At 72.1% G+C, this 55,416-nt stretch carries 52 protein-coding genes (1 of these 52 cut by a window edge); 19 read left to right on the top strand and 33 right to left on the bottom strand.

Annotation, left to right across the window (positions count from 1 at the left end; translation table 11 throughout):
• On the top strand, positions 1-370 hold the 3' portion of the coding sequence (locus EDD93_RS19560) for a Ku protein (protein ID WP_123526362.1). Its footprint begins 611 nt before the window's first position; the window shows 370 of its 981 coding nt (coding positions 612-981); the start codon falls outside the window, past its left edge; the stop codon is at positions 368-370.
• Between the two features lie 106 nt (positions 371-476).
• On the opposite strand, the gene EDD93_RS19565 is transcribed toward EDD93_RS19560, so the two are convergent.
• The 4 genes from EDD93_RS19565 to EDD93_RS19580 form a co-directional block, all read right to left on the bottom strand.
• Positions 477-1,259 (bottom strand): nucleotidyltransferase domain-containing protein, encoded by a 783-nt coding sequence (locus EDD93_RS19565; RefSeq protein ID WP_123526363.1) that lies wholly within the window; start codon positions 1,257-1,259, stop codon positions 477-479.
• 61 nt (positions 1,260-1,320) lie between these two features.
• Positions 1,321-1,887, bottom strand: coding sequence for a helix-turn-helix transcriptional regulator (locus EDD93_RS19570; protein WP_260255784.1), 567 nt, complete (start codon positions 1,885-1,887; stop codon positions 1,321-1,323).
• A 721-nt stretch (positions 1,888-2,608) separates the two neighbouring features.
• Entirely contained in the window at positions 2,609-2,986 is a 378-nt protein-coding gene (locus tag EDD93_RS19575; RefSeq protein WP_123526365.1) for a VOC family protein, read from the bottom strand.
• 220 nt (positions 2,987-3,206) lie between these two features.
• Positions 3,207-3,869, bottom strand: a complete 663-nt coding sequence (locus EDD93_RS19580) for a ScbR family autoregulator-binding transcription factor (RefSeq protein ID WP_123526366.1) — start codon at positions 3,867-3,869, stop codon at positions 3,207-3,209.
• Between the two features lie 254 nt (positions 3,870-4,123).
• On the opposite strand from EDD93_RS19580, the gene EDD93_RS19585 reads away from it, so the two are divergent.
• Positions 4,124-5,056: a ScbA/BarX family gamma-butyrolactone biosynthesis protein gene (locus EDD93_RS19585; RefSeq protein WP_260255785.1), complete on the top strand. Its 933-nt coding sequence runs from the start codon at positions 4,124-4,126 to the stop codon at positions 5,054-5,056.
• A complete protein-coding gene (locus tag EDD93_RS19590; protein ID WP_123526367.1) occupies positions 5,053-5,994 on the top strand; it encodes an NAD(P)-dependent oxidoreductase in 942 nt (313 codons plus the stop codon). Before EDD93_RS19585 ends, EDD93_RS19590 begins: the two co-directional genes overlap by 4 nt.
• A 25-nt stretch (positions 5,995-6,019) precedes the next feature.
• Here EDD93_RS19590 and EDD93_RS19595 read toward each other — a convergent pair whose 3' ends face one another.
• The 3 genes from EDD93_RS19595 to EDD93_RS19605 form a co-directional block, all read right to left on the bottom strand.
• Complete coding sequence (locus EDD93_RS19595; protein ID WP_123526368.1) at positions 6,020-6,904, bottom strand: PhzF family phenazine biosynthesis protein; 885 nt, start codon at positions 6,902-6,904, stop codon at positions 6,020-6,022.
• A 62-nt stretch (positions 6,905-6,966) separates the two neighbouring features.
• Positions 6,967-7,434 (bottom strand): lamin tail domain-containing protein, encoded by a 468-nt coding sequence (locus EDD93_RS19600; RefSeq protein WP_123526369.1) that lies wholly within the window; start codon positions 7,432-7,434, stop codon positions 6,967-6,969.
• Positions 7,435-7,597: 163 nt separating this feature from the next.
• On the bottom strand, positions 7,598-8,371 hold the full coding sequence (locus tag EDD93_RS19605) for an SDR family oxidoreductase (RefSeq protein ID WP_123526370.1): 774 nt from the start codon (positions 8,369-8,371) through the stop codon (positions 7,598-7,600).
• Positions 8,372-8,723: 352 nt separating this feature from the next.
• Between EDD93_RS19605 and EDD93_RS19610 the strand changes: the two genes are divergently transcribed.
• Positions 8,724-10,358, top strand: a complete 1,635-nt coding sequence (locus tag EDD93_RS19610) for an alkaline phosphatase (protein WP_123526371.1) — start codon at positions 8,724-8,726, stop codon at positions 10,356-10,358.
• A gap of 60 nt (positions 10,359-10,418) precedes the next feature.
• On the opposite strand, the gene EDD93_RS19615 is transcribed toward EDD93_RS19610, so the two are convergent.
• Positions 10,419-11,417, bottom strand: a complete 999-nt coding sequence (locus tag EDD93_RS19615) for a Gfo/Idh/MocA family protein (RefSeq protein ID WP_185092380.1) — start codon at positions 11,415-11,417, stop codon at positions 10,419-10,421.
• A gap of 78 nt (positions 11,418-11,495) precedes the next feature.
• On the opposite strand from EDD93_RS19615, the gene EDD93_RS19620 reads away from it, so the two are divergent.
• Positions 11,496-12,857 (top strand): multidrug effflux MFS transporter, encoded by a 1,362-nt coding sequence (locus EDD93_RS19620; protein WP_123526373.1) that lies wholly within the window; start codon positions 11,496-11,498, stop codon positions 12,855-12,857.
• Positions 12,858-12,939: 82 nt separating this feature from the next.
• Positions 12,940-13,929, top strand: coding sequence for a small ribosomal subunit Rsm22 family protein (locus EDD93_RS19625; RefSeq protein ID WP_123527873.1), 990 nt, complete (start codon positions 12,940-12,942; stop codon positions 13,927-13,929).
• Here EDD93_RS19625 and ddaH read toward each other — a convergent pair.
• A complete protein-coding gene (gene ddaH, locus EDD93_RS19630; protein ID WP_398904199.1) occupies positions 13,926-14,822 on the bottom strand; it encodes a dimethylargininase in 897 nt (298 codons plus the stop codon). The genes EDD93_RS19625 and ddaH overlap by 4 nt on opposite strands.
• A gap of 275 nt (positions 14,823-15,097) precedes the next feature.
• On the opposite strand from ddaH, the gene EDD93_RS19635 reads away from it, so the two are divergent.
• Complete coding sequence (locus EDD93_RS19635) at positions 15,098-15,844, top strand: bifunctional DNA primase/polymerase (protein WP_123526375.1); 747 nt, start codon at positions 15,098-15,100, stop codon at positions 15,842-15,844.
• Between the two features lie 163 nt (positions 15,845-16,007).
• Here EDD93_RS19635 and EDD93_RS19640 read toward each other — a convergent pair whose 3' ends face one another.
• The 7 genes from EDD93_RS19640 to EDD93_RS19670 all read right to left on the bottom strand — a co-directional run bounded on the left by EDD93_RS19640 (position 16,008) and on the right by EDD93_RS19670 (position 23,589).
• Complete coding sequence (locus EDD93_RS19640) at positions 16,008-16,940, bottom strand: hypothetical protein (protein WP_123526376.1); 933 nt, start codon at positions 16,938-16,940, stop codon at positions 16,008-16,010.
• Positions 16,873-17,844, bottom strand: coding sequence for an iron uptake transporter permease EfeU (gene efeU / locus EDD93_RS19645; RefSeq protein WP_123526377.1), 972 nt, complete (start codon positions 17,842-17,844; stop codon positions 16,873-16,875). Before efeU ends, EDD93_RS19640 begins: the two co-directional genes overlap by 68 nt.
• A gap of 39 nt (positions 17,845-17,883) precedes the next feature.
• Positions 17,884-19,182, bottom strand: a complete 1,299-nt coding sequence (efeB, locus tag EDD93_RS19650) for an iron uptake transporter deferrochelatase/peroxidase subunit (RefSeq protein WP_123526378.1) — start codon at positions 19,180-19,182, stop codon at positions 17,884-17,886.
• A 23-nt stretch (positions 19,183-19,205) separates the two neighbouring features.
• Positions 19,206-20,342 carry an iron uptake system protein EfeO gene (gene efeO, locus EDD93_RS19655; protein WP_123526379.1) on the bottom strand — a complete coding sequence of 379 codons (1,137 nt, stop codon included), beginning with the start codon at positions 20,340-20,342 and terminating at the stop codon, positions 19,206-19,208.
• A gap of 189 nt (positions 20,343-20,531) precedes the next feature.
• A complete protein-coding gene (locus EDD93_RS19660) occupies positions 20,532-21,371 on the bottom strand; it encodes a heme ABC transporter ATP-binding protein (protein ID WP_123526380.1) in 840 nt (279 codons plus the stop codon).
• On the bottom strand, positions 21,368-22,513 hold the full coding sequence (locus EDD93_RS19665; RefSeq protein WP_398904207.1) for an iron ABC transporter permease: 1,146 nt from the start codon (positions 22,511-22,513) through the stop codon (positions 21,368-21,370). The genes EDD93_RS19660 and EDD93_RS19665 overlap by 4 nt, the downstream gene beginning before the upstream one ends.
• The gene (locus EDD93_RS19670) at positions 22,510-23,589 is read right to left on the bottom strand and encodes a hemin ABC transporter substrate-binding protein (protein ID WP_123526381.1); all 1,080 of its coding nucleotides are present in this window, start codon (positions 23,587-23,589) and stop codon (positions 22,510-22,512) included. Before EDD93_RS19670 ends, EDD93_RS19665 begins: the two co-directional genes overlap by 4 nt.
• A 132-nt stretch (positions 23,590-23,721) precedes the next feature.
• On the opposite strand from EDD93_RS19670, the gene EDD93_RS19675 reads away from it, so the two are divergent.
• The 3 genes from EDD93_RS19675 (at position 23,722) to EDD93_RS19685 (ending at position 27,558) form a co-directional block, all read left to right on the top strand.
• Positions 23,722-25,140 (top strand): HtaA domain-containing protein, encoded by a 1,419-nt coding sequence (locus EDD93_RS19675; protein ID WP_123526382.1) that lies wholly within the window; start codon positions 23,722-23,724, stop codon positions 25,138-25,140.
• A 103-nt stretch (positions 25,141-25,243) separates the two neighbouring features.
• Positions 25,244-26,806 carry an HtaA domain-containing protein gene (locus tag EDD93_RS19680; protein WP_123526383.1) on the top strand — a complete coding sequence of 521 codons (1,563 nt, stop codon included), beginning with the start codon at positions 25,244-25,246 and terminating at the stop codon, positions 26,804-26,806.
• Between the two features lie 80 nt (positions 26,807-26,886).
• Positions 26,887-27,558, top strand: a complete 672-nt coding sequence (locus EDD93_RS19685; RefSeq protein ID WP_123526384.1) for a PhzF family phenazine biosynthesis protein — start codon at positions 26,887-26,889, stop codon at positions 27,556-27,558.
• Between the two features lie 34 nt (positions 27,559-27,592).
• Here EDD93_RS19685 and EDD93_RS19690 read toward each other — a convergent pair whose 3' ends face one another.
• Together EDD93_RS19690 and map are read right to left on the bottom strand one after the other, a co-directional pair.
• Positions 27,593-28,258 carry a heme oxygenase (biliverdin-producing) gene (locus EDD93_RS19690; RefSeq protein ID WP_123526385.1) on the bottom strand — a complete coding sequence of 222 codons (666 nt, stop codon included), beginning with the start codon at positions 28,256-28,258 and terminating at the stop codon, positions 27,593-27,595.
• Positions 28,259-28,482: 224 nt separating this feature from the next.
• The gene (gene map / locus EDD93_RS19695) at positions 28,483-29,340 is read right to left on the bottom strand and encodes a type I methionyl aminopeptidase (protein WP_123526386.1); all 858 of its coding nucleotides are present in this window, start codon (positions 29,338-29,340) and stop codon (positions 28,483-28,485) included.
• A 120-nt stretch (positions 29,341-29,460) separates the two neighbouring features.
• Between map and EDD93_RS19700 the strand changes: the two genes are divergently transcribed.
• Positions 29,461-29,694, top strand: a complete 234-nt coding sequence (locus EDD93_RS19700) for a hypothetical protein (RefSeq protein WP_123526387.1) — start codon at positions 29,461-29,463, stop codon at positions 29,692-29,694.
• 33 nt (positions 29,695-29,727) lie between these two features.
• Here the strand turns inward: EDD93_RS19700 and EDD93_RS19705 are convergent, their stop codons facing one another.
• Both EDD93_RS19705 and EDD93_RS19710 read right to left on the bottom strand, forming a co-directional pair.
• Positions 29,728-31,038: an MFS transporter gene (locus EDD93_RS19705; protein WP_123526388.1), complete on the bottom strand. Its 1,311-nt coding sequence runs from the start codon at positions 31,036-31,038 to the stop codon at positions 29,728-29,730.
• Between the two features lie 89 nt (positions 31,039-31,127).
• Positions 31,128-31,730, bottom strand: a complete 603-nt coding sequence (locus EDD93_RS19710; RefSeq protein WP_123526389.1) for a hypothetical protein — start codon at positions 31,728-31,730, stop codon at positions 31,128-31,130.
• Positions 31,731-31,866: 136 nt separating this feature from the next.
• Between EDD93_RS19710 and npdG the strand changes: the two genes are divergently transcribed.
• Positions 31,867-32,577, top strand: a complete 711-nt coding sequence (gene npdG / locus EDD93_RS19715; RefSeq protein WP_123526390.1) for an NADPH-dependent F420 reductase — start codon at positions 31,867-31,869, stop codon at positions 32,575-32,577.
• A 95-nt stretch (positions 32,578-32,672) separates the two neighbouring features.
• Entirely contained in the window at positions 32,673-32,849 is a 177-nt protein-coding gene (locus EDD93_RS39650) for a hypothetical protein (RefSeq protein ID WP_185092382.1), read from the top strand.
• Positions 32,850-32,864: 15 nt separating this feature from the next.
• Here EDD93_RS39650 and EDD93_RS19720 read toward each other — a convergent pair whose 3' ends face one another.
• Positions 32,865-33,662: a site-2 protease family protein gene (locus EDD93_RS19720; RefSeq protein ID WP_123526391.1), complete on the bottom strand. Its 798-nt coding sequence runs from the start codon at positions 33,660-33,662 to the stop codon at positions 32,865-32,867.
• Between the two features lie 201 nt (positions 33,663-33,863).
• On the opposite strand from EDD93_RS19720, the gene EDD93_RS19725 reads away from it, so the two are divergent.
• The gene (locus EDD93_RS19725; protein WP_123527875.1) at positions 33,864-37,205 is read left to right on the top strand and encodes a BTAD domain-containing putative transcriptional regulator; all 3,342 of its coding nucleotides are present in this window, start codon (positions 33,864-33,866) and stop codon (positions 37,203-37,205) included.
• A gap of 18 nt (positions 37,206-37,223) precedes the next feature.
• On the opposite strand, the gene EDD93_RS19730 is transcribed toward EDD93_RS19725, so the two are convergent.
• From EDD93_RS19730 to panB, 3 genes are all read right to left on the bottom strand, one after another.
• Positions 37,224-38,081 (bottom strand): ABC transporter permease, encoded by an 858-nt coding sequence (locus tag EDD93_RS19730; protein ID WP_123526392.1) that lies wholly within the window; start codon positions 38,079-38,081, stop codon positions 37,224-37,226.
• Positions 38,078-39,088: an ATP-binding cassette domain-containing protein gene (locus EDD93_RS19735; RefSeq protein ID WP_123526393.1), complete on the bottom strand. Its 1,011-nt coding sequence runs from the start codon at positions 39,086-39,088 to the stop codon at positions 38,078-38,080. Before EDD93_RS19735 ends, EDD93_RS19730 begins: the two co-directional genes overlap by 4 nt.
• A 133-nt stretch (positions 39,089-39,221) precedes the next feature.
• Positions 39,222-40,109, bottom strand: a complete 888-nt coding sequence (panB, locus tag EDD93_RS19740; protein WP_123526394.1) for a 3-methyl-2-oxobutanoate hydroxymethyltransferase — start codon at positions 40,107-40,109, stop codon at positions 39,222-39,224.
• A gap of 218 nt (positions 40,110-40,327) precedes the next feature.
• On the opposite strand from panB, the gene EDD93_RS19745 reads away from it, so the two are divergent.
• The 4 genes from EDD93_RS19745 (at position 40,328) to EDD93_RS19760 (ending at position 45,390) form a co-directional block, all read left to right on the top strand.
• Positions 40,328-41,944 carry a DHA2 family efflux MFS transporter permease subunit gene (locus EDD93_RS19745; RefSeq protein WP_123526395.1) on the top strand — a complete coding sequence of 539 codons (1,617 nt, stop codon included), beginning with the start codon at positions 40,328-40,330 and terminating at the stop codon, positions 41,942-41,944.
• A 24-nt stretch (positions 41,945-41,968) separates the two neighbouring features.
• Positions 41,969-42,718, top strand: coding sequence for a TetR/AcrR family transcriptional regulator (locus EDD93_RS19750; protein ID WP_123526396.1), 750 nt, complete (start codon positions 41,969-41,971; stop codon positions 42,716-42,718).
• A 190-nt stretch (positions 42,719-42,908) separates the two neighbouring features.
• Positions 42,909-43,931: an endonuclease/exonuclease/phosphatase family protein gene (locus EDD93_RS19755; protein ID WP_123526397.1), complete on the top strand. Its 1,023-nt coding sequence runs from the start codon at positions 42,909-42,911 to the stop codon at positions 43,929-43,931.
• A 238-nt stretch (positions 43,932-44,169) separates the two neighbouring features.
• Complete coding sequence (locus tag EDD93_RS19760; RefSeq protein ID WP_123526398.1) at positions 44,170-45,390, top strand: MFS transporter; 1,221 nt, start codon at positions 44,170-44,172, stop codon at positions 45,388-45,390.
• Between the two features lie 90 nt (positions 45,391-45,480).
• Here EDD93_RS19760 and EDD93_RS19765 read toward each other — a convergent pair whose 3' ends face one another.
• The 6 genes from EDD93_RS19765 to EDD93_RS19790 all read right to left on the bottom strand — a co-directional run bounded on the left by EDD93_RS19765 (position 45,481) and on the right by EDD93_RS19790 (position 51,502).
• A complete protein-coding gene (locus tag EDD93_RS19765; protein ID WP_123526399.1) occupies positions 45,481-47,235 on the bottom strand; it encodes an NAD+ synthase in 1,755 nt (584 codons plus the stop codon).
• Between the two features lie 79 nt (positions 47,236-47,314).
• Complete coding sequence (locus tag EDD93_RS19770) at positions 47,315-48,901, bottom strand: multicopper oxidase family protein (protein ID WP_123526400.1); 1,587 nt, start codon at positions 48,899-48,901, stop codon at positions 47,315-47,317.
• Positions 48,902-48,983: 82 nt separating this feature from the next.
• Positions 48,984-49,427: a DUF6153 family protein gene (locus EDD93_RS19775; RefSeq protein ID WP_123526401.1), complete on the bottom strand. Its 444-nt coding sequence runs from the start codon at positions 49,425-49,427 to the stop codon at positions 48,984-48,986.
• A 103-nt stretch (positions 49,428-49,530) separates the two neighbouring features.
• Entirely contained in the window at positions 49,531-49,956 is a 426-nt protein-coding gene (locus EDD93_RS19780) for a CBS domain-containing protein (RefSeq protein ID WP_123526402.1), read from the bottom strand.
• Between the two features lie 128 nt (positions 49,957-50,084).
• On the bottom strand, positions 50,085-50,819 hold the full coding sequence (locus tag EDD93_RS19785; RefSeq protein ID WP_123527876.1) for a DUF305 domain-containing protein: 735 nt from the start codon (positions 50,817-50,819) through the stop codon (positions 50,085-50,087).
• Positions 50,816-51,502, bottom strand: a complete 687-nt coding sequence (locus EDD93_RS19790; RefSeq protein WP_398904223.1) for a DUF3105 domain-containing protein — start codon at positions 51,500-51,502, stop codon at positions 50,816-50,818. Before EDD93_RS19790 ends, EDD93_RS19785 begins: the two co-directional genes overlap by 4 nt.
• A gap of 242 nt (positions 51,503-51,744) precedes the next feature.
• Here EDD93_RS19790 and glnA point away from each other — a divergent pair, with 242 nt between their 5' ends.
• A complete protein-coding gene (glnA, locus tag EDD93_RS19795) occupies positions 51,745-53,106 on the top strand; it encodes a type I glutamate--ammonia ligase (RefSeq protein ID WP_123526403.1) in 1,362 nt (453 codons plus the stop codon).
• An 84-nt stretch (positions 53,107-53,190) separates the two neighbouring features.
• On the opposite strand, the gene EDD93_RS19800 is transcribed toward glnA, so the two are convergent.
• The 3 genes from EDD93_RS19800 to EDD93_RS19810 form a co-directional block, all read right to left on the bottom strand.
• On the bottom strand, positions 53,191-53,733 hold the full coding sequence (locus EDD93_RS19800) for a DapH/DapD/GlmU-related protein (RefSeq protein WP_123526404.1): 543 nt from the start codon (positions 53,731-53,733) through the stop codon (positions 53,191-53,193).
• A 51-nt stretch (positions 53,734-53,784) separates the two neighbouring features.
• Positions 53,785-54,711 (bottom strand): LysR family transcriptional regulator, encoded by a 927-nt coding sequence (locus EDD93_RS19805; RefSeq protein WP_123526405.1) that lies wholly within the window; start codon positions 54,709-54,711, stop codon positions 53,785-53,787.
• A gap of 153 nt (positions 54,712-54,864) precedes the next feature.
• Positions 54,865-55,197 (bottom strand): hypothetical protein, encoded by a 333-nt coding sequence (locus EDD93_RS19810; protein WP_123526406.1) that lies wholly within the window; start codon positions 55,195-55,197, stop codon positions 54,865-54,867.
• Positions 55,198-55,416: the final 219 nt, after the last annotated feature.

A 55,416-nucleotide genomic window follows, 5' to 3' on the forward strand; every position in this document is an offset into this window, starting at 1 on the left:
CTCCGGCTTCCGGGATCACTACCGCGAAGCCCTGGAGCAGCTGATCGAGGCGAAGTCCGAGGGCAAGGAGGCTCCCGAGCCGGCCGAGGACGCGGAGCAGGAGTCCGGAAAGATCATGGACCTGATGGCGGCCCTGAACGCCTCCGTCGAGGCCGCGAAGGAGAGCCGGGGCGCGGACGGCAGGGACGCCACCGTGCACACCATGCGGCCGAGCAAGAAGGCCCCGGCCAAGAAGGCCCCGGCCAGGAAGACTCCGGCGAGGAAGACGGCGGCCGGCAAGTCGGCGGCGAAGAAGTCCGCGGCGAAGACGTCCCGGGCGAAGACGACGACGGCCGGGAAGACCGCCGCCGAGAAGCGCAGCGCGTCCTGACCCGGGGCCGGCCACGCACGCCGGCCGCACGCACCACGGGCGCACGCACGCCGGCCGCACGCACGCACGCCCGGCCGCACGCACCACGGCCCCGCGGGACCGGGACTCAGATCCCCGAGGCCGTACCCGTATCCGTCCCCGCATCCGTCCCGAGCGTGTTCAGGATGCCGTCCCGGAGGAAGGCACGTGCCCGCTCGCCCCGTCGGACGCGCTCCGCGTCGGTGAGCGGCAAGGGGTCCGCGTACCGGCGCTCGCGGATGTCCCGGACCAGGTCTGCGGGTGCGCCGAGGGCCAGCAGTTCCGTCAGGGCCTCGCCCTTCGTGATCAGCCTGCCGTCGCGCAGCGTGACCGAGGCGCGGGCCAGCACCAGCGGGCCGAGGTCCACCCAGATGTCCTGGAGCCAGAGCCGGGCCCTGTCGGTGGCCGGGAGCCAGTACTCCCTGAGGTCGCGCCGGATGTAGTCCTCCAGCTGCCCCGGGGCGAGCGGCGGGAGCAGCTGCCCGGGAGGCGGGCCGTGGAGGGTGAGTCCGCCGTCGAGTAGTTCCCGGCGGGTGACCGGGGTGACCGGGCGTTCCTGGATCGTCGCGTGCGCCCAGGTGACATGGTCCGTATCGGCGCCCGCCAGTGCTTCCGCCGGCATGTACGAGCAGTGCAGCTTCGCCGCCGCCGGTTCCTCGTCCAGGAGCCGCTGGTGGAGCCCGGCCAGCCGCTCCCGCTGCGCCGCGTCCGGCGGGCTCTCGACGACGGCGATGAGGTCGAGGTCGCTCCGCCCCTCCTGGAAGTCGCCGAGTGCCAGTGAGCCGTGCGCCCAGACGGCTGTCGTCGGCACCAACTGCCGTACGTCGGCGACGAACCGCTTGAGCACGTGATCCGTTGCGGTTGCTGTCATGGCCGGATTCTCGCAGTTCGCCCTGCCGGACGCGGTGGTTCCGTGTGGTTCACGGCCCGGGTCACGCCGCCGTGCCCGGCTCTCCGTTCAGCAGCGCCTCGCCCAGCGAGGTCCGCCGGTGCAGCACCTGGTGGCGCCGGCGGTGCGAACTGATCAGGCCCGCCTCACGCAGCACCGCCGTGTGCCGGCTCGCGCTCGCCGGGGCGAGGAACAGCTGGGCCGCGATCCCGCCGGTGGACATGGGCCGGTCCAGGACGTCGAGCACCTGCGCCCGGGTGTGGCCGAGCAGCCGGCCCAGGGAGTCGAGGGTGCCGGACAGCGGGCGGGACCGGTCGAACCAGCCCGGCGCGGGTGCCAGCGGCAGTACCAGGACCGGCGGCAGCCCGGGGTCCGCGAGCGTCACCGGCCAGCGGGTGCAGAAGAACGACGGGATCAGGTGCAACGGGCGCCCTTCGAGGGGGAGTTCCCAGTCGATCGGATACGCGCACTCCAGCGCCCCGTCCCGCCGGATCAGCTCCGACTGGTAGCTGGCCAGCAGCCCCTCGGCGCCCGAGGCGAGCGCCGCCTGCGAGCGGTGCGGCAGATCGGCCGCGACCTCGGCACGGATCGCGTCCTGGTAGGGCGCCACCGCGACACTGTGGAACCGTCGCAACGCCTCGCCCAGCCAGTGCAAGGCACCTGGGGCCTGTCGTCGAACTGCCGTCTGCCGTGCGGCGCCATGCACGCACTCTCGCCGCACCGGCCCCAGACCCCGGTACGTCCAGTACAGGGGCTGGGGGCCGGCACGCCGAGAGCACGCACCTGACGCCGCCCGGCCGCCCTTCGGGCGACGACGGCAGGTTGAAGACAGGCCCCAGGTCCCCCTCCGCGAGCCGGCGCACGGACGCGGGCATGCAGCGGTCCGGGTAGAGCCGCCCGAGCTCCCGTCCCAGTTGTGCGCGCGGCGTCGACAGCACCGTGTCGAGCCCGGCCTCCAGGCCGTTGTCGCGGTTGTCTTCGGTGCGCGGCGTGAGGAAGTCCGGGAAGTACTCCGCGTGCGGGCAGATCCGCATCAGCGCGGCCGCCGTCCCGGTCAGCCCCTTGTTGTCCAGGTCCGCACGCGCCTTGCGGCGCCACGGGTCGAAGACCAGCGCGCCGTGGCGGTTCTGCAACAGCTGCAGACTCAGCGCCGTCTCCCACAGCGGATGGACGGATTCGGCCAGCCGCAGCCGGGTGAGGTCTTCCGTTCCGAACTCGATACGCAGCATCTCATCCCCCGATGTCCCCATAGCTGCGCTGTCCACTATGGCAGGGGACGGCGGGGAGGACGAGACCGTCTCCGGTCACTCCCGCCGGGGCCCGTGACGCCGTCAGCGATGGCTCAGGACGTTGACGACACGGCCGCCTGGATCGCGTACGAAGAAGCGGCGCACGCCCCAGTCCTCGTCGTGCGGGCCGTAGACGATCTCCGCGCCCGCGCGTACCAGCGCCGCGTGTGCCGCGTCCACGTCCGTCACCTCCACGCTGACGTCCGGCGTGAGCGGTGCGGTCAGGTCGGCGCTCATGAAGCTGATCTGGGCGGCGGGCTGCGAGGGGGAGGCGAGGGTCATGATCCAGCCCTGGTTCATGACCTCCTCGAAGCCCAGCAGCCCGTAGAACGCGGCATTCGCCCGCATGGCGCCGGCCTCGCCATCGGGGGCCGTGCTCTCGGTGACGGGGATGTTGGGGACGACGCGGCGGACTGACATCGGCGGCTCCTGTCACGTGACTGACTCGGTGTCACCGACATTACGGGCCGGGCGGATGCGACGGTACGGGCCGCGCGCCCACGACGGGACGGGGCCACACGGAGGCGTCGGTCGGCATGTGTCGCGCGCACGCGCGGGGTGCGGCCGCGCCTCGGAGTCGTACCCCTCGTTCCGGACCGCTGGGTCTGCTTTGGGGCTTCCAAGCCGCGCGGTCCGGTGGTCAGTTGGAGGCGCCGGCCTGGGTCGGTACGGTTTCGAGGTGGCTGAGCAGACGTTCACCGCGATCTTCAGCCATATCCAAACTGGCCAGAATGGCCGGCGTCGAGATACTCGGCAGTACATAGTGCAGCAGGACCGAGATGCGCCGGCCGAGATCCTCGCGCTGGGACAGGACCTGCGACATCACCTGGATGCCCGAGAAGGATCCGGCCAGCATCTCCGCGGTCTCGCCCGGATCGACGTGCGGCAGCAGCTCGCCCTGGCTCTTCGCGGCCCGCAGCAGTTGTTCGAGCCGGTCTATCCAGGCACGGAACGGGGTGCCCCGGTCGAGCCCTTCCACGGCCTGGTCCATGGCCAGGCCCACACTGGCCCGGACCAGCGGTTCATGGCGCAGACGGTGGGCGAGGATCATCCCCTGGTCCACCAGTTCCTGGAGCTTGGTCAGCTGCGGCGGCAGCGGTGCGCTGTGCAGCTGTATGTCCATCACCCCGAGCGCGAGGTCCTCCTTCGAGGTGAAGTGGAAGTACAACGCGCCCTTGGTCGCCCCCGCCCGCGTGAGGATCTCGCTGATCGTCGCGCTGCTGTAGCCGCGTTCGTCGAACACCTCGGCGGCCGCCACCAGGATCGACCGGCGGGTCTGGATCGCGCGCGCCTGTTGTGCCATCAGCTTCTCTCTAGTGGTGGCGGGGGTGGTGTCACATGGGGTTGGCTGGAAAGTAAAACCGGGCTGTCAGTATCTTACTGCGGGGCGGCTCGGCTCTGTGACTCGGATCCTCCTGGGGGAACTTCATGGTTCAGATCACCTCAAGCGGCGTTTCGGTTTCGGTCGGGAGCGCCGGGGCCGGAAGGAACACCGGTCGCTCCGAGGCCCTGGGCGGAGTCCCGGACTCCGCCACCGCCGCCGGAATGGAGCAATCGGTGCGAAGAAGGAGCTCTTCCGAACACCTGAGACAGCTGGTCCACCGCCCCGATCCGCAGGACGTGTTCCCCACCGGGCTGACCCGGCTGACCGACTCCCAGTTCTCGGTGTCGGCCCACTGGCCGAGGGCGCACCGCTTCTTCTCCCCCGTCGGGGGCCACCAGGACCCGCTGCTCGTCGCGGAGACCATGCGGCAGACCACCATGCTGATCGCGCACTCCGAGTTCGGGGTGCCCCTCGGGGACGCGTTCGTGATGTGGGAGCTGCGGTACGTCTCCGACGCCGGGCGCCTCGTTCTGGGCGAGGACCCCTGGGACATCACGGTGGACGTGTCCTGCTCCCGGATACAGCGCCGCGGCCGGAGCCTCGGTTCCATGGAACTGGAACTCCTCCTGCACCGCCGGGGCACCGTGCTGGCCTCCGGCGGCGGGCGGATCAGCTGCACCTCGGCCAGGGCGTACCAACGGGTGCGAGGCCACCGCAGCGACATGCTCGACGCACGGATACCCCTCCTGCCCGCCGTCGCACCCCGGACCGTGGGCAGGACCTCCGAGCACGACGTCGTCCTGGCGCCCGCGGCCGCCCCCAGCACCTGGGCACTGCGGCTCGACACCGGGCACCCGACGCTGTTCAGCCATTCAAACGACCATGTGCCGGGCATCCTGCTGCTGGAGGCCGCCCGGCAGGCGGCGCAGGCCGCCTCGCCGGGCCGTGTCTTCCTCCCGACATCGATAGAGGCCGACTTCCTCCAGTACGTGGAACTCGACCGCCCCTGCTGGATCGACGCCCGGCCCGTCCCCGCCGTCGGCACCTCGCCCGCCGGGGTCCGCATACGGGCCGTCCAGGACGACGAACCCGCCTTCACCTGCACTCTCCGTACGCCGGATCTCCGTCAGACCGGCCTCAGCGACGTCCGGAGCCGCCGCTCATGACCACGCGCATCCTCATCACCGGGGCCACCGGATTCGTCGGCAGCCGGGTGGCCGCCGCCGCCCGCTCCACCCCCGGCGTCAGCCTGCGGCTGATGACGCACCGCACCGAGCTCGACGACCCGGCCATGACGGCCGACGGTCCGGGCTTCGAGACGGTGTACGGGGATCTGACCGATCCCGCGACGCTGCGCGGCAGTTGCGAGGGCGTCGACGCGGTGATCCACTGCGCCTCGCATGTCGGCTCGGGTGAACAGGCGGCCCGGACCGTCAACGACCTCGGCACCCGGGCCCTGGTCGACGAGGCCGTACGCAGCGACGTCGGCCGGATCGTCCAGCTGAGCACCGCGTCCGTCTACGGCCGGGGCCCCTTCACGGCGCTGCTCCCCGGAATGGCCGAACCGGCTCCCGCCTCGGCCGTCAGCCTGACCCGGGCCGCCGCCGAACAGCACGTGCTCGCGGCCGGCGGGGCCGTCCTGCGCCCGCACCTCGTGCACGGGGCGGGGGACCGGTGGGCGATCCCCGGACTGGTGGCCCTGTTGCGGTACCTGTCGGCCGGGCCGGTCGGCTGCGACGCCCGCCATTCGATGATCGACGTGGCGACGCTGGGCCGTGCGCTGCTCGGGGCCGCACTCTCCCCGAAGCAGCCGGCCGGCGTCTACCACGTGAACCATCCGGAGCCGGTGAGCTGCTCGGAGGTGCTGTCGACGGTCCTCACCGGACTCTCCCTGCCGTGGGCGAGCACGGAGATCGGACTGGACGAGGCCCGCGCCCGGCTGGCCGGTGTCCCGTACGCCAAGCACCACTTCGAGATGCTCACCGTCGACCACTGGTTCGCCGACGAGCGGGTCTGGGAGGACTTCGACTGTCCTCCCGGCCCGGACTTCCGTACGTCGTTCGCCGAACACGCCCCCTGGTACCGGGAGTTCCTCAGCCGCTGAGGCGTCGAGTCGCGTCGCTGGAGCCTCAGGCCCCGGCCGGTGCCGGAATCCTGGTGCCCGTCCCGCTGACCCGCACCCGCGTGTCGCCTGCCCGCAGGGTGACGGTGAGCGTGCCGGGCCGGCCCATGTCCTCACCCTGGTGGAGGGTCAGCGCGGCGGTGTCCGGGACCAGGGACAGGGCGCGCAGGTACGCGCCGAGGGCGGCGGCGGCCGCACCCGTCGCCGGGTCCTCGACCACACCGCCGACCGGGAACGGGTCGCGGACGTGGAAGACGGTGTCCGACGCGCGCCACACCAGCTGCAGGGTGGTCAGCTCCAGCCGGTGCATGAGCGATTCGACGCGTGCGAAGTCGTAGTCGAGGTCGGCCAGCCGCTCCCGGGTCGCGGCGGCCAGCACCAGGTGCCTGGCGCCCGCGTAGGCGATACGGGGCGGCAGGGCCGGGTCGAGATCGGCGGCCGGCCAGTCCAGTCCGGCCAGCGCCTCCGCCAGGTCCTCCGGGGAGACGTCCGTGATGTGGGGTTCCACGCTGGTCAGGGTGGCCCGCAGCTCGGCGCCCTCGCGGGCGACGGTGACCGGCACCCGGCCGGCGACGGTGGCGAACTCCAGGTCCCCGGGGCCGTCCCGCTCGGCGAGGGCCAGGGCCGCCGCGACGGTGGCGTGCCCGCAGAAGGGGACCTCGGCCTTCGGGCTGAAGTAGCGGATCGCGTAACCGCGCGCGCCCGGCGCCTCCGCCTCGGCCCGCCCGGTCAGGAAGGCCGACTCGCTGTAACCGAGCTCCGCCGCCACGGCGAGCATCTCCGACTCGTCCATACCGGACGCGTCGAGCACCACGCCGGCCGGATTGCCGCCGTCCGGGTCGGCGGAGAAGGCGGTGTAGCGCAGGATCGCGGAGTGCGAGATCTCATTCATGTGCCGCACAACCGCGTCGCGGTCCGGGGCATTCCCCCGGGCCCCGGACCGCGAGGACCGGCTCAGTGGCAGTTCTTGGTGCCCTTGCCCGACTTCGTCCAGGAGCAGGAGTCCAGCAGCTTGCCGCTCGGCTTGATCAGCCGCGCCTTGTCACCGGTGTTGTTCCAGACGTACGAACCGCGGTTCCAGTACACGTGGCCGGGGCTGGTCCTGCCCTTGCCGGTGTGGACCTTGACGGTCTTGCCCGGACTGACTTTGTAGCTGCCGAAGGTGTAGGTGTACCCGGTGTTGTCCTTCAGCTTGTAGCCCTTGAGCTGGAACTTCGACTTGGTGTTGTTGTGGATCTCGACCCACTCGGCGTTCAGCGAGGTGTTGGACCGGGTGTCCTTGCCGGGGCTGTCGTACTGGATCTTGCCGAGGTGCACCCCGCCCTGGTGCGAGGCGGCCGAGGCCGGTGCCGCGACGAGCAGCGAGCCGGCGAGGGCGGTGGCGGCCGCCAGGGCGAGGGGCACCGCGGTGCGTATGCGCATGCTGTGGTCCTTGTGTGTAGTTCTGGTGAAGAACGTTGAGCATAAGGGCAGCACGCGCTTGCCGGAGCGGCCGGGGCGCCTTTCCGGCGCACATCGGCCGTTCCGGTATGAAGGTTGGTCAGTTCTGGTCGTTCAAAGGCCTGTTCTGATCGTTCGGGGCGGGTCAGCCCCGTCCCACGTACGGCATGGCCGTCGCCAGCACCGTGGCGAACTGGACGTTCGCCTCCAGCGGCAGCTCCGCCATGTGGACCACGGTCCTCGCCACGTCCGCGGCCGCCATCACCGGCTCCACGGCCAGTTCGCCGTTGGCCTGGAGGATTCCGGTCCGCATGCGCTCGGTCATCTCGGTCGCCGCGTTGCCGATGTCGATCTGCCCGCAGGCGATCCGGTACGGGCGTCCGTCCAGCGACAGCGACTTCGTCAGTCCGGTCAGCGCGTGCTTGGTCGCCGTGTACGCCACCGAGTGCGGGCGCGGGGTGTGTGCCGAGACCGAGCCGTTGTTGATGATCCGGCCGCCCTGCGGGTCCTGCTCCTTCATCCGGCGGTACGCCGCCTGCGCGCACAGGAACGCCCCCGTGAGGTTCACGTCGACCACCGTGCGCCAGTCCTCGTAACCGAGGTCCTCGACCGGCACGCCGCCCGGACCGAAGGTGCCCGCGTTGTTGAAGAGCAGGTCGAGGCGGCCGAAGGACTCGTGCACCGAGGAGAACAGCGCGTCCACCTCCTCGGGGCGCGAGACATCGGTGGGGACGGTGATCACGCGGGCGTGCTCCCCGGCCAGTGCGGCGGTTTCGGTGAGCGGTTCGGGGCGGCGGCCCGCGAGCGCCACCGACCAGCCCGCGCCGGTCAGGGCGAGAGCCACCGCGCGGCCGATCCCGGAGCCCGCGCCCGTGACCACGGCCGTCTTCGTCGCGGAGTTCAACACTTTGTTGCTCATGGTGCGGCAGCGTACGCCCAGGGTCCGGGACCGTCGCGGAGCCCCCGTCCCTGCGCCCGGCGTTCCGGCCGGGTCGAACGGTGCGGCTCGAACGGTGCGGTTCAAACGGTGCCCCCGGATGGCGGGTTCGTGCTTCCGGGGGGTGATTCCGGCGCGGGTACCGGCGATTCCCGGGCCGTCCCGGCCGGAGTTAATGATCATGGTCCTGGCCGCATATGCGGAGTTTGCCCCTGGGGACCCATTCCTGCCGCATTCCTCATCCCGGCGACGCCCGCGCGACGCGGGCACGACAACCGCTGGATGTGCTGGACCGGTGGACTTCCCCTCACATCACCAGTCAGGGGAGGGACAGATGACGCACTCATCGCACCAGCAGGAGCAGGAGCTGCGCGACGCCGCCCGGCACACGGGCCGCCGCCGATTTCTCACCGCCACCGGTGCCGCCGCCGCACTCGCCTTCTCGGCCGGCCTGCCGGCAGCGGGCTCCGCGGCCGCCGCCGAGCTGGACGCCCGGCGGATCGACGAGGACCCCTTCACCCTCGGCGTCGCCTCCGGCGACCCGCTGCCCGACTCCGTCCTGCTGTGGACGAGGCTCGCGCCCCGCCCGTACGAGCCCGACAGCGGACTGCCCCGCGCCCGCGTCGAGGTGCGCTGGGAGCTGGCCCGCGACGAGCGCTTCACCCGGGTCGTGCGGCGCGGCTCCACCACCGCCCACCCCGAGTTCCACCACAGCGTCCACGTGGAGGTCCGGGGCCTGGACGCCGACCGCGTCCTCTACTACCGCTTCCGCGCCGGCACGTGGACCAGCCCGGTGGGCCGGACCCGCACCGCGCCCGCCCCCGGGGCCCGCAACAGCGAACTGCGGCTGGCCGCGGTCTCCTGCCAGGCCTACCACGACGGCTACTTCACCGCCTACAAGCACCTCGCCCAGGAGGACGTCGACGTCGTCTTCCACCTCGGGGACTACCTCTACGAGTACGCGGTCACCGCGACCGGCGGTGCCCGCAAGTACACCGACCGCACCCTGCCCGCCCTCTTCAACCGGGAGACGGCCACGCTGGAGGACTACCGGCTGCGGTACGCCCTCTACAAGTCCGACCCCGACCTGCGCGCCGCCCACGCCGCGCACCCCTTCGTCGTCACCTGGGACGACCACGAGACCGAGAACAACTACGCGGGGGACACCTCCGAGGACAACGTGCCGCCGGAGGAGTTCCTGATCCGCCGCGCCGCCGCCTACCGCGCGTACTGGGAGAACCAGCCGCTGCGCGCCCCGCAGCGGCCGACCGGCCCGGACATGAGGCTCTACCGGCGCCTGCAGTTCGGCCGGCTCGCCCAGTTCGACATCCTCGACACCCGCCAGTACCGCAGCGACCAGGCGTACGGCGACGGCTGGCAGACCTCCGGACCCGAGTCCGAGGACCCCGCACGCACCCTGCCCGGCTTCGCCCAGGAGCGCTGGCTGGTCGACGGCTGGCGCCGCTCGCGGGCCACCTGGAACGTCGTGCCGCAGCAGGTCACCTTCGCCCAGCGGCGCGACGTGCCGACCGACGCCTACAAGCTCTCCATGGACTCCTGGGACGGCTACCCGGCCTCCCGCGACCGGCTCCTCAAGGGCGCCGAGGCCGTCGGCGTGGACAACCTGATGGTCCTCACCGGCGACGTCCACGTCAGCTACGCCTTCGACCTGAAGCGGGACTTCGACGACCCCTCGTCCCGGACCGTCGGCACCGAGATCGTCACCACGTCCGTCACCAGCGGCAAGGACGGCTCCGAGAAGCCCTCCAACTGGAACAACCTGATGCAGGCCAACCCGCACCTGAAGTTCTACAACGGGCGCCGGGGCTACGTCGTCGTCACCCTCCAGGAGCGCCAGGCGCGGGCCGACTTCCGCACGGTGGCCGCCGTCACCAAGCCCGGCTCCCCGGTCACGACGGCCGGCTCGCTCGTCACGGAGGTGGGCAACCAGGGCCTCACCCCCGCCTGACGGGCGGAGGGCCAGGGTCTTTCGTTTGGATCGAGCCCGCCATGATCCAAACGAAAGACCCTAGAGCGCGTCCGCCGGGTAGCGGACGCCGATGCGGTCCCGTACCGCGTCGAGCGTCCGCATCACCGCGAGCGAGCCCTCCAGCGGCACCAGCGGGGACTGCGTCTCGCCCGCCCGGACCGCCCGCATCACCTCGGCCGCCTCGAACTGCATCCCCGACAGGCCCTGCGGCCCCGGCCCCGAGGCGACCTCCTCCGGCTCATGGCCCGCCCGGTGCAGCACGAAGCGCTGCGGGTAGAAGAAGCTGTCCGGGAAGTCGATGCGTCCGGCCGTCCCGATGACCGTCGCGGCCGTCGGGTGGTGCCCGACGATCGAGCAGGAGAGCAGGGCGGTGGCGCCCGAGTCCCAGCCCAGCAGCATCCCGGTGTTCAGGTCGACGCCCTCCGGCGACAGCAGCGCGTCCGCGTGCACCCGGTCCGGCTCACCGAGCAGCAGCTGCGCGAACGACACCGGGTAGACCCCGAGGTCCAGCAGCGCACCGCCGCCCAGCGCGGGATCGCGCAGCCGGTGCTCCGGGCCGAAGTCGCCCGGGAAGCCGAAGTCGGCCTGCACGGTGCGGATCTCGCCGATCGCCCCGTCCCGCACCAGCTCGGTCATCCGCCGGATGACCGGGTTGAGGTACGTCCACATGGCCTCCATCAGGAAGAGGCCGCGGTCGCGGGCGAGTTCCACCAGCTCCCGCGCCTCGCGCTCGTTGAGCGTGAACGCCTTCTCGCAGAGCACGTGCTTTCCGGCCTCCAGCGCGAGCCCGGCCGCCTCCCGGTGCGCGGAGTGCGGCGTGGCCACGTACACCACGTCGACCTCGTCGTCGGCGACGAGTTCGGCCCAGCTGCCGTAGGCCCTGGGTATCGCGAACCGTTCGGCGAACGCCTTCGCCGAGGTGTCCGTACGGGAGGCGACCGCCACCACCTCCGCATCGGGCATCGCCAGCAGGTCGGCGGTGAACGTCGCCGCGATACCACCGGTCGCCAGCACGCCCCAACGGACAGTCCTGCTCATGCACGCTCCCAAAAAGGTGTCGACCATTCCGGCTGAGCTGAGAGCATAGAGGCGGATTCAACAACAATGGAGATCAGAATGCCGGAGAGCGGCGTCAGCCGAGCCCAGCACGAACACATAACCGACACCGCCCCCGAGACCCGCGCCGGAACCGGCGTCGCGGCCCGGACCGGAACCGGGCTTCCCGGGGGGACCGTCACCTCTCCGCCCCGGCCGGCCGCCACGGCGGCGGCCCGGCGCACCGGACTTCTCGTCACCCTGGTACTCGGCGGCCTGACCGCGCTGCCGCCGCTGTCCATGGACATGTACCTCCCGGCGCTCCCCGCCGTCACCGACGCACTGCACGCACCCGCCTCGACCGTCCAGCTCACCCTCACCGCCTGCCTCACCGGCATGGCGCTGGGACAGGTCGTCGTCGGACCGATGAGCGACCGCTGGGGCAGGCGCCGCCCGCTGCTCCTCGGCATGATCATCTACGTCTTCGCCACCGCGCTCTGCGTGTTCGCCCCGACCGTCGAACTCCTCATCGGCTTCCGGCTGCTCCAGGGCCTCGCGGGCGCTGCGGGCATCGTCATCGCCCGTGCGGTCGTGCGTGACATGTACGACGGCATGGAGATGGCCAGGTTCTTCTCCACGCTGATGCTGATCTCCGGCGTCGCCCCGGTCATCGCCCCCGTCATCGGCGGACAGGTGCTGCGGCTCACGGACTGGCGGGGCATCTTCGCCGTCCTCACCGTGGTCGGCACCCTGCTCACCCTGGTCGTCTGGAGGTGGCTGCGGGAGACCCTGCCGCCCGGGGAACGCCACACCGGCGGCATCAAGGACGCGCTGCACACCATGCGCGGGCTGCTCGCCGACCGCGTCTTCACCGGCTACATGATCGCCGGCAGCCTCGCCTTCGCCGCCCTCTTCGCGTACGTGAGCGCCTCGCCGTTCGTCGTGCAGGAGATCTACGGCGCCTCGCCGCAGACCTTCAGCATGCTCTTCGGCATCAACTCGATCGGCCTGATCGTCGTGGGCCAGATCAACGGCAAGATCCTCGTCGGCCGGATCAGCCTCGACAAGGCGCTCGGCTTCGGGCTCTCCGTCATCGTGCTGGCCGCGACGGCGCTGCTGCTGATGACGTCCGGGGTCTTCGGCGATGTCGGACTCGTTCCGGTGGCGTCCGGACTCTTCGTCCTGATGTCCGCGATGGGGCTCGCGATGCCCAACACCAACGCGCAGGCCCTGATGCGGACCAAGCACGCCGCCGGGTCCGCATCCGCGCTGCTCGGCACGTCGTCGTTCCTGATCGGCGCCATCGCCTCGCCGCTCGTCGGTATCGCGGGCGAGGCGACGGCCGTACCGATGGCCGTCGTGCAGCTCGTGTGCGCGGCGGGCGCGATGGTCTGCTTCCTGGCGCTGTGCCGGCCCTGGCAGCAGGTGGCCGCGAGGCCGTGACGGCCGGCGGGCCCGGGGGAGGGCGGCGGTGACCGGCGGCGGGCCGGGCGGAGCGGGGCCGGGCTCCGCCTACACTTCCTCGGTGAACGACTCCCTCCCCACCGCGGACACCCTGCGCGCGGCACTGGCCGCACTCCTCGACGGGCTGCCGCCCCGACAGGCCGCCCAGGCCGTCGACCGGCTCATCGCCAACTACCGGGGGACCACTCCCACCGGCACCCCGCTGCTCCGCGACCGCTCGGACGTCGCCGCGTACGCCGCGTACCGGATGCCCGCCACCTTCGAAGCGGTACGGTCCGCCCTGCACGCCCTGCGCGAGGCCGCCCCGGACTGGGTGCCCGCCACCCACACCGACGTCGGCGGCGGCACCGGAGCGGCGAGCTGGGCGGTCGCCGGGGCCTGGGAGGGGCCCAGGACCACCGTGCTCGACTGGGCCGAGCCCGCGCTCGCCCTCGGCCGCGAACTGGCCGGCGCCTCCGGCACCCCGGCGCTGGAAGCCGTCGGCTGGCAGCGGGCCCGGATCGGCGAGGACCTCGAACTCGACGCCGCCGACCTGGTGACCGTCTCCTACGTGCTCAACGAGCTGACGCCGCAGGCCCGTACCGCGCTGGTGGACGCCGCGGGCCGGGCGGCGCAGGCCGTGGTGATCGTCGAACCCGGCACCCCCGACGGCTACGCCCGCGTCATCGAGGCCCGGGACCGGCTGACCGCCGCCGGGTTCACCGTCGCCGCGCCCTGCCCGCACAGCGACGCCTGCCCCATCGAGCCCGGCACGGACTGGTGCCACTTCTCGGTCCGGGTGAGCCGCTCCTCGCTGCACCGGAAGGTGAAGGGCGGCTCGCTGCCGTACGAGGACGAGAAGTTCAGCTACGTCGTCGCGACCCGGTTCGCCGTGGAGCCGGTGGCGGCCCGGGTCACGCGCCGCCCGCAGATCCGCAAGGGCCAGGTGCTGCTGGAGCTGTGCACCCGCGAGGAGGGCCTCCAGCGGGCCACGGTCACCAAGCGGCACGGCGAGCTGTACCGGGCCGCCCGGGACACCGACTGGGGCGACGCCTGGCCGCCCAACCCCTAGCCGCGCAGCTCCTGGGTGCAGCACTTCACGCTGCCGCCGCCCTTGAGCAGCTCGCTCAGGTCCATCGGCACCGGCTCGAAGCCGCGTGCCCGCAGCGGGTCGAACAGGCCCGTGGCGGCCTGCGGCAGCAGCACGTTGCGGCCGTCGCTCACCGCGTTCAGCCCGAGCGCGGCGGCGTCCGCCTCCTCGGCGATCAGCGCGTCGGGGAAGAGCCGGGCCAGCACCGCCCGGCTGCCCGGTGAGAAGGCGGCCGGGTAGTACATGATCTCGTCGGCCGCCTCGTCGAGCACGCTCAGTGCCGTGTCCAGGTGGTAGTAGCGCGGATCGACCAGGTCGAGGCCGATCACCGGCCGCCCGAAGAACTCCTGGGCCTCGTCGTGCGAGAGCGGACTGGACCGGAAACCGCGCCCGGCCAGCAGGTACGAGGACGTCACCGCGAAGTCGCCCTCGCCCTCGTTGACGTGGTCGGGCTCGTGGATCTCCGCGAAGCCGTGCTCGCTGAACCAGTCGCGGTGGGCGGCCGCCTCGGCGAACCTTTCCTGGTACGCGAACCGGGCGCCCAGCACCCGGCCGTCGACCACGGTGGCCCCGTTCGCGGCGAAGACCATGTCGGGCAGCTCGGGGTGGGGCGTGAGCAGCTCGACGGTGTGGCCGAGGGCGCGGTAGCGGTCGCGCAGGTCCTCCCACTGGGTCTGCGCCAGCGGGAGGTCCACCGGCTTGGTGGGGTCCATCCACGGGTTGATGGAGTAGGTCACCCTGAAGTGGGCCGGGGCGCACATCAGGTAGCGGCGGGGTGTGGCTTCACGAGGCAACGAGGGCTCCTCACGAATCGTCGCGGCGGCATTGGTGGCCGCTGCGGCCGGTGCGTCGCACGGGTGTGTGCGTGTGCCCATGGTGCGCCGTCCGGGCCCCGTCGCACAGTGAACCGATCGGGTGGTTCCCGAGGAGTACCGGCCCGCAGATCACCCCGGAAGGCCTTGTCGCCATGCTCACCCACGACCGGCTGCTGGGGGCTCTGCCCCTGAACCGCATCCGTCATTTCATGACAAGAGGTGTGATAGTGCTCACCCCGTGTCGCTGATCCGCGCACCCCGCTTCCGGAGTCTGGCCACCCGAGGCGCAGGATGGTGGGACGATGGGCAGGGGCAACGCAGAGGTAAGGGGATAGATGGGCGCCGATTTCGGCCGTAGTCGCGGCTCAGAGAGCAAGTTTTCCCACTGGCTGCGCCGACGACCCAAACCGCAGCAGAGCGAGGTCGACGACACCGCACGGGAGGCACTGCTCCTGGCTGTCGCCGAGGCCGGAATGCCGATCGCACCCGCGGCCCATCCGGTGGGATACCGATGTTCCTGCGAACGCATGGGCTGTCCCACCCCCGCCAGGCACCCGATCTCGTTCGCCTGGCAGACGCAGTCCACCACCGACCGGTCGCAGATCGAGCGCTGGGCCGCCAGCCAGCCGCAGGCGAACTTCATCACGGCGACCGGCATGATCCACGACGTGCTCGACGTCCCGCTGTCGGCGGGTGAGCAGGCGCTGGAACGGCTGCTCGCCGCCGAGATCGAGGTGGGCCCGGTGGCCCGGTCCGGCGACGACCGGATGCTCTTCTTCACGGCGACGCGGGGCACGCCGGAGGACGAGGACGAGTGGTGGCCGTGCGAGCTGGACTGCCACCCCGAGACGATGGACGAGCACCCCGGGCTGCGCTGGCACTGCCGCGGCAGCTACGTGCTCCTGCCGCCGGCGCGGCTGCCGGGCGAGCTGGACGTGCGGTGGGTGCGGGGGCCGGAGAATCCGCTGCCGGACCCGTTGACACTGCTGGAGACGTTGACGGACGCGTGCGCGAGGTTCGTGGGGTCGGCGGAGCAGAGCGATGTCGATCACGAGTCCGTGGCGTGGCCGCTCAGCCGCTAGGCGGGTGAGCGGCTGGGCCGGGGGCGGCCCGGGGGCCGGTTCCGTCCTCAAGCGCCGGACGGGCTGAAAGGACGCCCTCAAGCGCCGGGCGGGCTTGGTTTTGGCCGGGCTGATAGGACGCCCTCAAGCGCCGGGCGGGCTTGATCTGGCTCTTGTCAGGAGCTCAGGAGCCCTTGGCCGAGGTCAGGCCCGGGAGGCGGTTCAGTACGGTTACCTTGCCCGTGCCGGCGCCCTTCTTCGGGACGTAGGCCAGCTGGCTGGAGACCCGCTCCTTCGTGAGGGTGCTCTTCACCTCGCCGGACAGCAGCGCCTGGACGTCCGGGCTGACCGTCGGGCGCAGGCCCTTCGCCGCGGTCTGGCGTTCGAAGTGCTTGCTGCTGAAGAAGACCAGCGCCCCGCCGTCCTCGGTCTCCAGGCCGAGCGGTCCGAACGCGCCGCTGACCAGCGGCTGGTCGATGTACTGGTACGAGAAACCGGCCCGCCGGGTGTTCTGGCGCGTGGTGCGCCAGAGCGAGGTGGAGGCGCCGGGGGAGAAGACGTCCGGGGCGCCCTTCTGCAGGTAGCCCGTGTACTGCCTGCTCAACTCCTGCGGGGCGACCGCCAGTTGGGTGCTGTCCGCCGGGACCGGCTTGGCCCGGCCGTCGTCGTCCTTCGCGAACCCGGGCAGCCGCGACGGGGCGACGACCGACAGGTAGACGGCCTTCCACCCCGCGTCGGGGCCGGACCTGGTGAAGACGACCAGCCAGCGGGTGTCCAGCTTGCCGCTGTCCTGGTCCCGGTTGGAGTCGGTGTTCGCGACGAACCACCTCGGCCAGCCCGCCTTCTTGGGGATGACGTAGTTCGCGTCGGTCAGCTCCAGCGGCCGGTGGTTCGCGTTGCCGGCCGGGCTGTTCTTGTGCCGGGCCGTCAGGCCCGCCTGGTTGATCGCCCCGAGCGAGCCGCCGATCTCGTCGGCGTCCAGCGCCGGATCGTAGGCCTTGTCCGCCGCGTTGTACGCGGCGGTGAAGGTCTTCAGGGCCTGCGCGGCCTCAGACTCCGTCGCCGCCGGCACGACTTCCAGCTCGCCGTGCACCGTCACGCATCCGCTCGCCGTCATGCTCAGCACCGTCGCCGCCGCGAGCCCCGTCGCCAGCCGAACCGGCCTCAGACTTCTCATCCGTTGCTTTCTGCGCCTTCTGATCCGTCGCCCCCACTGACCGTGCGAACCCTACCGGGGCGAGGAAGAGCGCGAGCGTGGGGATCAGGTACAGCGCCCACACCGTGATCTGGAGAACCGTCGGATCGGGCTGGAAGTTGAAGGTGCCCTTCAGCAGCGTGCCGTACCAGCTGTCCGGCGGGATCGTGGCGCTGATGTCGAACGCCCGGTTCTGCAGACCGCCCAGGAACTCGGCCTCCTGCAGGTCGTGCACCCCGTAGGCGAGGACGCCCGCCGCGACGACCACCAGCATGCCGCCGGTCCAGGTGAAGAACTTCGCCAGGTTGATCTTCAGCGCGCCCCGGTAGAACAGCCACCCCAGCACCACGGCGGCGGCGATGCCCAGCACCGCGCCGATCATCGGATGCCAGCCGTCGTCCGCCGCGTGCACCGCGCGCCACACGAACAGCGAGGTCTCAAGTCCCTCCCGGCCCACCGCGAGCAGCGCCGTGGCGACGAGGGCGCCGGTGCCCATCGCGAGCGCCGCGTCGAGCTTGCCGTGCAGCTCCGCCTTCAGGTGCCGGGCGGTGCGCCGCATCCAGAAGACCATCCAGGTGACCAGGCCGACCGAGAGGATCGACAGCGAGCCGCCGAGCGCCTCCTGCGCCTTGAACGTCATCTCCTGGGAGCCGAATTCGAGCCCCGCGCCGAACGCCAGGCTGACGACGACCGCGATGCCGACGCCGACCCAGATGGGCTTCAGCCTGTTCCGGTTTCCGGTCTTCACCAGGTAGGCGATGAGAATGCAGACGACCAGGCTGGCCTCAAGGCCCTCGCGCAGGCCGATCAGGAAGTTACTGAACACGATTCGGGTCCCTTTCCGCTTCGGGGTACTTGAGAACGACTACGAGAACAGCGTCCGGCCCCACCAGTCGTCCTTGTCGCGGACGCCCGGCGGGACGGCGAAGTGCGCCGAACCCACGTGCTGGATGTACTCGTTGAGCGCGTCGTGCGCCGCCAGGCGGCGCTGGAGCGGCACGAACGCCTCCCGGGTGTCGCGTTGGTACGCCAGGAAGAACAGCCCGGCGTCGAGACGGCCCAGACCGTCCGTCCCGTCGGTGAAGGAGTAGCCGCGCCGCAGGATCGTCGCCCCTGCGTTGCTGTCGGGGTGCGCGAGCCGTACGTGGGCGGTCGGCAGCATCGCCTTCAGGAACGGCTCGTCGCGCTCCTTGGCCTTGCCGACCGGGGCGCCCTCGCCCTTGTCGCGGCCGAAGACGTCCTCCTGCTCCTGGAGCGGGGCGCGGTCCCAGGTCTCGATGTGCATCCGGATGCGCCGGGCCACCAGATAGGAGCCCCCGGTCATCCAGCCCGCCCGGTCCTTCCCGCCGACCCAGACGTGCTTGTCCAGGGCGGCGGTGTCGGTGCCGGAGATGTTCCGGGTGCCGTCCTTGAAGCCCATCATGTTGCGGGGGGTCTGGGCGCCGGGCGTCGTGGACGACGTCTTGCCGAAGCCCAGCTGGGACCAGCGGATCGCGGTGCGGCCCATGCCGATCCTTGCCAGGTTGCGGATGGCGTGCACCGCCACCTGCGGGTCGTCCGCGCAGGCCTGGACGCACAGATCGCCGCCGCTGCGGGCCGCGTCGAGGTTGTCGCCGGGGAACTTCGGCAGATCGACGAGCGCGTCGGGCCGCCTGTCCTCCAGGCCGAAGCGCCCCTTGGCGAACAGCGTGGGGCCGAAGCCGATGGTCAGCGTCAGCCGGGACGGCTTGAGGCCCAGCGCCTCGCCCGTGTCGTCCGGCGGGGCCTCCGCCAGACCCCCGTACGCACCGTCGCCGACCGCGTGCCCGGCCGTCATCCGCTCGGCGGCCCGGGTCCACTCCTTGAGCAGCGCGACGAGTTCGGCCCGGTCCTTCGTGGTCACGTCGAACGCGGCGAAGTGCAGCCGGTCCTGGACGGCGGTGGCGATCCCGGCCTGGTGCGCACCGTGGAACGGCACCGCCGCCCCGCTGTCCGCGGCCGGGACCGGTGCGTCGTCGGAGCGGACCGCGGCGACCGCGCCGCCGGCCGCCACCGCGCCGAGCGCGAGTCCGGCGCCGCCCCAGCCGAGCAGCGCCCGCCGTGAGGGGGCGCCGCCGGGGCCCGGGGTGGCCGGGGACCCGGGGTCCGGGCTCTCGCCGGCCGTGTTCTGCGTGTCCTCGGACATGCCCGGAGCCTTTCTGTGCCTCGTTACTTGGTGACCGCGGCGGCGAGCCTGGAGAGCGGCTCGGCCAGTGCGTTGACCGCGTCGGACAGGTCCTTGCGGTCCGCCTTGCCGACCTTCTCGTACGAGGTGAACTCGTAGGACGTCTTGTCCTTGCGGTAGGTGTCCAGCAGCTTGTTCAGCTCCGCGAACCGCTTGTCCAGGGTGGCCGACAGGGCCGCGTCGTTCTTCGAGGCGATCGGCTTCAGCAGCTCGTAGGACTTCTCGGCACCCTCGACGTTGGCCTTGAAGTCGATCAGGTCGGTGTGGCTGTAGCGCTCCTCCTCGCCGGTGACCTTGCCGGTCGCGACCTCGTCGAGGAGTTCCTTGGCGCCGTTGGCCATCGAGGTCGGGGTGATCTCCGCCGTGCCGACGCGCTTCTGCCAGTCGAGCAGGTCCTTCTGGAGGGCCGGGGCGAGTGCCTTCTCCTCGGCGCCCAGCTTCTTGTCCTGCCACAGCGCCTTCTCCAGGCGGTGCCAGCCGGTCCACTTCTGGCCGTCCTCCAGGCCGTCCGCGCGGACGTCGACCTTCGGGTCGATGTCACCGAAGGACTCCGCGACGGGCTCGGTCCGCTCCCAGCCGAGCCGGGATTCGGCGTACGCCTTCTTGGCGGCCTCGATGTCCCCGGCGGCGACCGCGTCCGTGAAGACCTTCGCCTTGGGCAGCGTCGCGTCGGCCTGGTCCTGGACGTAGGTGCGGTAGGCGGCGACGGCCTTGTCCATCTCGGGGCTGCGCTTGGCCGCGCTGCCCCCGCTGATCTCCAGCTTCTGCCGGATGCCGTGGCCCTTCATGCCGGGCTTGCAGGCGATCTCGTACGAACCGGCCTTGATCTCCGCCGTGATGGTGGCCTTGGTGCCGGGGCCGATGTTCTCGCGCTCGGCGACGATGCGGTCGTCCGGGAACAGGACGTAGACCTCGGTGACCTTGGATCCCTTGTTCTGGACGGCCAGTTCGACGTGACCGGCCGGCAGCTTCGTCTTCGACACCTCGCAGGAGTCGTCCTTCGCGACGACCTGCACGGCGCCGTCCCCCTTGCCGTCGCTCTTCTCGGCGCAGCCCGTGACAGCGGTCAGGGCGGCCACGGTGGCGGCAGCGGTGACGACGGAGAGACGAACGGCTCGCATACGGGCTCCACATGAGGATGAAGGAAGAAGACAGAGGGACGGACCGGGACAGGTGAGGCGGACCTAACTTAACCGACCCTTACCTGACCGATACCCACCCGCGCAGTGATTCAGCTCTCACCGCGCCCGCAGGGGAACGGGGGGATCACGACCGACCCATGGGCGAGCCCGGACGAGGTAAAGAGCTGGTCAAGCGCTCCGGTCGGGCACCACGAGCGGCGCCCCGGTGCGCGGATGCGGGAACACCTCGACCGGCTGCCGGTAGACCTCGCCGAGCAACGCACCCGTGAACACCTCGGCGGGCGGCCCCACCACCGCGATCCGCCCGTCGTGCAGCACGGCGGCCCGGTCCGCGTACGCGGCGGCCAGCCCCAGATCGTGCAGGACCACCACCACCGCGTCACCGGCGGCGGCCCGCTCCTGGCAGATCCGCAGCACGAGTTCCTGGTGGCGCAGGTCCAGCGCCGCGGTCGGCTCGTCGAGCAGCAGCAGCGGGGCGCGCTGCGCCAGCACCCGGGCCAGCGCGACCCGGGCCCGCTCGCCGCCGGACAGTGCGGAGAAGGGGCGTGCGGCGAACTCGGTGACCTCGGTGGCCGCCATCGCCGCCCGGACCGCCGGACCGTCCTCGTCCTCGCGCTCCGTACCGGCCCAGGGCGCCCGCCCCATCCGTACGACGTCCGCCACCGGGAACGGGAAGGAGAGCGCGGCGGACTGCGGCAGCACCGCGCGGCGCAGGGCGAGTTCCGGCGCGGACCACTCGCCCACCGGCCGCCCGTCGATCCGTACCGTGCCGCTCCCGGCGGGCAGGTCCGCGGCGAGCGCGGCCAGCAGCGTCGACTTCCCGGCCCCGTTCGGGCCGACGAGCGCCAGCACCTCGCCCGCGTGCACCGTCAGCCCGACGGAGTCGAGCACCTGGCGCCCGCCCAGCCGGACCCGCAGCCCGCTCACCTCCGCGACCGGGGCGCCGGGGGCGACCGGGGCGGGCAGCAGCCGGTCGCGCACCGCGAAGAGGTTCCGCAGCGATCTCATGCCCAACCACCTTGCTTGCGACGGGTCCTGCGCAGCAGCCAGAAGAAGAACGGGCTGCCGATGAGCGCGGTCAGCACGCCGAGCGGCAGCTCGGCCGGGTCCGCGACGGTACGGGCCGCGAGATCGCCCGCGACCAGCACCAGCGCACCGCCGAGCGCACTGCCGGGGACCAGGAAACGGTGGCCGGGGCCGTTCGCCATCCGCAGCAGATGCGGCACCAGCAGCCCCACGAACGAGATGATCCCGGCGACCGCCACCGCGGCGGCGGTCAGCAGCGCCACGACCAGCACCAGCACCACCCGGAGCCGCTCCACATCGACGCCCAGGTGCCGGGCGGGCCGTTCACCGAGCGCCAGCAGGTCCAGCTTGCGGGCGTAGAACGGTGCGAGGAGCAGTCCGAGCGCCGCGCACGGCAGCACGGCCAGCACCTTCGGCCAGGTGGCCTGGGCCAGTGAGCCGAGCTGCCAGAAGGTGATCTGGCTGATCTGCGCGTTGTCCGCGAAGAAGATGAACAGCCCGATCAGCGCGCCCGCGAAGGCGTTGACGGCGATGCCCGTGAGGATCAGCGTCACCACCTCCGTCCGGCCGCCCGACCGCGACAGCGCGTAGACGAGCAGCACGGTCAGCAGACCGGCGACGAACGCGCAGACGGTGATGGTCCAGTTGCCGAAGAAGCTCAGTCCCAGCGCGATCGAGGCGACCGCGCCGACCGCCGCGCCCGCCGAGATCCCGATGACGCCCGGCTCCGCGAGCGGATTGCCGAACACCCCCTGCATCAGGGCGCCCGCGCAGCCGAGGGAGGCGCCGACCAGCAGTGCCAGGACGACCCTGGGCAGCCGGACGTTCCACAGGACGCTCTCCCCGACCCGGTCCAGCGCGTGTCCGCCGAGTCCGACGCGGTGCTGTACGGAGGCGAGGACGTCACCGAGCGGAATGTTGTACGCGCCGAGCCCGGCAGAGAGCAGGGAGCACAGGACCAGGGCCGCGAGCAGCCCGACGGTGAGTGTGAGGGCGGTGGAGCGCCGGGCCCCCGGCGGCGGGGCGGGGGCCGCCCCGGTGCCGGGCAGACCGGCACCGGCACCGGTATCGGTACTGGCATCGGCGCCGGTCCGCCCGGTGTGCTCCCGGTAGGAGGTGGTCACTTGGCCGCCCCGTCCTTCGGGTGGAGCTGGGCGACGAGTTCGCTCAGCACCCGGTCGGTGCGCGGCCCGTAGTTCAGCAGCACCCCGTCGTCGATGGAGAGGATGCGGCGGTCCATGCCGGCCGGGGTCTCCGCGACGCCCGGGATCTTCACCAGGCCGTCGACACCGCCGACCGATTCGAGGCCCTTCGTCATCACCAGGATCGCGTCGGGAGCCGCCTTGGCCAGGGCCTCGCTGGTGATGGCGGTGAAGTCCTTCCTCAGTCCGGACGCCTTGCCCGCGTCGACCGCGCCGGCCGCTTCGAGCAGCGAACTCGCGCCGGACTCACGGCCCCCCAGCAGATAGACGGAGGCGGAGCCGCGCAGGTAGAGGAAGGCGACCCGGGGCTTCTCCGCCCCGCCGGCCGGTGCGGGCACGGACTTGCGGACGGCGTCGATCCGGTCCTGGGTGCGCTGTCTGAGCTCGTCGCCCGACTTCGGTACGCCCAGGGCCGCCGCGACCGTCTCGATCCGGCGGCCGACGTCGGCGAGTTCCGTGGCCGGGTCGACGACCACGAGCGGGATCCCGGCGTCGCGGATCTGGCCGATGGCCTCGGCCGGGCCGGTCGTGGTGTCCGCGAGGACGACGGTGGGCCGCAGGGACAGCACGCTCTCGGCCGACACGTCGTGGGCGCGGGTCACCACCGGGAGCTTCCCGGCCTGTTCGAAGGTGGCGGTGATGTCGCGGGCCACCACCTGCTTCCCGAGGCCGAGGGTGAAGACGATCTCACTCAGGCTGCCGGTCAGCGGCACGATCCGGTCGGCGGAGGTGATCGTGGTCCGCTTCCCGTCCGCCGACGTCACGGTGACGGGCAGGCGGGGTGCGGGCGTGGTCGTCAGCGGCTCGATCCGGTCGGCGTCGGCGGCCGCGCCGGTTCCGGTGCCCGCCGCCTTCGCCGCCGGAGCCGCCGGCCCCCCGCAGCCGGCCAGCAGCAGAGCGGTCGCCAGGGATAGCGCGGCCGTGACGAGCGCGGTGCGCCGCCGCCCGGGTCTCCCGGTGTCCCGGCCCGGCGGGGCGAAGTCCTGCGAGAAGCGCACTGGGCACCGTCCTGTCGTTCTGCGGCGTGCAGTTGGGAGTGGAATGCGAGGAATGTGACGGAAGGAGTACCGGCACACAGTGTTCTTAGCTTAGGTTAGCCTTACCTTATCTTCTAGACCTCGGAGGGGTTCATGCCGCCGTTCAGACCTGCCCGCGCGCTCGTCGTCGCGCTTCTCGCGGTACTGCTGGGAGCCCTGCTCCCGGCCACCGCCGCGCAAGCGGCGAGCCGGACGGTGCAGGGCGGCCGGCTCGACTGGGGGATCAAGTCCTCCTTCCAGAGTTACGTCACGGGCCCCATCGCCCAGGGCAGTTGGAACCTGACCGGCGGCGCGGCCACGGTCGGCGGCAGCCAGTTCCGCTTCCACTCCGCCACCGGCTCCTACGACCCGGCGGGCGGCGCCCTCACCGCCGGCTTCTCGGGCGGTGTCCACTTCACAGGCCACCGGAAGCCCGACGGCTCCAACGAGCTGGACCTCACGATCAGCCGCCCGGCCGTCCGCATCCAGGGCGGCGCCGGCACCCTGTACGCGGACATGGTCAGCAAGGACCGGGGGACCGGCCGGGTCACTTCCGCCGCCCAGGTGCCCCTGGCCACGCTCGGCCTCTCCGGGATCGACATGCGGGGCGGCTCCACCCCCGTCGCCCTCAACAACGTCCCGGCGACGCTGACTTCGCAGGGCGCGCGGTCCTTCGCCGGCTACTACACGGCCGGTACGCCGCTGGACCGGGTCAGCCTCTCCGTGGACACCTCGGCCCCGGCCGGGAAGCCCGCCGCGTCCGAGCCCCCCGAGAAGCCCGCCGGCGCGAAGCCGAAGGAGCAGGCGGCGGGCCGGATCGAGGACGCCGCCGTGGACTGGGGCGTGCGCCGCACCTTCCGGGAGTACGTCACCGGCTCGATCGGCCAGGGCAAGTGGACCCTGGCCGGGGGCGCCCAGGACGGCGGAGCGCTCTTCCGCTTCCCGAAGGGGCAGGGCACGTACGACGCGAAGGCGCGGAACCTGACCGCCGCGTTCGCGGGGAGCGTCCGCTTCACCGGGGCGAACGGCCTCGATCTGACGCTCTCCCGGTTCACGGTGGGGCTGAAGGCGGGCCGGGGCACGCTCAGTGCCGACGTCCGGACCGGGGGCGACACCGTGAAGGCCGTGCCGCTCATCACCTTCACCGCCGGGGACTTCGCGCCGGAGAACGGCCTCGCGGTCCTCACCGAGGCCCCCGCGAAGCTGACCGCCGACGGCGCCAGGGCCTTCGGCTCCCTCTACAGGGCGGGCACCGCGATGGACCCCGTCTCGCTCGCCGTTGCCGTGGACGCGAAGGCGAAGCTGCCCGCCCTCCCCGACCTGGGCAGCGACCCGGCCCCCGCCGCGCAGCCGTCGGACACCCCCGGGCCGAGGACCACCGCCGCCACGGCGCCCGTGGCCTCGGTGACGGACGAGGGCTCATCGACCGGGCTGTACCTGACCCTCGGCGGCATCGCCGTGCTCGTCGCGGCGGCGGGCGGCGTGCTGTTCCTGGTGCGCCGCAACCGCTCCACGCCGGGCGCCCCCTCCTGACCCCGGACCTCCCCGTCCCCCCACGCACCACATTCCACCCGCTCCACCCCCGTCCCCGCCCACCCCCGTTGATTTCGTTCATCCCTGAGGAGACCCACCGACCATGGCAGCCACCCGCCGTCCCATAGCTCTCGCCGCAGCCGTCGCCACGGCCGCCGCCCTCGGCACAGCCTTCGCACTCCCGGCGTTCGCGGCCGGCCAGTCCGGCCGGACCGGCCAGGACGGTGCCACCGCGGCCGCCCCGGCCATGGAGCTGAAGGACGGCACGCTGGACTGGGGCTTCAAGGAGTCCTTCCGCAAGTACATCGGCGCCGCAGGCAAGATCACGGTCAAGGACGGTGCCACCCAGGCCGCGGGCAACGGTGTGTTCACCTTTGTCAACGGCAAGGGCACGTACGACATGACCACCCACGGCACCGACACCGCCTTCCAGGGCGGCGTCAACTTCTCCGCCCACGGCGGCGTCCTCGACATCACGCTCTCGGACGTCAAGCTGTCCACCGCCGGCAAGGGCGGTGCGATCACCGCCGACGTGGCGACCCCGCAGGGCACCCGGAACGACGTGGCGGTCGCGGACCTCGACCTGTCGGCCGTGAAGCCCGGTCAGGGCGCGGGCGGGGCGATGGTCTTCAAGGACATCCCCGCGAAGCTGACGAAGGCGGGCTCCGAGGCCTTCAACGGTCAGTATCAGGCGGGGGAGGTCCTGGACCCGGCCACGCTCACGGTGAAGGCGGTCGCGCCCCCGACGGGGAAGCCGACCGAGAAGCCCACCGAGCCGACCGGCAAGCCGACCGAGAAGCCCACCCAGCCCACCGACAAGCCGACCGTGCAGCCCACGGACAAGCCCACCACGCAGCCCACGCAGCCCACGCCGAAGCCCTCCCCGAGCGTCACGGCCACCGGCCGGCCGGCCACCGGCCAGGGAGCCGTCGTCGACGGCACCCTGAACTGGGGCGTGAAGGCCTCCTTCCGTTCATACGTCACCGGCCCCATCGCCCACGGCAAGGTCGAGACGACGGGCGGCGCGACCACGTCCGGTGACGGCTACCGGTTCCCCGACGCCACCGGGCACTTCGACGCCGCCGGGCAGAGCCTGAACGCCGGCTTCGACGGCAAGGTCCGCTTCCTGGGCCACCAGGAGGACGGGGCGTACACGCTCGACCTCTCGCTGAGCAACCTGGAGATCCAGGCCCGCGGGACCACGGGCAAGCTCATCGCCGACGTGTCCACCAAGGACCGCGGGACGAAGAAGGCCGCCACGTACACCGGACTCGCCGTCGCCGACCTGAAGCTGCCCGCCGGCGGACTCACCGCCAAGGACGGCGTGGTGACCCTCTCCGCCGTTCCGGCCACCCTCACCGCCGACGGCACCAAGGCCTTCGGCGGCATGTACCGGGCCGGTGAGCGGCTCGACGCGCTGACCGTCGCGGTCGCCCTGGACAAGAACGCCGAACTCCCGTCCGGAACGGGCTCAGCCGGCGGTTCCGCCAACGGGGGGCCGACCACCGGCGCCACCGTGGGCGGCGGCGGTACGGTCGGCGGCTCGGCCGCTCTGGCCTCCACCGGCTCCGACGTCCCGGCCGGCTCGCTGTTCGCCGCCTCGGGTCTCATCGTGGCGGCCGGCGCCGGCGCGGTCGTCGTGGCCCGCCGTCGCCGCACCGCCTGATCCGCGGCACCGCGCGACAGCACCGCCCGGGTAGCGGCCCTCTCGGAGGGCAGGCACCCGGGCGGTGCTTCAATGCGCACGTGAGCGACTACGACGTACCCGCCGGCATCGACGTACTTCGTGTGTTCTGCGGCCCCGACGGGCGGCACGGCAGCGCGCTCGGCGTCGTGCGCGAGGGGAGCGGCCACCCCGAGCCGGCCGCGCGCCAGGAACTGGCCCGGCGGCTCGGCTTCGGCGGGACCGTGTTCGTGGACGATCCGGAACGCGGTCACCTGGACATCTACGCCCCGGGCCTGCGGCTGCCGTTCGCCACGAACGCGCTCGTCGGCGCCGCCTGGCTGCTCGACCTGGAGGTCCTGGAGCCGGCGGTGGGGGAGGTGTTCGGCCGTCAGGACGGCGAGTTCAGCTGGATCACCGCCCGCCCCGAGTGGGTCCCGCCGCACACGCTGGAGCGGTACGGCTCGGCGGCCGAGGTCGAGGCGCTGCCTGCCCCGCCGCCAGGCGAGGGCCGGTTCTACGCCTGGGCGTGGGAGGACGAGGCGGCCGGCCGGGTCAGGGCGCGGGGATTCCCCCGCCGGGACGAGAAGACCGTTGAGGACGAGGCGACGGGTGCGGCCGCGCTGCTGCTCAGCACCCGACTGAACCGGGCCCTGAACATCAGGCAGGGCCGGGGCTCCCAGATCCTCACGGCCCCCGCGCCGGACGGCACGGTGGAGATCGGCGGCCGGGTCCTCCTCACGGCCCAGGGCTGACGGCAGAACGCGGCGCGCCGCCGGGCGCGCCGCGTTACGCGCCGAGGGGGAAGGCCTCCCCCAGCTCGCGGAACACCGCGGTGTTCAGCGCGAACGCCCGCTTGCACTCGTCCACGATCCGCCGCTTCTCCAGGTCGTCCGCGTTCACCGCGTCCAGCAGCTCGCGGTAACCCCGTTTGAACGAGGCGGGGTTGGAGATCCCCTCGAAGACGTAGAACCGCACTCCGTCGCCCTTGCGCTCGAAGCCCCAGGTGCGCTCCGCCTTGTCGCGGATGATCTGGCCGCCCGACAGGTCGCCCAGGTAGCGGGTGTAGTGGTGCGCTATGTAACCCGCGGGCCAGGTGCGGGCGCACTCGGCGACCCGGTCGGCGTACGCGGCGGTGGCCGGCAGCGGCTCCAGGCCCTCGCGCCAGTCCGCACCCCGCAGATGGGCCAGATCGCGCTCCAGCTCGGCGGTGCGCATCAGCTCGGGCTGGATGAACGGACCGGCGACCGGATCGCTGCGCAGCGCCTCGGCGCCGTCCTCCAGCGCCCGGTACACGAACCACAGCTGCTCGGTGTAGCGCGTGTACGCGTCCACGCCGAGGCGTCCGCCGAGCAGGTCGCTCATGAAGGTCGAGGTCTCCGCCTCGACGTGCTGCTCGTGCGACGCGGTGCGGATCAGCGTCGAGAAGGACGTGGCGGTGGCGGTTGCGTCCAAGGCGGGCCTCCGGGGACCGAGGGGGACGGGAAGTCCAGAAAGAACGGAGATATCGGCTCGCCGAGGCTGTGCGCCGCAGCGTGTGCCGATGGGTCGATCTTCCTACTTAGGCTTACCTAAGTCAACCGCTTCCCGACGACCTGTCGGTAAAAAATCCGGCGCATGGGAAACGGCCGCCCGGAAGGGGCGGCCGTTCAGCGATTCGGTAACCCGGCAAGGGGGGGCTACGGGAGCGTGAGGATCTCGGCCCCCGTCTCCGTCACCACCAGCGTGTGCTCGAACTGCGCGGTGCGCTTGCGGTCCTTGGTCACCACGGTCCAGCCGTCGTCCCACATGTCGTAGGTGTGGGTCCCGAGCGTCAGCATCGGCTCGATGGTGAACGTCATGCCGGGCTTCATCACCGTGGTGGCGTGCTCGCTGTCGTAGTGCGGGATGATCAGCCCGGAGTGGAACGAGGAGTTGATCCCGTGCCCGGTGAAGTCCCGCACCACCCCGTACCCGAAGCGCTTCGCGTACGACTCGATGACCCGCCCGATCACGTTCACCTGGCGGCCCGGCCGGACCGCCTTGATCGCCCGCTTCAGCGACTCCTCGGTGCGCTCCACGAGCAGCCGCGACTCCTCGTCCACGTCGCCGCAGAGGTAGGTGGCGTTGTTGTCGCCGTGCACCCCGTTGATGTACGCCGTCACGTCGAGGTTCACGATGTCGCCGTCGCGCAGCACCGTCGAGTCGGGGATGCCGTGGCAGATCACCTCGTTGAGCGAGGTGCAGAGCGACTTGGGGAAGCCCCGGTAGCCGAGCGTGGACGGATAGGCGCCGTGATCGCACATGAACTCGTGGGCGACCCGGTCGAGTTCGTCCGTCGTGACACCCGGGGCGATGAGCTTCGCGGCCTCACCCATCGCCTGCGCGGCGATCCGCCCCGCGACGCGCATGCGCTCGACGGTGTCGGCGTCCTGGACCTCCGGGCCGGTGTACGGCGTCGGAGCCGGCTTGCCGACATACTCGGGGCGCCGGATGTTTCCGGGCACGGAACGGACGGGAGTGATCTCCCCTGGTACAAGCAGCGACTGGCCAGACATGCCAGCGAGTGTAGGGCCTGCCATTCGGATCATGCCGGGCTCCCTGATCCGGCCTGATCCGAATGGCAGGCCCTGACCAGCCCGCATGGGGCAGCATGGCACCGAGGAAAGGAACCGACGATGGCCCTGTTCAAGAAGCGCACGGTCGGCAAGCCCGGCGAGTGGTACTACTGCCTGGAGCACAAGAAGGTCGAAGAGGGTCCCGACTGCCCCGCCAAGGACCGCTTCGGCCCGTACGGCTCCCGCCAGGAGGCCCAGCACGCCATGGAGACCGCGCAGGAGCGCAACCTGGAGTGGGAGACCGACCCCAAATGGCACGACCGCCAGGGGCCGGACGAGAACGCGAGCGGCTGAGAGCCCCTCGGTGCGGGGCCCGCGCCCCCGGGCTCAGCCCGCGGGCGCGGCCTCCAGGCCCTCCTCGCGCTGTGCGCGCCTGCGCAGCGCGTCCGCGTCCGTCTCCGAGTCGTAGGTGAGGAGCTTCGGCAGGGCCGCCGCCAGCAGCGCCACCGAGGCGATACAGGCCACCCCGCCGCTCCAGACGGCGGTACGGGTCCCCGTCCACCCCGCCATACCGCCGGCCCGCACCTGGCCCAGCTGCGGGCCGACGCTGTACGAGAGCACCTCGATGCCCGCGAGGCGGCCCCGCAGCGCCTCCGGGATCGTCTGGTTCCAGATCGTCGAACGGCCGAGCCCGCTGAGCATGTCGCCCGCGCCGGCCACCGCCAGGCACCCCAGCACCAGCCACACGTTGCCGAACCAGCCGGCCGCCGCGATGGCCAGCCCCCAGACGGCCGCGCCGAACACCACGAACAGCCCGTGCCTGCGCACCCGTGAGGTCCAGCCGCTGGTCAGGCCCAGCAGGAGGGAGCCGACCGAGCCGGCCGCGTACATCAGGCCCAGCGACCACTCCGCGTCCAGGTCGTCGGCGAGGAACGGGAAGATCGTGTTCGGGAAGGCGAAGAACATCGCCGCCATGTCGATCGCGTACGTCCCCAGCAGCACCGGCCGGCTCCAGGCGTAGCGGGCGCCCTCCGCGATGCCGCGCAGCGACGGCTTCGTCCCCTTCTCGGCGGGCGGCGCGGGCGCGAGGCGGCGGCACAGGAACACGGACACGGTGAAGGTCGCCACCGTGATCGCGTACGCCGTGGCGTGCCCGGCATAGGCCACCACCAGGCCCGCGAGGGCCGGGCCCATGATCGCGCCGGCCTGCCAGCGCAACGAGTTCAGCGCGGCGGCGGCGCCCAGCTGGTCGTGCGGCACGATGCGGGCCATCAGCGAGTCCAGCGCGGGCCGCTGGAGCCCGGCGAGCGCGGAGACGCCGCCGGCCACCACGTAGAGCGGCCACAGCATCGGGTCGGGCAGGGCCGCGTTCACCAGGAGGACGAGCGCGAGCAGCCCGAGCCCCGCCTCGGTGGCCAGGATGACCTTACGGCGGTCGGCGGCATCGGCCAGCGCACCGCCGTAGAGGCCGAACACGACCAGCGGCACCAGTTCCACCGCGCCCATCGCGCCGACCGCGAGGGGCGAGCCGGTGAGGTGCTTGATCTGGAGCGGCAGCGCGATCAGCGCCATGGAACTGCCGAAGAAGGTGACGAGCCCCTGCACCCACAGCAGCCGGAAGTCCGCCGAGGACCGCCAGGGCGAGAGGTCGGGAAGAAGCGCGGAGAGCCTGGCGGCGAGCGAGGGACGGGAGGTCACGAAGGGTCATGGTCCGCCGGGACGGGCGCTCGGCGCAAACGCATTTCCGGGTTGCGGGACGGCCGCCCCGCAGGACCGCCCGCCCCGGCTCACCAGCGCGGCGGCGGGGGAGCCGTCAGCTGGTCGGCGAGCCGGGACAGCCGGTCGCGGAAGCGCCGCCGGCCACGCGGCACGGGCACGCTGTTCTCCCCGGCCGCCGCGCTCACCAGGTGCTGGACCGTGTCCAGGTCCACCTCGTCGCCGCCCGCCACGGACAGCGCCTCATGGGCCAGGCCCCGGACCTCCGGATCACCGTTGTCCAGCGAGAGCACCGTCGCACCCGCCCGCCGCGCGTCGTGCACCCGCTCCAGCAGGCCCTCGCCCGGCGACCGGGGTACCACCACGAGCAGCGTCTCGCCCCGGCCCGCCGCCTCGATCCGGCCCAGGCCGACGGCCAGCTGTGCAGGGTCCCCGGGCGCCACCCGGTGCCGGACCAGCGTGGGCGCCAGCTCGGGCAGCCCCGCCCAGGTGGACTCGTCGAGCAGATGGGCGGCCAGGTGCCACGGCTCGTACTCCTCGGTCCCCACCAGCAGCAGCCCGCCGCCGTGCGGGACGACGGACGAGCGCAGCGTCCCGGCGAACCGCCGGGTGGCGGCCGGCCACTCCGTCCCGGCGAGCACCTCACGCAGCAGCGCCACACGTACGGCATCCATGGCCGGGATCCTGCGGCACATCCCGGGGCCGGCGCGGGGGAACGGCCGCGGACCACCCGAACGGGGCCGGAAACGTGATCCGGATCGCGGTCGGCGGCGGGGCGGCCCTCCGCCGCCTGGAAGTACTGTCGGGGCCATGACTACGAATGACAGCGGCAGTGCGCCCAAGCCCCCCGCCAAGGACCCCTGGGACCTCCCCGACGTGTCCGGCCTGACCGTCGGCGTGCTCGGCGGCACCGGCCCGCAGGGCCGCGGACTGGCCTACCGGTTCGCCCGCGCCGGACAGCAGGTCGTCATCGGCTCCCGCGCGGCCGACCGCGCGCAGACCGCCGCCGAGGAGATCGGCCACGGCGTCCGGGGCGCGGACAACGCCGGCTGCGCCCGCGACAGCGACGTCGTGATCGTCGCCGTGCCGTGGGACGGGCACGCCAAGACCCTGGAGTCGCTGCGCGAGGAGCTCGCCGGGAAGCTCGTCATCGACTGCGTCAACCCGCTCGGCTTCGACAAGAAGGGCGCCTACGCGCTGAAGCCGCAGGAGGGCAGCGCCGCCGAACAGGCCGCCGCCCTGCTGCCGGACTCCCGGGTCACCGCCGCCTTCCACCACCTCTCGGCGGTGCTGCTCCAGGACGAGGCGATCGAGGAGATCGACACCGATGTGCTGGTGCTGGGCGAGGCCCGCGCCGACACCGACCTGGTCCAGGCGCTGGCCGGCCGGATTCCCGGGATGCGCGGCATTTTCGCGGGACGGTTGCGCAATGCCCACCAGGTCGAGTCGCTGGTCGCCAACCTGATCTCGGTCAACCGCCGCTACAAGGCACACGCGGGGCTGCGCACCACCGACGTGTGAGCCGCGCCGCCGCGCCCGCACCCCGCTCGGAGCGTTCCGGGGCATGGGGGACACTGGAGGGGACCGCGCACCACCCCCCGACAGGAGCCCTCCCCATGCCCCGCCTCGCTCTCTACGCCGCAGTCGTCTGCGTTCTCGCCGTCGTGGCTGCCGTGATCTCCTTCGTGCAGGGCAGCTGGCTCCTCGGGGTCCTCTGGGTGCTGCTGGTCGGCCTCTCGTCCAACATGGCCTGGTACTACCTGCGCCGCCGGCGCGCCACGCAGAGCGCGTAGGGCACGGGACAGCCCTTAGCCGTTCATCGAGCAGATGTCGTTCGGCGTCTGCCAGAACCGGTAGGCGTCCAGACCGCAGTACGTGTCGAAGTCGCTGACGCCGAGCGACCGCAGCAGCGCGTCGACCATGTCGAAGAACGCCGCGTTCACCCCCGGAACCCACAGCAGGGCGAAGACCGCGATCAGCCCGAACGGGGCGAACGGCTCCACCTGGCGGCGCACCGAGTGGGAGAGCCAGGGCTCGATCACCCCGTAGCCGTCCAGGCCCGGCACCGGCACGGAGTTCAGGATCGCCGCCGTCACCTGGAGCAGCGCCAGGAAGCCCAGCGCGTTGCGGAACGCGGCCGGCACACCGCTCAGCGCGTCCAGCCAGAACGGCGCCGTGCACACGATCGCGAACAGCACATTGGTCAGCGGGCCCGCCGCCGAGATCAGGCTGTGCCGCCAGCGGCCCCGGATCCGGCCGCGCTCGATGAAGACCGCACCGCCGGGCAGGCCGATCCCGCCCATGATCACGAACAGCACCGGCAGCACGATGCTCAGCAGGGCGTGCGTGTAGCGAAGGGGATTGAGCGTGAGGTACCCCTTGGCGCCGATGGAGATGTCACCGCTGTGCAGCGCGGTTCTGGCGTGGGCGTACTCGTGGAGGCAGAGCGACACGATCCAGGCCGCCGTGACGAAGAGGAACGTGGCGAAGCCCGGCTGATCCGCGAAGTCCGTCCACACCGCCCATCCGGACACCGCCGCGACGGCGGCGATCCCGAGGAAGACCGGGCTGATCCGCCGGTCCTTGCGCGCTGTTGCGGTGGTCATCGGCGGCTCCTGGTGGCTGCGGGAGAAACGGGCGCGGGCGGGCGGCGAGCCCGACCGTACAGGCGACACGGCCAAAACGTCTGGCATCCTGCCACTGGTTCCGTAAAGGGTGGGGGCATGACAGGCAGCACGGCGGGCGGCCCGCACGTACACGACCGGTCCGTGGTCTCGCTTCCGGCCCCGGTCACGGACAATGGGCGGGTGCGCTACAGCATCCTCGGGACCACCCAGGCACACCGCGACGACGGCACGGCCGTCGCCGTCGGCGGGGCGCGGCTGCGCGCCCTGCTCACCGTCCTCGCGCTGCGGGCCGGCCGCACGGTGCCCGCCGCCGTACTCGTCGACGAGGTGTGGGGCGGGGACCCGCCCGCCGACGCGCCGGGCGCCCTGCAGGCGCTCGTGGGCCGGCTCCGGCGGGCGCTCGGGCACGCGGCGGTCGCCTCGGCGGAGAACGGCTACCGGCTGGCCGCCGAACCGGACACCGTCGACCTGTACCGCTTCGAGCGCCTCGCGGGGGAGGGGGCACGGGCCCTGGAGGAGGGTGACCCGGCCAAGGCCGCGAGCGTCCTCGACGACGCGCTGGGCCTGTGGCGCGGCCAGGTGCTCGCCGATCTGCCCGACCGCCACGCCGAGGCGGCCCGCTGGACCGCCCGCCGGCTCGACGCCCGCCGCACCCGGCTCACCGCCTCGCTCGCCCTCGGCCGGGCCGAGCGGGTGCTGCCGGAACTGGCCGCGCTCTGCGGCGAGCACCCCCTCGACGAACCGCTCCAGGCGCTGCGGCTGCGCGCCCTGCGCGACGCCGGACGCACCGCCCAGGCGCTGGCCGCGTACGAGGAGGTGCGCACCGTGCTCGCCGACCGGCTCGGCACCGATCCCGGCGCCGAACTGAGGTCCCTGCACGCGGAGTTGCTCCGTGGGGAGCCGGAGCCGCCGCTCATACCCGCGGCTCCGGCCGGCCGCGCCGCAGCCTCCGGCCGCCGCGTTCCCGCCGCCCCGCCCGGCAACCTCCGGGCCAGGCTCACCAGCTTCGTCGGCCGGCAGAGCGATATCGAGACCCTGCGCGGCGACCTCTCCCGTGCCCGTCTGGTCACCCTGCTCGGCCCCGGCGGCGCGGGCAAGACCCGGCTCTCGCAGGAGGCCGCCGAATCCGTCGGTCCCGCCGCCTGGCCGGACGGGGTCTGGCTGGCGGAGCTGGCACCGGTCGAGGATCCCGAGTCGGTGCCGGAGGCCGTCCTCACCGCGCTCGGGGGCCGCGAGACCGTGCTGCGCGGTGCGGGCGCCGAGGAGCTCCGGGCCGTCGAGCGGGGCGGCGGGGGCGAGCCGCTGGTCCGGCTCACCGAACACCTCTCCGGGCGCCGCATGCTGCTGCTCCTGGACAACTGCGAGCACGTCATCGAGGCCGCGGCCGCCCTCGCCGACCACCTGCTGGCCCGCTGCCCCGAGCTCACCGTGCTCGCGACCAGCCGTGAACCCCTCGGTGTGCCGGGCGAGTTCGTCCGGCCCGTCGACCCGCTGCCCGAGCCGATGGCGCTGCGTCTGTTCGCGGACCGGGGCGCCGCCGCGCTGTCCGGGTTCCGGGTCGACGCGGACGAGCGGACGGCGGCGGCCACCGCCGAGATCTGCCGCCGCCTCGACGGGCTGCCGCTCGCCATCGAGCTGGCCGCCGCCCGGCTCCGGATGCTCACCCCGCGTCAGATCGCCGACCGGCTGGACGACCGCTTCCGCCTGCTGACCGGCGGCAGCCGGACCGTACTGCCGCGCCAGCAGACCCTGCGGGCCGTCGTCGACTGGTCCTGGGACCTGCTGGAAGAGGACGAACGCACCGCCCTGCGGCGGCTGTCGGTCTTCTCCGGCGGCTGGACCCTGGCTGCCGCCGAGGCGGTCTGCGCGGACCGGCCGGGCGACGCACAGGACGTCGCCGCCCTGCTCGGCTCGCTCGTCGACAAATCGCTCGTCGTCGCCGCGCCCGCCGCGGACGGCCGGATGCGCTACCGCCTCCTGGAGACCGTCGGCGAGTACGCGGCCGAACGGCTCGACGAGGCGGCGGAGCGTGCGTCCGTCGAACGCCGGCACCTGGTGTTCTTCCGGGAGCTGGCCCGTACCGCCGACCCCGGGCTCCGGGGCGCCGGACAGCAGGCCGCGATCGAGCAGTTCCAGAGCGAGTACGAGAACCTCCGCTCCGCCCTGCGGCACGCCGTCGCCGCACGGGACGAGCAGGAGGCGCTCTGCATGGTGCTCTCGCTCTCCTGGTACTGGCACATACGCGATCTGAGCACCGACGCCCTGCAGTGGTCCGGGGCCGCCGCGTCCCTCGGCCCCGACCCGTTCGCCCCTCCCGGCAGCCCCGCGCCCTCCCTCCACGAACGCTGCATCGACGCACCGCCACCGATGAGCCCCGAGCTGCTCCAGGAGGCACGGCGGCAGGTGGCGCTGGTCCAGCTGGTCAGCGTGGACGACGGGCTGGACGAGTGGACGAACGCCGACGGCCTGGCGCAGCTGCGCGTCATCGCGAGCACCTACCGGGCGGGCCAGCCGCAGACCTGCCGCTTCCCGGCATCGCTCTGGTTCTTCGCGGTGCTGGTCACCGGCGACATGGCCGCGCTGCGCGAGATGCTGGAGGAGACGGTCGCGGCCGCACGGCGACTCGGCTACGAGTGGGAGCTGGCCTCGGCGCTCCAGATGCGCGCCAACGTGCTGGCCAACCGGCTCGACTGGGCGGGCGAGGCCCGTGCCGACGCCGACGAGAGCCTGGAGATCTTCATCCGTCTCGGCGACGACTGGGGCGTGGCCGAGGCCCTCTCCTCGCGGGGCGAGGCCGACGAGAAGCGGGGCGATTTCGACCAGGCGGCCGAGGACTACCTGGCCGCGATCGGCTACGCGGAGAAGATCGGCGCCCGCGCCCAGGTCTCGGTGCTCCGCACCCGGTACGCCTCCGTCCTGACGGAGCTGGGCCGGGGCGCCGAGGGTGAGACCATCCTGCGCGGGGTGCTCCTGGAGACGTGGCACGTGGGGCACGGGGCCAAGTCCTTCGCCCGGCTCTTCCTGGCGATGTGGCTGGGCCGCTCCGGCCGGACCGTCGAGGCCCGCGCGCACCTCACCGCCCTGCGCGAGGAGTTCCGGGCGGATACGCAGGCGGTCTTCGACGCGTTCGTGGTGGGCGGTATGGCCTGGCTGGACAACATCGAGGGGCTGTACGCGGACGCCCTCGACCGGAGCCGGCATGCGCTGTCGCGGTCCGGCGACCCGCTGTCGCAGATGATGGCGCCGCACATGGCCGTCATCCACCTCGTCAGCGCCGCGCGGGCGCTGGGCGGCCTCGGCGGGGAGCGCCGGGGAGCCCTGGCGGCCCGGCTGCTGGCCACCTGCCGGGAGCTGCTGCCGAGCGGGCACATGCCGACGTCCATGGAGCGGGAGAACTACGACGCGGCCGAGGAGCTGGTCCGGGCCGCCCTCGGGGACGCCGGCTACGAGGCCGGGTACGACGAGGGCGGCGGCCTCTCCCTTGAGGAGGCCACCGCCCTCGTCGAGGCGTACCGGGACTGAGCGCCGGCCGCCCTGCCGTCAGGACTTCTTGCGGAACTTGGAGACCGCGATCGGGGCCATCACCGCGGTGATGACCACGGTCCAGCCGAGCGTCAGCCAGACCGAGTGGCCGACCGGGGTGCCCATCATCAGGGCGCGGGCCGAGTCGGCCAGGTTGGACAGCGGGTTGTAGTCGGTGAACGACTGGAGCCAGCCGGGCATCGTCGTGGGCGGGGCGAAGATGGAGGAGCCGAACTGGAGCGGCATCATGACGAGCATCCCCATTCCCTGGACGGCCTGGGTCGTCTTCAGGCTCAGTCCGAGCAGGATGAAGATCCACATGATGGCGGCGCCGAACGCGGCCGCCAGTCCGATCGCGCCGATCAGTCCGAGCACCGAGCCGTGCAGCTGCATGCCGAGCGCGAAGCCCATGCCCAGCAGGATCAGCGTGGCGACCATCATCCGGCCGAGTTCGACCACGATCTTGGCGATGAGCACCGAGGAACGGGCGATCGGCATCGTGCGGAACCGGTCCATGACCCCCTTGCGGAAGTCGTCGTTGACACCGGAGCCGACGGCCATGGCGATGTTCATGCCCATCATCGCCATCAGACCGGGGATCAGGTAGTTCAGGTACTCCTGCCGGCCGCCGCCCATGCTGCTGCCGACGGAACCGCCGAAGACGTACACGAACAGCAGGACGAAGATCACCGGCATCAGGAGCGCGTCGAACATCGACTCCGGATCCTTCTTGATCTGGAGCAGGTTGCGCCGCACCAGCGCCCCGATGTGCCGCAGGTTGTTCCGCAGGCCTATGCCGCCCTCGTCGTGGACAGCGGTGGCCGGAGCGGCGGGTGTCGTGCCGGTGGGGGCGGGCGTCAGAGTCGTCGTGCTCATGCCGCGACCTCCTGGGGAGTCGTGTCGGTGACGGAGGCCTTGCCGCCGGTGATGGCGAGGAACACCTCGTCCAGGCTGGGCAGCGCGGTGGCGACGTGCGCCAGCGAGAAGCCCCGGGTGCCGAGCAGGCCGATGACGGCGGTGAGCTGCTCGTCGCTGAGGATCGGTACGTACAGCAGTCCCTCGTCCGGGACCGCCTGCGCGCCCGCGACCCCGTCGAGACCGGCCTCGCGCAGGGCCTGTGCCATCGCCGCCAGTTCGGCGGGGTCGGAGGGGCGGATCTGCAGGGTGCGGCCGCCGACCTTGGCCTTCAGCTCGTCGACACCGCCGCGGGCGATGATCCTGCCCTTGTCGATGACGGTGAGCTCGCTGGCGAGCTGCTCGGCCTCTTCCATGTACTGGGTGGTGAGCAGCACGGTCGCCCCCTCCGCGACCATCCGCTGCACCTCGTCCCAGACCTCGTTACGGGTGCGGGGGTCGAGCCCCGTCGTCGGCTCGTCCAGGTACAGCACGGCCGGGCTGCCGATCATGGAGGCGGCCAGGTCCAGCCGGCGGCGCATTCCGCCGGAGTAGTCCATCGCGGCCTTCTTCGCCGCGTCGGTGAGCGAGAAGCGCTCCAGCAGCTCGTCGGCGCGGGAGCGGGCCTTCTTGCGCGGCAGGTCGAGCAGCCGCCCGATCATGTAGAGGTTCTCCCAGCCGGAGAGCTTCTCGTCGACCGAGGCGTACTGCCCGGTCAGTCCGATGGTGCGGCGCAGCGCGCGGGGCTGCTTCACCACGTCGTGGCCCGCCACCACCGCGTGTCCGGCGTCGGGAAGGATGAGGGTGGACAGGACTCGCACGAGGGTGGTCTTGCCGGCTCCGTTGGGGCCGAGTACTCCGAGGACGGTGCCCTCGCGCACATCGAGGTCCACGCCGTCCAGAGCTTTGGTCGAGCCGTAGTGCTTGACCAGTCCCCGTACCTCGACGGCGTTCCCGCCGTTCCTGGGGTTCTTGTCGATTCGCGTCATGTCCACTATCAGAGCAGCCGCCACCGACAACCCGCCGACAGGCCGCCGACAGCAGTGCGACAGCCCGCCGATGGGGGAAGTCGGCGGGCTGTCGGTGGTGCCGGCGGTGGTCGTCCGGCCGGGACGGGCCCGGTCAGTGGAAGGTGTGCTCCGGCGCCGGGAAGGTGCCGCCCACGACCTCGTCCGCGTACGCCTTGGCGGCGTCACCGAGGATCTGGCGCAGGTCGGCGTACTGCTTGGTGAAGCGCGGCACCTTGCCGCCGGTCAGCCCGACCATGTCGGTGTAGACCAGCACCTGGGCGTCGGTGTCCGGACCGGCGCCGATGCCGACGGTCGGGATGTGCAGGGTGCGGGTGACCTCGGCGGCCAGTTCGGCCGGTACGAGCTCCAGGACGACGGCGAACGCGCCCGCGTCCTGCACGGCCTTGGCGTCGCGCAGCATCTGCTGGGCGGCCTCCTCGCCGCGGCCCTGCACCCGGTAGCCCATCGCGTTGACGGACTGCGGGGTCAGGCCGATGTGGGCCATGACCGGGATGCCGGCGTCGACCAGGAGCTTGATCTGCTCGTGGCTGCGCTCGCCGCCCTCCAGCTTGACCGCGCCGACCCCGGACTCCTTGACCAGCCGGGTGGCGTTGCGAAGGGCCTGGACAGGGCCCTCCTGGTAGGCCCCGAAGGGCAGGTCGGCGACGACGAGGGCGCGCTTGGTGCCCCGTACGACGGCGGCGGAGAGGATGGCGATCTCGTCCATCGTGACGGGCACGGTGGTCTCGTAGCCGAGGTGACAGTTGCCCATCGAGTCACCGACGAGCATGACCGGGATGCCGGCCTCGTCGAAGACGGACGCGGTCATCGCGTCGTAGGCGGTGAGCATGGGCCACTTCTCGCCGCGCTCCGTGGCGGCGGCGATGTCGTGGACGGTGATGCGGCGGTTGCTCTTTCCTCCGTACAGCGCCTTGCTGCTGTCGGCGGGAGCACCCGCGGGGGGTGTGGCGGACTGGTTGTGCGCAGCCTGAAGCGACATTGCCAACGGCTCCTTCGTCATCTCGAGGCGCCCTGACGGCGTCCCCGGATCCCTTCCATGGTGGCATCCCGGAGCCCGTCACGGGAAGTGGGCCCGCACACGTCCCCCGGACGGCGGCAGTACGAGGGCGGCGGGGCGCCGGATATCGCCCGGTCCCGCCGGTAAAGACTCTCCAATACGAGACGGTCTCGTATCGAAATGAGGTTAGGCTCTCGTCCATGTCCATACCGTCCGGCGCTCCCGCCGTCGTGCCCCAGGTCCCGGAGGCGGTCCACCGCCGCCGCTGGGCGATCCTCGTCGTCCTGATGTTCAGCCTGCTCATCGTGGTGCTGGACAACTCGATCCTCAACGTCGCCGTCAAGACGATCGCTTCCCCCGCACCTACCGGGCTGGGGGCCACCCAGAGCGAGCTGGAGTGGGCGATCAACTCCTACACCCTCGTCTTCGCCGGACTGCTCTTCACCGCAGGCCTGCTCGGCGACCGCGTCGGGCGCAAGAAGGTGCTGCTCCTGGGCATCGTGCTCTTCGGCATCGGCTCGGCCTTCGCCGCCATGTCCGGCTCGCCCGGCGAACTCATCACCTGGCGCGCCGTGATGGGCTTCGGCGCCGCCTTCGTGATGCCGGCCACCCTCGCCGTCCTGATGAACGTCTTCGAGCGCGACGAGCAGCCCAAGGCCATCGGCATCTGGGCGGGCAGCGTCGGCCTCGGCATCGCGATCGGCCCGATCACCGGCGGACTGCTCCTCGAACACTTCTGGTGGGGCTCGATCTTCCTGGTCAACGTGCCCGTCGTGGTCATCGCGCTGATCGCGATGCTGATCCTCGTACCGGACTCCAGGGACCCGAAGCCGGGCCGCCTCGACCCGATCGGTGTGGTGCTCTCCATCATCGGCCTGGTGCTGCTGGTGTACGGGATCATCCGGGGCGGCGAGCTGGCCGACTTCACCGACGTCTCGGTACTCCTGCCGGTCATCGGCGGCCTCGTCGTCCTGGTGGGGTTCGTCCTCCACGAGAAGCGCAGCGCCAGCCCGGCCATCGACGTCACGTACTTCAGGAAGCCGGCCTTCTCCGCCGCCGTCGCCGCCATCGCGCTGGTCTTCTTCGCGCTGATGGGCGTGACGTTCTTCTCTGCCTTCTACATGCAGAGCGTGCGGGGCTGGAGCGCCCTGCAGTCCGGGCTGCTGATCCTGCCGCTGGCCATCGCCCAGATGGTCTTCGCGCCCAGGGCCCGGCTGGTGGTCGCGCGGTTCGGCGCCCGTGCCGTGTGCACCGTCGGCATGCTGATGGTCGCGGTCGGTCTCGCGGCGTTCGCGCTGTTCGACGCCGACACCCCCGTCTGGCTGATGTGTGTGGTCTTCTTCGTGCAGGGCACCGGCATGGCCCATGTAATGCCGCCGGTCACCGTCGCCGTCATGCAGGCCCTGCCGCGCGAGAAGGCCGGCTCCGGCTCGGCCGTCAACAACACGTTCCGGCAGGTCGGCGGCGCGCTCGGGATCGCCGTGCTCGGATCGGTGCTGTCCGCCGTCTACCGGAGCGACATCGAGGGCCACCTCGGGGCGCTCCCGGCCGCCGCCAGGGACACCGCGGCGGAGTCGATCGAGGCGACGCTCGGCATCGCGGAGAAGATGGGGCCCAAGGGCGCCCCGCTCGTCGCCGCCGCGAACGACGCCTTCCTCGGCGCCATGCACGTCACGGCCATCAGCTCGGCCCTCGTCGCCCTGCTCGGAGCGATCGTGGTCGCCCTGTTCCTGCCCGGCAGGGCGCCCGCCGCGCGGACGCCCGCCCCGGGCGGAGGCCAGGACGATCAGGCGGTGCGCGCGCCCGCGGCACGGTGACGCCGGCGGTCCGGTTCCGACGGGATGCCGGCGGGACCGGACCGGTCGGGGAGAATCGGGGGCGGCGAAAGGTGGTTTCACGTGCAGGACCAGGCACCGGACCGGACCGAGCGGGCTCCGGACGAGCGCGACCGCGGCCCCGGCGACGATCAGGAGCCCCGCCGCGGCCGTCCGCGCAGCGCGGCGGCCGAGCGGGCCATCCTGGACGCCGTCGTCGAACTGCTGGAGGCCGGCGAACCCCTGGCCGGCCTGTCCATCGAGCGGATCGCCCGCACCGCCGGGGTCGGCAAGGCCACCATCTACCGGCGCTGGGCCGACAAGGAAGCCCTCTTCGTCGACGTCCTGCGTGACATCGAGCCCCCGGAGCCCGAGGTCTCGGGCACCGCCGGCCTCGGCGATCTGCGCGTCATGCTGGAGTCGATGCGCACGCGCGGGCTGGCCCAGCGCTCCTCCGTACTGCTGCACAACGTCTTCGCCCAGATGAAGAGCCACCCCCGGCTCTGGGCCGAGTACCAGGCCACCGTGATCGCCCCGCGCCGGGTCGCCATGCGCGCGGCCGTCCGGCGGGCCGTCGAGGCCGGTGAACTGCGCGACGACACGGACGTGGAGCTGATCGACGACCTGTTCACCGGCCCCATGCTCGTACGCACCATCCACCGGCCGGACGCGCCGCTGCCCGAGGACCTCACCGACCGCATCATCGGGCTGCTCGTCGACGGCATCGGAGCACGCCCGCCCGGCACCGGATCCGGCGGAGCCGCCCGTCGTGGCTGACGCGCCCGGCCCCCCGCGCATGTGATCGTTCTGTCACAAGCCCCCACAGACCGCCTCCGGCCGGAACCCGCCGTGCCCGCTCGTTCGTCCTGGTGGCAGTACGGCCGTCGTCGACGGCTCGGATCGCGTCGCTCATCGCCTAGGGTCGTTGGCGCGGCGATGTGTACGGCAAGGCAGTGAGGACAGCGCGATGGTGCAGGCGTACAGGGCGGACACCGGGAACGGCGGCGGAGGACCGCAGCCCTCCGGATCCCGTTTCCGGGACCTGCGCGACAGACTGGCCCGGGACCCGGGCATCTGGCGGCGCGGGACGGTCCTGGCCGGGTGCTCGGTCCTGCTGACCCTCGTGATGCTGCTGCACGCCCAGATCCCGAACACCATCGGCAACCTCGGCAGCCTCACCGAGACCTTCCTGCCCTGGATCGCCGTCTTCGTACCGGTGCTGCTCGTCCTGGGCCTGGTGCGGCGCTCCGCCACCGCGCTGATCGCGCTGCTGCTGCCCGTCATCGTCTGGTTCAACGTGTTCGGCGGTCTGCTCACCGACAAGTCGGGCGGCGCCGGCGACCTCACCGTCGCCACCCACAACGTCAACGCGGACAACGCCGACCCCGCCGGCACCGCCCAGCAGGTCGCGGGCTCCGGGGCCGACGTCATCGCCCTCCAGGAGCTGCCCGCCGGTCAGGTGAAGACCTACGAGGCGGCGCTCGACGGCCGCTTCCCGTACCACTCGGTGCAGGGGACCGTCGGCCTCTGGAGCAAGTACCCGATCAGCGACACCCGCCCGGTGGACATCAGGATGGGCTGGGTCCGCGCCATGCGGACCACCGTCGCCACCCCCGAGGGCAAGGTCGGCTTCGTCGTCGCGCACCTGCCCTCGGTACGGGTCAAGCTGCACGCCGGGTTCACCGCGAACCAGCGCGACCAGAGCGCGGACGCCCTCGGTGAGGCCATCGCCGACGAGGGGCTCGACCGGGTCGTCCTGCTCGGCGACCTCAACGGCACCATGAACGACCGCTCGCTCAACGCGGTCACCTCCCAGATGCGCTCCACCCAGGGCGCGGCCGGCAACGGCTTCGGATTCAGCTGGCCCGCGTCGTTCCCGATGGCCCGGATCGACCAGATCATGGTGAAGGGCGTCGACCCCGTGTCGTCCTGGACGCTCCCCGCCACGGACAGCGACCACCTCCCGATCGCCGCCCGCGTCAAGCTCTGACGTCGCCCGAGCCAGGCACTGACGTCACGGTCCGTTTACCTCCCGGCATAAACCATCTGAGAGTATTTGTTCCGATCAGGGACCGAGGCCGACCGGCGATGGAGCCGGTCAGCCGCTGTGCGCTCCGGCCCCCACGCCCGGCAGCGCCGCCATGCCCCGGCTCCCTCCTGCGCCTCGTGGCGCGGCCGGCCCACGCCGCCGCCCCGCGCGGGGCCTCCCTGCGGAAAGGTCTCTCCTCATGCCTCTGGCTCTGCTCGCACTCGCGGTGAGCGCCTTCGGCATCGGTACCACGGAGTTCGTGATGATGGGCCTGCTGCCCGATGTCGCGGACGATCTCGGCACCTCCGTCCCCACGGCGGGCTACCTCGTCTCGGCCTATGCGATCGGCGTGGTGCTCGGCGCCCCGCTGCTCACCGCCCTCGGCTCCCGCATTCCGCGCAAGCGGATGCTCCTGCTGCTGATGGCGCTCTTCACCGTCGGCAACCTCGCCTCCGCGCTCGCCCCCGGCTTCGGCTGGCTGATCGCGGGCCGTGTGCTGGCCGGGCTGCCGCACGGCGCGTTCTTCGGCGTCGGCGCGGTCGTCGCCGCCCGGCTGGTGGCCGACGGGCGCCAGGCGCGGGCCGTTGCGACGATGTTCCTCGGCCTGACCGTCGCCAACATCGTCGGAGTGCCCGCCGCCACCCTGCTCGGCCAGCACCTCGGCTGGCGGGCCACGTTCCTGGTCGTCGCGGTGATCGGCCTGTGCGCGATGGCCGCGCTCGCCCGGCTCGTCCCGAAGATCCCGGTGGAGGCCCACCGCAGCGTCCGCCACGAGGTGCGCGCCATGGGCAACAGGCAGGTGCTGCTCGGACTGCTCACCGCCGTCTTCGGCTTCGCCGGGGTCTTCGCCGTGTACTCCTACCTCTCGGCGATGACGACGGAGGCGATGGGCTTCGGGGAGTCCTCGGTGACCCTGGTGCTGGCGCTCTTCGGCATCGGCATGACGCTGGGCGCGCTCGCTGCGGGCCCGCTCACGGACCGGGCGCTGCGTCCCACGCTGTACGGATCGCTGGGCGCGCTCGCGGTGGTCCTGGTCGTCTTCCCGTTCGCCGCCCATGTGCAGTGGGCCGCGCTGGTGATGGTGGTGCTGCTGGGCGGGGTCGGGTTCATGACGACGACGCCGCTGCAGATGCTCGTCATGAACAAGGCGAAGGACGCCCCGACGCTCGCGTCCGCCTCCAACCACTCCGCGTTCAACCTGGCCAACGCGGGCGGCGCCTGGCTGGGCGGCGTGGCCATCGCGGCGGGCTGGGGCTGGACGTCCCCGGCCCTGGTCGGCGCGGTCCTGGCCGTGGCCGGCCTCGCGGTGGCGGTCACGGCGGGCGTACTGGACCGGGACCGCACCCCGTCGAGGGTGGTGGCACGCGCGACGGACATGGCCGAACGGAGCCCGGCCACCTCAAGCGCGTCCGGCGAGTGAGGACACCGGAGCCGAAGCAGATCGAGCCCGTCCGGCGAGTGAGGACAACCCCTCGGCCGGACGGGCCCGCAGCCACCCGTACCCCCGGCGTCAGCCGGACTCGCGCCACCGGTTCGTGATCGGCAGCCGCCGGTCCTTGCCGAAGCCCTTGGGCGAGATCTTCGTGCCCGGCGGGTACTGCCGCCGCTTGTACTCGGCGGTGTCCACCATCCGCAGCGTCTTCGCCACCAGCGCCGGATCGAACCCGGCCGCGACGATCGCGTCGAGCCCCTGGTCCCGGTCGACGTACATCTCCAGGATGCGGTCCAGCACGTCGTAGTCGGGCAGCGAGTCCGTGTCGACCTGACCCGGGCGCAGCTCCGCGCTCGGCGGCTTGGTGATGGAGGCCTCCGGGATCGGCGGGGTCTGTCCGCGCTCCTCGGCGGCCCGGTTGCGCCACTTCGCCAGCCGGAAGATCGACGTCTTGTAGACGTCCTTGATCGGCCCGTACGCACCGACGGAGTCGCCGTACAGCGTCGAGTAGCCGACCGCCAGCTCCGACTTGTTGCCCGGCGCCAGGACGATCTGGCCCTCCTGGTTGGAGACGGCCATCAGCATCGTGCCGCGCAGCCGCGACTGGAGGTTCTCCTCCGCGAGACCGGTGAGCCCCAGCGAGCCCATGTACGCGTCGAACATCGGCTCGATCGGTACGGTCCGGAAGTTCAGCCCGGTGCGCCGCGCCAGCTCGGCCGCGTCGCCCTTGGAGTGGTCCGAGGAGTACTTCGACGGCATCGAGATGCCGTAGACGTTCTGCGCCCCGAGCGCGTCGCAGGCGATGGCGGCGACCAGCGCGGAGTCGATCCCGCCGGAGAGCCCGATCAGCACACTGCTGAAGCCGTTCTTCGCCGCGTACGCGCGCAGGCCCACCACGAGCGCCGAGTACAACTCCTCGTCGTCGTCGAGCCGGTCCGCGTACCCGCCGGCCAGTTCCGCCTCGTACGGCGGCAGCGGCTTCTCGGAGAGCACCACGTGGTCGATGCGCAGCCCGTCGTTCACCACGCCCGACGGCGCGTCGGCCGGGGCGGCCGGCAGGTCGAGGTCGATGATGACGCTGCCCTCGGCGAACTGCGGCGCACGGGCGATGACCTCGCCCCGCTTGTCGACGACGATCGAGTCGCCGTCGAAGACCAGCTCGTCCTGGCCGCCGATCATCGCCAGGTAGGCCGTCGTGCAGCCGGCCTCCTCGGCCCGCTTGCGGACCAGTTCGAGCCGGGTGTCGTCCTTGTCCCGCTCGTAGGGCGAGGCGTTGATCGAGAGCAGCAGCCCGGCCCCGGCGGCCCGCGCGGCCGGCACCCGGCCGCCGTCCTGCCAGAGGTCCTCGCAGATGGCGAGCGCGACGTCGATGCCGTGCACCCGTACGACGGGCATCGAGTCGCCCGGTACGAAGTACCGGAACTCGTCGAAGACGCCGTAGTTGGGCAGGTGGTGCTTGGCGAAGTTCAGCGCGATCCCGCCGCGGTGCAGCACCGCGGCGGCGTTGCGCGGGGACCCGGCGGGCTGCCCGTAGCGCGGCGCGGCGAACTCGGAGCGGTCGAGGTATCCGACGACGACCGGCAGTTCCCCGAAGCCCTCCTCGTCGAGGCGGGCGGCGAGCGCACGCAGCGCGTCCCGCGACGCCTCGACGAAGGACGACCGCAGGGCCAGGTCCTCGACGGGGTAACCGGTCAGCACCATCTCGGGGAACGCCACCAGGTGGGCGCCCTGCTCGGCGGCGTGCCGGGTCCAGTGGAGGATCGCCTCGGCGTTGCCGGCGAGGTCACCGACGGTCGAGTCGATCTGATTCAGTGCGAGGCGTAGTTGAGGCACGCCGCCCAGTGTAATCGTCTGACTGACGCGATGTCCTGGCGGGCCGCGCGAAAAGCCGTGCGGCCCGCCGGGGAGCCGGTCAGCCCCGGTAGCCGAGGACCGTCATCATGCCCGCCTCCGCGTGGTACAGGTTGTGGCAGTGCAGCATCCACAGCCCGGGGTTGCTTGCGTCGAAGTCGACCGTGAGCGTCTGCCGGGGCAGCACGATCGCGGTGTCCTTACGGGCCCCGGACGCGTTCCCGGCCAGCGCGAAGGTGTGCCCGTGCAGATGGACCGGGTGCCACATCGAGGTCGCGTTGCGCAACTCCATCCGCACCCGCTCCCCGGCCTGCACCGGATGGCGCCGATCGGCGCTGTACGGCTTCCCGTCGAAGGCCCAGTCGTACGCGGCCATGGAGCCGGTCAGCCGGATCCGCACCGTCCGGTCGGGCGTCCGGCCGGGCAGCGCCACGGACGCGTCCGGAACGAGCCGGTCGGCGGTGACCAGCGAGCCGTCCAGCTCCTTGGGCCGCACGGCGGCGCCGGGCGCCGCCCCGCCCCCGGTCCGCAGCAGCGCCAGCGCGGAGGCCTTCTTGCCCTCGGCCAGCGCGGTCAGCGGGAACACCCCGTCCCCGGCGGTCACCAGCACGTCGTACCGCTCGCCCATGCCGAGCAGCAGGGCGTCCGTCGTGGTGTGCCGGACCGGGAAGCCGTCGGTGTGCGTGACCGTCATCCGGTGGCCGCCGAGCGCGATACGGAAGGCGGTGTCACCGCCGGCGTTGATGATCCGCAGCCGGATCCGGTCGCCGGGCCGGGCGCTGAGGGAGGCCGGGTCCTGCGGGGTGCGGCCGTTGATCAGGTAGTACGGGTAGCCGACGTCGCCCGCGTCGCCGCCCAGCAGTTCGCTGGTGGCGCCCATGAGCATGCGCGAGGGCCCGGTCCCGGTGCCCGCAGAGGGCGACGCGCCCATGGCGTGCCCGCTGTGCCCGCTGCCCTTGGTGAGTTCCTGGAGCACCGCGTCCGGGGTGGAGCCGTCCACCCCGTCGAGCCAGTCGTCCAGGACGACGACCCACTCCTTGTCGTACGACAGCGGCTCCTTCGGGTCATCGACGATCAGCGGCGCGTACAGCCCGCGGTCCAGCTGGACGCCGGAGTGCGGGTGGAACCAGTACGTGCCGGGGTCCGGCACCGCGAACCGGTAGGTGAAGTCCTTGCCGGGCTCGATGGCCCGCTGGGTCAGCCCGGGGACCCCGTCCATGTCGTTGCGCAGGGCGAGCCCGTGCCAGTGCATCGAGGTCGGCTGCGGGAGGTGGTTGGCGAGGGTGAGGGCGAGCGTGTCACCGGCGGTGACCCGCACCTCCTTGCCGGGCAGCCGGTCCCCGTACGCCCAGGTGCTGACGGTGTGCCCGCCGCCCAGGTCGAGCCGGGACGGGGTGGCGGTCAGGGAGACCTCGCGGACGGGTCCGGAACCCCGCCGCTTCTCGGCCGCCGCGACCTCGGGGCCGTCGGGGGACACGTATCCCGAGGGGGCCGCCGTGCCGGAGGGCCCGGCGTCGTCCATGGCGGAGTGGTTCATGCCGGAGTGGCCGGTGCTCGTGCCGCCGTCGGAGCAGGCGGCGAGGGCTCCGGTACCGGCGAGGGCGAGCGATGCGCCGAGTACGGCGCGTCGGGTGTGCTGAGCGGGCATGGCTGAGTGCACCTCAAGGTGTGGTCGGTGTGGTGAAGGGCGGACGGGGCGCGGTCTGCCCCGGACGGGGGCGCGGGCGCGCCTATATCCGCAGTACCGACAGAGAGGTGAGGAGGGCCTTGCGCGGCCGTGGTGGGGGAGGGGGCCGGGGCAGCCGCGGCGAACGCGCCCCGGCGGCCCCCGGCACACCGTTCGCGGGCCGCCGCGCCGCCATGAGCGCGGTGAGCAGGGCGAGGCCCCAGACCGTGAGCACGGCGAGGCAGACGGCCATCGGGTCCATACCGCGCATCGGCGCCGGACGGACGGGGTGCCGGATGCCGGGGTGAGCGGCCTCGGCGACCTGGGTGACCTGCCCGGCCGCCGGGCCGGGTGCGGTCATCGAGTGTGCGGCGGCCATCGGGGCGGCGCCGCCACCCGGCCCGCCGTGTTCCGCCGGGTGCCCGACGGTGTGCATGGTGAAGATCCCGAAGAGCAGCGCGGCGAACAGCAGCAACTGCCCGTACCTCGCACTCCTCGTCCCGAACATGCCGGCCACCTTACCCCTACCGGGTATATGAACGACGGTGGCCCGCCACCCCGCGCGCGGCGGAGGGCGGGCCGCCGGGCCGTCAGGCCGTACGCGGTGCCGGTCAGTTGCGGGAGTAGACCTTCTCCGCCCAGCCGGCGATCTGGTCGTCGGAGAGGTGCTGCGCCAGATCGGCCTCGCTGATCATGCCGATCAGCCGCTTGTTCTCGACGACGGGGAGCCGCCGGATCCGGTGGTCCTGCATCTCCTGCAGCACGTCCTCCACCTCCGCGCCCGCGTCGATCCAGCGCGGTGTGCCCTGCGCGAGGTCGCCCGCGGTCACCTTCGACGGATCCTTGCCCATCGCCACGCAGTCGACCACGATGTCGCGGTCCGTGAGGATGCCGATCATCCGGTCCTTGTCGCCCTCGGCCGAGATGGGCAGCGCGCCGACCTTGTGCTCACGCATCAGCTGCGCGGCGCGGTCGAGGGTCTCGTGCGCCGGGATCCAGGTGACGCCGGTGTGCATGATTTCCTTGGCAGTGGTCATGGGCGTTTTCCTCCCGCGTGCCGGTGGGCACAGCTCTACGACCCCGAGCGAACCCATCGTCGTGGGCCCGTTCGGGGTACGCGAGCGCTGTCACCCATTCGGGTGCACCTGCGGTACGCGGGGAACTCTCAGCCGTGGTCCCTCGGCTTCGCTCCACGCTCGGCGAGCAGGTCGGCCATCGCGTCCAGCTCGGACTGCTGGGCCTCGACCATGCCCTGGGCCAGCCGCTTCTCCACCTTGACGGTGCACAGGTCCGCGCAGCCGCGGGCCATGTCGATGCCGCCCTTGTGGTGGTCGGTCATCAGCTGGAGATACAGGACCTCGGCCTGCTTGCCACTGGCCTCGCGGAGCCGGCCGAGCTCGGTGCGGGTGGCCATGCCGGGCATCAGGGACCCGTCGTGGGCCCGATAGGCGCCCCCGTCCATGCCAGGCATCCCCGCCATGTCGTGGCCCTCATGTCCGCTCTGTCCACCACCGGCCATCCAGGCCATCGGCTCCTGCCCGGCGGCCACCTTGGGCAGCTCCCACAGATCCAGCCAGCCGAGCAGCATGCCCCGCTGGTTGGCCTGGGTGTTGGCGATGTCGTACGCGAGCCGGCGCACGTCCTCGTCCCGCGTGCGGTCCCGCACGATGAAGGACATCTCCACGGCCTGCTGGTGGTGGACCGCCATGTCGCGGGCGAAGCCGGCGTCCGCCGACTCCGCGCCGGGCGTGCGCTGGGCGGCCCCGGAGGCGCTCGGGTGGTGGCCGGCCCCGTCGTCCCGCGCGGAGGCCACCGTCGCGGCCCCCGCGAACAGCACCGCGAGCGCCACGGCGGAACCGGCCACCCAGCGGGTGCGCCGGGTGCGCTCCGTAACCGTCATTCGGCCCCCCGCCCGCCGGTGCACGCGGCACCGGGCTCGGGGGTCTGCGGCCCCTGCACGTACTTGGTGAAGAACTGCGCCACCCTGGGGTCACCGGCGCCGTCCACCGTGAGCTGCTTGCCCCAGGCACTCAGCATGATCGTGCCGGCCTGGTCCTTGTACGGGCTCATCAGCGAGTACGGGGTCTTCGAGACCCGGTCCGCCAGCTGGGCCACGTCGGCGGCCGGGGCCTTGTCCGTGTACGTCACCCACACCGAACCGTGCTCCAGCGCGTGCACGGCGTTCATGTCGGGGACCGGCTCCTTGTATACCTCGCCGTCGCAGTTCATCCAGACGGGGTCGTGGTCACCCCCGACCGGGGGCTTCATCGGGTACGTCACGGGCTTGGTGACGTGGTTGCGGGTCAGCTTCTTCGCGTCCCACGTCTTCTCGCCCTCGATCGCGCCGCCGCCCGCGTCCTTCCCCTCCGTCCCGGGCTGCTCCGAGGCCTTCGCGTCCGAGGTCTTCTGGTCCGCCGACGCCTCGGACCTGTCGAGCAGGGTGTAGCTGCCGAAGGCGACGAGACCTGCGACGACGACGGCGCCGAGGCTTATGGCCACCACGCGGCTGCGGCGGTCCCGCGCGCGGTCGGCGTTGCGCATCTGCTCTATGCGCGTCCTGCGGTCGTGGCTCTCGTGGCTCATGTCGAGGTCCTTCTGCGAAGGGGCGATGAGGGTCTGGAACGGGTCGGAAATCGGGTGTGCGCAGGGCGGTTGCCGGGCCGCCGCAGCCCGTGCACACCATGGCCGACGATCGTAGTGGGTGGCCGAGTGCTCCATCTCACGTCGTGTGCGTAATCTGGGTGAAATCCCGGGTCGTGATACTGGAGTTTCCCCCCTACCCCGGGCGGTGGTGCACGGACCGTCTGAACTGCAAGGATGTGGCTATGGACAAGCAGCAGGAATTCGTCCTCAGGACACTCGAGGAGCGGGACATCCGGTTCGTCCGGCTGTGGTTCACCGACGTGCTCGGTTACCTCAAGTCCGTGGCCGTCGCCCCTGCCGAGCTGGAGCAGGCGTTCGACGAGGGGATCGGCTTCGACGGCTCTGCCATCGAGGGCTTCGCCCGGGTCTACGAGTCGGACATGATCGCCAAGCCGGATCCGGGCACCTTCCAGATCCTGCCCTGGCGCGCGGAGGCCCCGGGTACCGCCCGCATGTTCTGCGACATCCTGATGCCGGACGGCTCGCCGTCCTTCGCGGACCCGCGCTACGTCCTGAAGCGGATCCTCGCCAAGACGTCCGACCTCGGCTTCACCTTCTACACCCACCCCGAGATCGAGTTCTTCCTGCTGAAGGACAAGCCGGTCGACGGCAGCCGCCCCACCCCGGCGGACAGCTCCGGCTACTTCGACCACACCCCGCAGAACGTGGGTATGGACTTCCGCCGCCAGGCGATCACGATGCTCGAATCGATGGGCATCTCGGTCGAGTTCAGCCACCACGAGGGCGCGCCCGGCCAGCAGGAGATCGACCTGCGCTACGCGGACGCGCTCTCCACGGCCGACAACATCATGACGTTCCGCCTGGTCATGAAGCAGGTCGCGCTGGAGCAGGGCGTGCAGGCGACGTTCATGCCGAAGCCGTTCTCGGAGTACCCCGGTTCGGGCATGCACACCCACCTCTCCCTCTTCGAGGGCGACCGCAACGCGTTCTACGAGTCCGGCGCCGAGTACCAGCTGTCGAAGGTGGGCCGCTCCTTCATCGCGGGCCTGCTGATGCACGCCGCGGAGATCTCCGCCGTGACCAACCAGTGGGTCAACTCCTACAAGCGCATCTGGGGCGGCTCCTCCCGCGCCGCGGGCGCCGGCGGCGAGGCCCCCTCGTACATCTGCTGGGGCCACAACAACCGCTCCGCCCTCATCCGGGTCCCGATGTACAAGCCCGGCAAGACCGGCTCGGCCCGCGTCGAGGTCCGCTCGATCGACTCCGGCGCCAACCCGTACCTGACGTACGCGGTCCTGCTGGCCGCCGGCCTCAAGGGCATCGAGGAGGGCTACGAACTCCCGGCGGGCGCCGACGACGACGTCTGGGCCCTGTCCGACGCCGAACGCCGCGCGATGGGCATCGAGCCCCTCCCGCAGAACCTGGGTGAGGCGATCTCGCTGATGGAGAAGAGCGAACTGGTCGCGGAGACGCTCGGCGAGCACGTCTTCGACTTCTTCCTCCGCAACAAGAAGCAGGAGTGGGAGGAGTACCGCAGCGAGGTCACGGCCTTCGAGCTGAAGAACCTGCTGCCGGTGCTGTAACTTCCCCAACTTCCGCGCAGAGCTGATGAGTACGCTCCGGGCCGGCCGTGTCGCACGGTCGGCCCGAAGCCGTCCCGGGCCCGGTCACCACCGCCTTCGCACCGCAGCCTTGCCGCCGGTCACCAGGCTGGCCGGCGGAACGTCGTCGGCCACGACCGCGCCGGCGGCGACCACGGCGTCGCGGCCGATGCTGACGCCGGGCAGGATCTTGGCACCGGCGCCGATCCACACGTTCTCCGCGACGTCGATGGGCGCGCCGGTCAGCCAGCCCCGTCGCTCCTCGGGATCGACCGGGTGGCCGACGGTGATGAACATGACGTTGGGGCCGACCATCACCCGCTCGCCGAGCCGGATGCCGGCGTAATCCAGGAACGTGCAGTTCTGGTTGATGAACACCCGCTCGGCCAGGTCCAGTCGGAGCCCGTGGTCCGTGTAGAACGGCGGATAGACGGTGACCTTCGGCGGCAGCGGCCTGCCGAGGATCTGCTCGAACAGCTCGGCCTTGCCGCTCTCGTCATCGAAGGGCAGGACGTTCAGCCGGGAGGTGAGCCGGGTGGCCCGCAGGACCCGCTCGGACATGGCCCGGAACTCGGGGCTGTGGATGCGCATGAGGCGGTCGTTGGACAAGCGAGGGTCCTTTGCGGTGGTGGTGTGCGGGTGACGGGGACGACGGTCGGTTCACGTTGCCCAGGTCGGGCGCCAGACCGGCGCGGGGAGACCCGGCAGGCCTTCCAGGTGGGCGATGACACCGCGGAGCCCCGGGTGGGGGTTCACCGCGGGGACGATGAGCGACAGCGGGTACGCGAGGGTCGGATTCACGACCGGGATGCGGCGCAGGCCGTACTCGGCCGGCCAGGTGTACCGGTCGCGCGCTCCGACGAGGGTGGCCACCTGGCCGGACTCCGCGAGGGTGTCGAGGAGCACCTCGTCGCCGAAGTGCGGCCCGGCCGCGTCGATACGCAGGTCGAACTCGGCGGCGAGCTGGTCGTAGAAGTCCGACCACTCGCTCAGCGGCGCGATGCCCGGCACCCAGATCCGGTGCTTGCGCAACTGGGCCGGTGTCAGGCTGGGCGCGGAGGCGAGCGGATGCCCCGGGCCGACCAGGAGTTCCAGCGGGGAGTCGAACGCGTGCAGCATCCGCACACCGGACGGCAGCGCGTCCGGATCGGTGACGGTGCGGAACGAGGCGTCGATATCGCCCGCCGCGACGGCGGCGGCCGCCACGCGCGGATCATTGACCCGCAGGGTCACCACGTCGAGGCCGGACCCGGGACGCGACCGCCAGTAGTCGTGCAGCACGAGGGCCTGCGCGCTCCGCAGGCCGAGTACGTCCACCCGGAGCGCCCGTGAGCCAGGCCTGACCGAGGCGACGGCCCGCTCGACGGCGGCGACGATGCCCCGGGCGTGGGGGAGGAAGGCCCGGCCGTCCAGGGTCAGCTCCACCCCCCGGGCGGTCCGCGCGAACAGCCGGACCTCCAGCTTCCGCTCCAGGGCGGCGATCCGCTTGGAGACCGCCTGCTGCGTCACGCCCAGCTCGTCGGCCGCATGCCGCAGCTGCCCGAGCTCGGCGGCCCGGACGAACGATCGCAATGCCTCGGTGTCCACCTGGTCATCGTAGGCAGGTACAACCAATCGTTGTGGCTGGAGGAGGGGTGGTTGTGCGACCGCGGCCCGCAGTCCGCACCAACGGCGGTGCGCGACTCTCCCAACCGACGGTGCCCGCCACCTGCCTGAACGCACCGGCCTGAACACACCGGGCTAGTCCGGTTCAGGGCTCCTCTCCTCCAGGGGCCGGACCTCTTCCCAGGTGTGCTGTCCGTCGTGACCGGCGAACAGGCAGCAGCCGTCGCCATCCGGCCCCGGAGCGACCGCCGGGCAGTCCGGCAGCACGGCCAGGTCCACAGAGGCCTCGTACCACCGGAGCCACATCGCGGTGCCGTACTCGACGTCGTCGAGAAGGCCGTAGTGCCGGCCGCCGCTGTGGACGGACAGCTGGCACTGAACGGCGCTGTCGACGCATCCCGAGGCCGACCTTTCCCGGGCGTCCGCTGCCAGCCTCAGCGGCAGCCGGTGCCAGCGTGTGCACTGCATCACGGCGCCATCCGGACAGGAGCTGCGGAGGTCCGCCCGCCTCCCGTGCAAAGCAGGCACGCGCACGGTGGAAACCTGCAGAGGGATGCGGGAGCCACCGGCCCCCTGCCCGGCGCCACTTCCGTCCGGGGCCCCCATGTCCGCCCCGAATCACGGGAGACCCTGAGCGTCATGGCCACACGTGGTTCGGTGCCGAGGGGGCGCTCTTGCACGCCGTGG

Source organism: Streptomyces sp. 840.1, from assembly GCF_003751445.1.
Lineage (GTDB): Bacteria > Actinomycetota > Actinomycetes > Streptomycetales > Streptomycetaceae > Streptomyces.

What these genes read in the sequence shown, in the direction of transcription:
- EDD93_RS19565 (WP_123526363.1), bottom strand. Translation starts at nt 1,259, where the DNA reads ATGACAGCAACCGCAACGGATCACGTGCTCAAGCGGTTCGTCGCCGAC.
- EDD93_RS19575 (WP_123526365.1), bottom strand. Translation starts at nt 2,986, where the DNA reads ATGTCAGTCCGCCGCGTCGTCCCCAACATCCCCGTCACCGAGAGCACG.
- EDD93_RS19580 (WP_123526366.1), bottom strand. Translation starts at nt 3,869, where the DNA reads ATGGCACAACAGGCGCGCGCGATCCAGACCCGCCGGTCGATCCTGGTG.
- EDD93_RS19590 (WP_123526367.1), top strand. Translation starts at nt 5,053, where the DNA reads ATGACCACGCGCATCCTCATCACCGGGGCCACCGGATTCGTCGGCAGC.
- EDD93_RS19595 (WP_123526368.1), bottom strand. Translation starts at nt 6,904, where the DNA reads ATGAATGAGATCTCGCACTCCGCGATCCTGCGCTACACCGCCTTCTCC.
- EDD93_RS19600 (WP_123526369.1), bottom strand. Translation starts at nt 7,434, where the DNA reads ATGCGCATACGCACCGCGGTGCCCCTCGCCCTGGCGGCCGCCACCGCC.
- EDD93_RS19605 (WP_123526370.1), bottom strand. Translation starts at nt 8,371, where the DNA reads ATGAGCAACAAAGTGTTGAACTCCGCGACGAAGACGGCCGTGGTCACG.
- EDD93_RS19610 (WP_123526371.1), top strand. Translation starts at nt 8,724, where the DNA reads ATGACGCACTCATCGCACCAGCAGGAGCAGGAGCTGCGCGACGCCGCC.
- EDD93_RS19615 (WP_185092380.1), bottom strand. Translation starts at nt 11,417, where the DNA reads ATGAGCAGGACTGTCCGTTGGGGCGTGCTGGCGACCGGTGGTATCGCG.
- EDD93_RS19620 (WP_123526373.1), top strand. Translation starts at nt 11,496, where the DNA reads ATGCCGGAGAGCGGCGTCAGCCGAGCCCAGCACGAACACATAACCGAC.
- ddaH (WP_398904199.1), bottom strand. Translation starts at nt 14,822, where the DNA reads ATGGGCACACGCACACACCCGTGCGACGCACCGGCCGCAGCGGCCACC.
- EDD93_RS19635 (WP_123526375.1), top strand. Translation starts at nt 15,098, where the DNA reads ATGGGCGCCGATTTCGGCCGTAGTCGCGGCTCAGAGAGCAAGTTTTCC.
- EDD93_RS19640 (WP_123526376.1), bottom strand. Translation starts at nt 16,940, where the DNA reads ATGACGGCGAGCGGATGCGTGACGGTGCACGGCGAGCTGGAAGTCGTG.
- efeB (WP_123526378.1), bottom strand. Translation starts at nt 19,182, where the DNA reads ATGTCCGAGGACACGCAGAACACGGCCGGCGAGAGCCCGGACCCCGGG.
- efeO (WP_123526379.1), bottom strand. Translation starts at nt 20,342, where the DNA reads ATGCGAGCCGTTCGTCTCTCCGTCGTCACCGCTGCCGCCACCGTGGCC.
- EDD93_RS19660 (WP_123526380.1), bottom strand. Translation starts at nt 21,371, where the DNA reads ATGAGATCGCTGCGGAACCTCTTCGCGGTGCGCGACCGGCTGCTGCCC.
- EDD93_RS19675 (WP_123526382.1), top strand. Translation starts at nt 23,722, where the DNA reads ATGCCGCCGTTCAGACCTGCCCGCGCGCTCGTCGTCGCGCTTCTCGCG.
- EDD93_RS19680 (WP_123526383.1), top strand. Translation starts at nt 25,244, where the DNA reads ATGGCAGCCACCCGCCGTCCCATAGCTCTCGCCGCAGCCGTCGCCACG.
- map (WP_123526386.1), bottom strand. Translation starts at nt 29,340, where the DNA reads ATGTCTGGCCAGTCGCTGCTTGTACCAGGGGAGATCACTCCCGTCCGT.
- EDD93_RS19700 (WP_123526387.1), top strand. Translation starts at nt 29,461, where the DNA reads ATGGCCCTGTTCAAGAAGCGCACGGTCGGCAAGCCCGGCGAGTGGTAC.
- EDD93_RS19710 (WP_123526389.1), bottom strand. Translation starts at nt 31,730, where the DNA reads ATGGATGCCGTACGTGTGGCGCTGCTGCGTGAGGTGCTCGCCGGGACG.
- npdG (WP_123526390.1), top strand. Translation starts at nt 31,867, where the DNA reads ATGACTACGAATGACAGCGGCAGTGCGCCCAAGCCCCCCGCCAAGGAC.
- EDD93_RS39650 (WP_185092382.1), top strand. Translation starts at nt 32,673, where the DNA reads ATGCCCCGCCTCGCTCTCTACGCCGCAGTCGTCTGCGTTCTCGCCGTC.
- EDD93_RS19720 (WP_123526391.1), bottom strand. Translation starts at nt 33,662, where the DNA reads ATGACCACCGCAACAGCGCGCAAGGACCGGCGGATCAGCCCGGTCTTC.
- EDD93_RS19730 (WP_123526392.1), bottom strand. Translation starts at nt 38,081, where the DNA reads ATGAGCACGACGACTCTGACGCCCGCCCCCACCGGCACGACACCCGCC.
- EDD93_RS19735 (WP_123526393.1), bottom strand. Translation starts at nt 39,088, where the DNA reads ATGACGCGAATCGACAAGAACCCCAGGAACGGCGGGAACGCCGTCGAG.
- panB (WP_123526394.1), bottom strand. Translation starts at nt 40,109, where the DNA reads ATGTCGCTTCAGGCTGCGCACAACCAGTCCGCCACACCCCCCGCGGGT.
- EDD93_RS19745 (WP_123526395.1), top strand. Translation starts at nt 40,328, where the DNA reads ATGTCCATACCGTCCGGCGCTCCCGCCGTCGTGCCCCAGGTCCCGGAG.
- EDD93_RS19750 (WP_123526396.1), top strand. Translation starts at nt 41,969, where the DNA reads ATGCCGGCGGGACCGGACCGGTCGGGGAGAATCGGGGGCGGCGAAAGG.
- EDD93_RS19755 (WP_123526397.1), top strand. Translation starts at nt 42,909, where the DNA reads ATGGTGCAGGCGTACAGGGCGGACACCGGGAACGGCGGCGGAGGACCG.
- EDD93_RS19760 (WP_123526398.1), top strand. Translation starts at nt 44,170, where the DNA reads ATGCCTCTGGCTCTGCTCGCACTCGCGGTGAGCGCCTTCGGCATCGGT.
- EDD93_RS19770 (WP_123526400.1), bottom strand. Translation starts at nt 48,901, where the DNA reads ATGCCCGCTCAGCACACCCGACGCGCCGTACTCGGCGCATCGCTCGCC.
- EDD93_RS19775 (WP_123526401.1), bottom strand. Translation starts at nt 49,427, where the DNA reads ATGTTCGGGACGAGGAGTGCGAGGTACGGGCAGTTGCTGCTGTTCGCC.
- EDD93_RS19780 (WP_123526402.1), bottom strand. Translation starts at nt 49,956, where the DNA reads ATGACCACTGCCAAGGAAATCATGCACACCGGCGTCACCTGGATCCCG.
- EDD93_RS19785 (WP_123527876.1), bottom strand. Translation starts at nt 50,819, where the DNA reads ATGACGGTTACGGAGCGCACCCGGCGCACCCGCTGGGTGGCCGGTTCC.
- EDD93_RS19790 (WP_398904223.1), bottom strand. Translation starts at nt 51,502, where the DNA reads ATGAGCCACGAGAGCCACGACCGCAGGACGCGCATAGAGCAGATGCGC.
- glnA (WP_123526403.1), top strand. Translation starts at nt 51,745, where the DNA reads ATGGACAAGCAGCAGGAATTCGTCCTCAGGACACTCGAGGAGCGGGAC.
- EDD93_RS19810 (WP_123526406.1), bottom strand. Translation starts at nt 55,197, where the DNA reads ATGCAGTGCACACGCTGGCACCGGCTGCCGCTGAGGCTGGCAGCGGAC.